This window comes from Thauera phenolivorans, assembly GCF_001696715.1.
Classification (GTDB): Bacteria; Pseudomonadota; Gammaproteobacteria; order Burkholderiales; family Rhodocyclaceae; genus Thauera; species Thauera phenolivorans.
Map to the genome: position 1 here is coordinate 141,379 of NZ_MBFM01000005.1, position 54,629 is coordinate 196,007.

A 54,629-nucleotide genomic window follows, 5' to 3' on the forward strand; every position below is an offset into this window, starting at 1 on the left:
TCGTCACCCAGATCGGCCTGCGCTTCGAAGCGCCGACGGTGGTGCTGACCGCCGGCACCTTCCTCAACGGCCTGGTGCACGTGGGGATGCAGAACTACTCCGCCGGGCGCGCGGGCGATCCGCCGGCGATCTCGCTCGCCGCCCGCCTCAAGGAACTCGCCCTGCCGCAGGGCCGGCTGAAGACCGGTACGCCGCCCCGGATCGACGCGCGCAGCATCGACTTCTCGGTGATGCAGGCGCAGCCGGGCGACGACCCGGCGCCGGTGTTCAGCTTCCTCGGCAGCGCCGCCCAGCATCCGCGCCAGCTGCCGTGCTGGATCACGCACACCAACGCGCGCACCCACGACATCATCCGCGCCAACCTCGACCGTTCGCCGATGTACTCGGGCGTCATCGAGGGGGTGGGGCCGCGCTACTGCCCGTCGATCGAGGACAAGATCCACCGCTTCGCCGACAAGGACAGCCACAACGTCTTCCTCGAGCCGGAAGGCCTCGAGACCCACGAAATCTACCCGAACGGGATCTCGACCTCGCTCCCCTTCGACGTCCAGCTCGAGCTCGTGCGTTCGATCCGCGGCCTGGAGAACGCGCACATCCTGCGTCCCGGCTACGCGATCGAGTACGACTACTTCGACCCGCGCAACCTGAAGGCCTCGCTCGAGACCAAGACCATCGCCGGCCTGTTCTTCGCCGGCCAGATCAACGGCACCACCGGCTACGAGGAGGCCGCCGCCCAGGGTCTGCTCGCCGGCGCCAATGCCGCGCTGCAGGTGCAGGGCCGCGAGCCCTGGTGCCCGCGCCGCGACGAGGCCTACCTCGGCGTGCTGGTCGACGACCTCATCACGCGCGGCGTCGCCGAGCCCTACCGCATGTTCACCTCGCGGGCCGAGTATCGCCTGCAGCTGCGCGAGGACAACGCCGACCTGCGCCTGACCGAGAAGGGTCGCGAACTCGGCCTGGTCGATGACCTGCGCTGGGCCGCCTTCTGCGCCAAGCGCGAGGCGATCGAGCGCGGCACGGCGCAGCTCAGGGCGGCGTGGGCGCGCCCGGAGGCGATCGCGGCGGAAGACCAGCAGCGCGTGCTCGGCAAGGCGCTCGAGCGCGAGCAGCGCTACTTCGAGCTGCTGCGCCGGCCGGAGACGAGCTACGCGTCGCTGATGAGCCTGCCCGGGGCGCCGGAAGAACGCGAGTCAGACCCCCAGGTCATCGAGCAGATCGAGATCGTCGCCAAGTATCAGGGTTACATCGATCGCCAGCAGGACGAGGTGGTGCGCCAGCTGCAGGCCGAGGCCACGCGGCTGCCGGCCGATCTCGACTACGCCGAGGTGCGCGGCCTGTCGCGCGAAGTGCAGCAGAAGCTGGCGCTGCACCGGCCGGAGACGATCGGCCAGGCGAGCCGCATCCAGGGCGTGACGCCGGCGGCGATCTCGCTGCTGCTGGTGTGGCTCAAGCGGCGCGAGCTCGCCACGCGCGCTGGCGCGGGGCGGAGGTCGGCATGAGCGGCCGGCTTGCCCCCCATGCCGCCGAGCTCGCCGAAGGCATCGCCGCGCTCGGCCTGGTGCTGCCGCAGGAAACGGTCGACCGCCTGCTCGCCTTCGGCGAGTTGCTGCTGAAGTGGAACCGGGTCTACAACCTCACCGCGATCCGCGAGCCGCGCGAGCTGATCACCCACCACCTGCTCGATTCACTCGCGGTGCTGCCCCACCTGCAGCAGGCGCAGCGGCTCGCCGACATCGGCTCGGGCGGCGGCCTGCCGGGTATCCCGCTGGCGATCGTGCGCAGCGGTCTGCTGGTGAGCTCGGTGGAAACGGTCAACAAGAAGGCGAGCTTCCAGCAGCAGGCGCGCATCGAGCTCGAGCTCGGCAACCTCGCGGTGTTCAACCGCCGCGTCGAAACCTTGTCCGCCGCCGAACTGCCGGGCGGCGCGGCCGACGCGGTCGTCTCGCGCGCCTTCAGCAGCCTCGCCGATTTCGTCCGGGTCGCCGGCCATCTGGTCGCGGCCGACGGCTCGCTTTACGCGATGAAGGGCGTTTTCCCCACCGAGGAGATCGCAGCCCTGCCCCCCGGCTGGACCCTCGGCGCCAGCCATGCGCTGCGGGTGCCGGGGCTGGACGCCGAGCGTCACCTGCTCGTCATCCGTCGCAGCGCATGATGGCGATTCGCGCGGCGAATGCGGCAGCTCGCCTGCTGCGCTGCCGCATTGAAGTACACTCCGGGTCTCGCACACTGCGTGCCCGATTGCATATGGAATATGCCTGACTCGAACATGGCCAAGATTTTCTGCGTCGCCAACCAGAAGGGCGGGGTCGGCAAGACCACCACCTGCGTCAACCTCGCCGCCGCGCTGCATCAGGCCGGCCAGCGTACCCTGCTGATCGATCTCGACCCGCAGGGGAACGCCACGATGGGCAGCGGCATCGACAAGCGCGGCCTGGAGCGATCGGTGTACCACCTGCTGGTGGGCCTGGCGGGGCTGGACGAGGTGCGCGTCGTCTCCGAGACCGGCGGCTACGACGTGTTGCCGGCCAACCGCGACCTCGCCGGCGCCGAAGTCGAGCTGGTCGACCTCGAGCGCCGCGAGAACCGCCTGCGCGACGCGTTCAAGTCCTTCGATCAGGACTACGATTTCGTCCTCATCGACTGTCCGCCCTCGCTGTCGATGCTGACGCTGAACGGCCTGTGCGCCGCCCACGGCGTCATCATTCCGATGCAGTGCGAGTACTACGCGCTGGAGGGGCTGTCCGACCTGGTCAACACGATCAAGAAGGTGCACGCCAACCTCAATCGCGAACTCAAGATCATCGGTCTGCTGCGGGTGATGTTCGATCCGCGCATGACGCTGCAGCAGCAGGTGTCGGCACAGCTCGAGGCGCATTTCGGCGACAAGGTGTTCCGCGCCATCGTCCCGCGCAACGTGCGCCTGGCGGAGGCGCCCAGCCACGGCATGCCGGGGATCGTGTTCGACCGCGGCGCCAAGGGGGCGCAGGCCTACATGGCCTTCGCAACTGAAATGATCGAGCGCATGAAGGCGCTGTGAGAATTCCGACTGCCATGACCAAACCCAGACTGAAGGGGCTCGGCCGCGGCCTCGACGCCCTGCTCGCCGGCAACACTGATGAAGACCAGGACAAGGGCGAGCTGCAGGCCCTGGCGACCGACGCTCTGCGGCCCGGCAAGTACCAGCCGCGCACCCGCATGGACCCCGGTTCGCTCGAGGAGCTGGCCGCCTCGATCAAGGCCCAGGGGGTGATGCAGCCGATCCTCGTGCGTCCGCTCGGCGGCGGCGAGCATGAGATCATCGCCGGCGAGCGACGCTGGCGCGCGGCGCAGATCGCCGGCCTCGACGAGGTCCCTTGCCTGGTGCGGGAGATCCCCGACGAAGCCGCGCTGGCGATGTCGCTGATCGAGAACATCCAGCGCGAGGACCTCAACCCGCTCGAGGAGGCCAGCGGAATCCAGCGCCTGATCGACGAGTTCGGCATGACCCATCAGCAGGCGGCCGATTCGGTGGGCCGCTCGCGGCCGGCCGCATCCAACCTGCTGCGCCTGCTGAACCTCGCCAGCCCGGTGCAGGAACTGCTGATGGCGGGCGACATCGACATGGGCCACGCGCGCGCCCTGCTGCCGCTCGACGGCGCCAACCAGATCCAGCTCGCCAACCTGGTCGCCGCGCGCCAGTGCTCGGTGCGCGAGACCGAGCGCCTCGTGCAACAGGTCCTGAACCCGCGCCCGAAACGCGCGACGGTGCCGGCCGACCGCGACCTGCTGCGGCTGCAGGAGGAGATCGCGGACAGCATCGGCGCCACCGTGAAGATCAAGGCCAACAAGAAGGGGGCCGGCGAAGTCACGATCCGCTTCGGCAGCCTCGACCAGCTCGACGGCCTGCTCGGCCGCCTGCGCGACTAAGCGGCGCGCTGCGTCCGCCGCCAGCGCAGGCCGATCGTCCCCGCCACCGCGAGGTTGAGCAGCGCGGTCGCGAGCCAGACTTCCGGCACCCCGGCGCCGGCCGCGAGCAGGGCGGCAGCGAAGCCGGCCGCAGCCACCATGAAGCCTGCGTTGACCACGTTCAGCGCAGCGATCATCCGCCCCAGGCGCTCGAGCGGGCAGCGCTGCTGCAAATGGGTGTAGAGCGGCAGCGAGAACAGGCCGCCCGCGACGCTGACCAGCGCGCAGTCGAACACCACACGCAAGCTCGCGGGATCGGCGAGGAAGACGGTGACCCCCACCGCGGTGCCGGGCGTCGAGGGGCTGCCCGCCCACAGGTCGAGCCCGGCAAGCGTGATGCCCGCCGCGCCCGCGATCACCGGCGCCGGTCGCGCCTCGCCGCGACACCAGCGTGCCGCGAGGAAGGCGCCGAGGCCGACGCCGACGGTGAACACCCCGAGCAGCAGCGTCACCACCGCTTCGTCGCCGCCGAGCGTATCGCGGGTGTAGACCGGCAGCAGGGTCAGGAAGGTCGCGCCGACGAACCAGAACCACGAGATTGCCAGCAGCGCGAGCCAGGGGCCGCGCTCACTGCGGGCCAGGCGCAGGATGGCCCCCGTATCGGCGAGCGGCCGGCCAAAGCTGGGTCGGCCCGGCGTGGCCGGCGGCGCGGGCGGGATCCAGCGGCTCGCAAGGTAGCCGGCGGCGGCGATCGTCATGCAGGCGAGCCCGAGCGGCAGGCGGGCGGCGTCGCCGCCGGCGGCCATCAGACCGCCCGCGACGGTGCCGAGCAGGATCGCCACGAAGGTGCCCGCCTCGATCCAGCCGTTGGCGCGCATCAGCTCGTCCACCCCCAGATGCTGCGGTAGCAGGGCATATTTCACCGGGCCGAACAGGGTCGATTGCAGGCCCATCAGGAACAGCGCGAGCAGCAGCACGGCGACGCTGCCAAGCATGAAGCCGAGCGCGCCGAGCGCCATCACCGCGAACTCGAGCAGCTTCGTGGCACGCGCGATCGCCGCCTTGTCCGCGCTGTCGGCGAGCCGCCCGGCAGCCGCCGAGAACAGCACGAAGGGCAGGATGAACAGGGCGGCGCACAGGTTGACAAGCAGCGCGGGCGAAAGCGTCCCCGCCTTCAGTACCCCATAAGCAATCAAAATGAGCAGGGCGCTCTTGAATGCGTTATCGTTGAAGGCGCCGAGAAATTGTGTAACGAAAAGTGGTGTGAAGCGCCGTCCTCGCCACTGCTGCGAGGTAGTGGAGTCCGGCGGGCGCGCGAGAGGATAGTCGATGGGCATGCGAGAGTATGTAGTGCGTTTATGCTGCGCTGCAACCTCGTTTGACTTCCCTGCGGTTAACCCCTAGTATTCGCGAAATTTTGGGGCGGTCGTCGTTCGGGGCGGCTGGGTAACGCGGGATTCGATGCTCAAGGCGGTCCTTCTGCAACTCGTCGCCACGCTCCTCGCAGCGGCCATCTCGGCCGTTTTTTTCGGGCTGCGGGGCGGACTGTCGGCAGCGTGGGGCGGGTTGGCGGTGGTATTGCCGAGCGTGTTGTTCGCTTGGCTGCTGGCGTGGATCTCGCGGCGCATCGGTACGGCGAGCGTGACCGCCTTCGTCGCCGGCGAGCTGATCAAGCTCGTCGCGATCGTGGGAATGTTGGTGCTGTTTCTGGTCCTGTATCCGGACGTCCACTGGGGCGGCCTGTTGATCGGCCTGATCCTGGCGCTTAAGGCGAACTTGTTTGCATTTTTGGTAAAGACCTGACCATGGCTACAGAAGGGCACGCCCCCACCTCATCCGAGTACGTCGTTCATCACCTGACGCACCTCAACAACACCGGTCACGCACAGACGAACGTCGTCGACTGGAGTGTCATCAACTACGACTCGATCTTCTATTCGGTCGTTCTTGGGATGCTCACCGTCTTCCTGTTGTGGCTCGGTGCCCGCAAGGCGTCCTCCGGCGTGCCCGGCCGTTTCCAGGGCTTCGTCGAGATGCTCGTCGAGATGGTGGCCGAGCAGGCGCGCGGCGTGGTGCATAGCGCCGAGTCGCGCAAGTTCGTCGCGCCGCTCGCCCTCACCGTGTTCGTGTGGATCTTCCTTCTCAACGCGATGGACCTGCTGCCGGTCGATCTGCTGCCGCGCATCTGGGAGGGCATGTATGCCGCCGGCGGCGGGGATCCCGCCCACGCCTACATGCGCGTGGTGCCGACCGCCGATCTTTCGACCACCCTCGGCTTCTCGATTGGCGTACTGCTTCTTTGCTTCTATTACAACATCAAGATCAAGGGCCTCGGCGGCTGGGTGCATGAGCTCTTCACCGCCCCCTTCGGCAGCCATCCGCTGCTCTATCCGGTCAATTTCCTGATGCAGATCATCGAGTTCCTCGCCAAGACGATCTCGCACGGGATGCGACTGTTCGGCAACATGTACGCCGGCGAGATGATCTTCATCCTGATCGCGCTGCTTGGCGGCACCGCCACCGTGTTCGGCTTCCTCGGACACGTCGTCGCGGGGACCGTGTGGGCGATCTTCCATATCCTGATCATCACCCTGCAGGCATTCATCTTCATGATGCTGACGCTGGTGTATATCGGCCAGGCACACGAAGGGCACTGATTTTCAGTCGTAGCATCGGTTTAACTTTCTATTCTCAAACCAAGGAGTTGTCATGGAAAACGTTCTGGGTCTCGTCGCGCTGTCCGCCGGTCTGATCGTCGGTCTGGGTGCCATCGGCGCATGTATCGGTATCGCGATCATGGGTTCCAAGTATCTCGAAGCGTCGGCTCGCCAGCCCGAGCTGATGAACGCCCTCCAGACCAAGATGTTCCTGCTTGCCGGTCTGATCGACGCTGCGTTCCTGATTGGTGTCGGTATCGCCATGATGTTCGCCTTCGCCAACCCGTTCGTGATCCAGTAATCGGCTCCTGAACAGTTAAGGAGCGAACACCGTGAATCTGAACGCAACCCTGATAGCCCAGCTCGTTGTGTTCTTCATTCTGGCGTGGTTCACGATGAAGTTCGTGTGGCCACCCATCGTGAAGGCGCTCGACGAGCGCGCGAGCAAGATCGCGGACGGGCTGGCAGCTGCGGACAAGGCCAAGACCGATCTGGCCCTCGCCGAGAAGAAGGTCGTCGATGAGCTGCGCAAGGCCCGCGAATCCGCTGGCGACGTGCGCGCCTCGGCCGAAGGCCAGGCGAGCAAACTGATCGACGAAGCCCGTGCCGAAGCCGCCCGCATCATCGCCGCCGCGCGAGAGGCCGCCGAAGACGAGGCCGGTGTCGCTGCCCAGCGCGCCAAGGAAGCGCTTCGCGAGCAAGTGGCACAGCTTGCCGTGGCCGGCGCCGAGAAGATCCTGCGTCGCGAGATCAACGTGAAGACGCACAGCGAACTGCTTGCCAACCTGAAACAGGAACTGCAATAAGTCATGGCCGAGAACGTCACCATCGCGCGCCCCTATGCGGATGCCGCCTTCGAGCTGGCCCGCGGGGCCGGTGCGCTGGGGCCTTGGTCGGAAGTGCTGGATCGGCTCGCCCTCGTGGCGGCCGATCCCGACATGCAGGCGTGCTTCAGCGATCCGAATCTGTCGTCCGAAAGGCTCACGAAGCTGATGGTGGACGTCGCCGGGGAGTTGAACACCGAGCAGCAGAACTTCGTACGTGTCCTGGTGGACAACGACCGTCTGCAAGTGCTTCCAGAGATCCGTGACCAGTTCGTCGCACTGAAGAACGAACACGAAGGTGTCCTGGAGGCCGACATCGCCTCCGCCTTCCCACTCGACGATGCCATGCTGGCGACGCTGAAGGCCGACCTGGAACAACGTTTCAAGGCCAAGCTCAGTGTCAAGGTCAGCGTTGACCCCCAACTGATCGGTGGGGTCCGCATCGCCGTCGGTGACGAAGTGATCGACGCCTCGGTCCGCGGCAAGCTCGCGAACATGGCCGCTGCGCTTAAGAACTAGGAGCATACCTTCATGCAACTCAACCCCTCTGAAATCAGTGAACTGATTAAGAGCCGGATCCAGAACCTGCAGCTCGCCGCTTCGTCGCGCAACGAGGGCACGGTGGTCTCGGTCACCGACGGCATCACCCGCATTCACGGCCTCGCCGGCGTCATGCAGGGTGAAATGCTGGAGTTCCCCGGCAACACCTTCGGTCTCGCGCTGAACCTCGAGCGTGACTCCGTGGGTGCGGTGGTTCTCGGTGAATACGAGCACATCACCGAAGGCGATACCGTCAAGGCCACCGGCCGCATTCTCGAAGTGCCGGTCGGTCCCGAACTGATCGGTCGGGTCGTGAACGCGCTCGGTCAGCCGATCGACGGCAAGGGCCCGATCAACGCCAAGCTGACCGACAAGATCGAGAAGGTCGCTCCGGGCGTCATCGCGCGCCAGTCGGTTTCGCAGCCGGTGCAGACCGGTCTGAAGTCGGTCGACTCGATGGTGCCGATCGGCCGCGGCCAGCGTGAGCTGATCATCGGCGACCGCCAGACCGGCAAGACCGCCGTCGCGGTCGACGCGATCATCAACCAGAAGGGCCAGGACATGTACTGCGTGTACGTGGCCATCGGCCAGAAGGCCTCGACCGTCGCCAACGTCGTGCGCAAGCTGGAAGAGAACGGCGCGATGGAGTACACCATCGTCGTCGCCGCCACCGCGTCCGAGTCCGCCGCGATGCAGTATCTGTCCGCCTACGCGGGCTGCACCATGGGTGAGTACTTCCGCGACCGCGGGATGGACGCGCTCATCGTCTATGACGACCTCACCAAGCAGGCCTGGGCCTACCGCCAGGTTTCGCTGCTGCTGCGTCGTCCGCCGGGCCGTGAAGCCTATCCGGGTGACGTGTTCTACCTGCACTCCCGCCTGCTCGAGCGCGCCGCGCGCGTGAACGAGGACTACGTCGAGAAGTTCACCAACGGCGAAGTGAAAGGCAAGACCGGCTCGCTGACGGCGCTGCCGATCATCGAGACCCAGGCCGGCGACGTGTCCGCCTTCGTTCCGACGAACGTGATCTCGATTACCGACGGCCAGATCTTCCTCGAGACCGACCTCTTCAACGCCGGTATCCGCCCCGCGATCAACGCCGGTATCTCGGTGTCCCGCGTCGGTGGCGCGGCCCAGACCAAGGTCATCAAGAAGCTGTCCGGCGGTATCCGTACCGACCTCGCGCAGTACCGCGAGCTCGCCGCCTTCGCCCAGTTCGCCTCGGATCTCGACGACGCCACCCGCAAGCAGCTCGAGCGCGGCCGCCGCGTCACCGAGCTGATGAAGCAGGCGCAGTATTCGCCGATGTCGATCGCCGAGATGGCTGTTGTCCTGTACGCGGTGAATAACGGCTACTTCGACGACGTCGAGGTCAGCAGCGTTCTGCCCTTCGAAGCCGGGCTGCTGCAGTTCGTCAAGACTCAGAATGCTGCCCTGGTCTCGACGATCCTGGACAAGAAGGAACTCGACGCCGAAGGCGAGAAGACCCTGGCTGCCGCGATCGCCGACTTCAAGAAGACCTGGGCCTAAGCAGGGCGAGGGAGACGGAATATGGCTAGCGGCAAGGAAATCCGTACCAAGATCAAGAGCGTGCAGAACACGCGCAAGATCACGAAGGCCATGGAAATGGTGGCCGCGTCCAAGATGCGTAAGGCGCAGGAGCGGATGCGCGCGGCTCGTCCGTTCGCCGAAAAGATCCGTCGGCTCGCCGCGAATCTGTCCCAGGCCAGCGTCAGCGATTACGTTCATCCCTTTCTCGTCCAGAAGGACCAGGTCAAGCGTATCGGCCTGGTCCTGGTGACGACGGACAAGGGCTTGTGCGGTGGTCTCAACACCAACATTCAGCGCATCGCGCTCAACGCGATGAAGGAATGGGATGCCTCTGGCGTGAGCGAGATCCGTGCCTGCGCGATCGGCAACAAGGGCCTCGGCTTCATGCAGCGGATGGGCGCGAAGGTGGTGTCGAACGTCACCCAGCTGGGTGACACCCCGCATCTGGAAAAGCTGATCGGTCCGGTCAAGGTCATGCTGGACGCCTATCAGAACGACGAGATCGACGCGGTCTACGTGGCCTACACCCGCTTCATCAACACGATGAAGCAGGAGCCCGTGCTGGAGCAGTTGCTGCCGCTGTCGGGCGAGCGCATGGGCACCCCGGAACACGCGTGGGACTACCTGTACGAGCCCGAGCCCCAGGTGGTGATCGACGAACTGCTCGTTCGTTACGTCGAAGCGTTGCTCTATCAGGCCGTGGCCGAGAACATGGCTTCCGAACAAAGCGCGCGCATGGTGGCGATGAAGGCCGCGTCCGACAATGCCAAGAACGTGATCGGGGAACTGCAGCTGGTCTACAACAAGACCCGCCAGGCAGCGATCACGAAGGAACTGTCGGAAATCGTCGGCGGCGCCGCCGCGGTGTAACGGATTATTGATTTAAGGAAATGACGATGAGTCAAGGTACGATCGTTCAGTGCATCGGCGCCGTGGTGGACATCCAGTTCCCGCGTGATTCGATGCCCAAGGTGTATGACGCCCTGAAGCTCGAGGACGTTGCTGACTCCTTCGCCGAAGCAAACCTGACCTTCGAGGTCCAGCAGCAGCTCGGCGATGGCGTGGTGCGTACGATTGCGATGGGCTCTTCCGACGGCCTGCGCCGCGGGATGAAGGTTGCCAACACCGGTGCGCAGATCTCCGTGCCGGTCGGCATGGGCACGCTCGGCCGCATCATGGACGTGCTGGGTCGCCCGATCGACGACGCCGGCCCGATCGAAACGGACGAGCTGCGCGCCATTCACCAGAAGGCGCCGAAGTTCGACGAGCTGTCGCCCTCGGTGGAACTGCTCGAGACCGGCATCAAGGTCATCGACCTGATCTGCCCGTTCGCGAAGGGCGGCAAGGTCGGCCTGTTCGGTGGCGCCGGTGTCGGCAAGACCGTGAACATGATGGAGCTGATCAACAACATCGCGAAGCAGCACGCGGGTCTGTCGGTGTTCGCCGGCGTGGGTGAGCGTACTCGTGAGGGTAACGACTTCTACCACGAGATGAAGGACTCCAACGTGCTCGACAAGGTCGCGATGGTGTTCGGTCAGATGAACGAACCCCCGGGCAACCGTCTGCGCGTGGCGCTGACCGGCCTCACGATGGCGGAGCGTTTCCGCGACGAAGGCCGCGACATCCTGTTCTTCGTCGACAACATCTACCGCTACACCCTGGCCGGTACCGAAGTGTCCGCGCTGCTCGGCCGGATGCCGTCCGCGGTGGGCTACCAGCCGACGCTGGCGGAAGAAATGGGCCGCCTGCAGGAGCGCATCACCTCGACCAAGGTGGGCTCGATCACCTCCATCCAGGCCGTGTATGTGCCGGCGGACGACCTTACCGACCCGTCGCCTGCCACGACCTTCCTGCACCTCGACTCCACCGTCGTGCTGTCGCGTGACATCGCCGCGCTGGGTATCTACCCTGCGGTCGACCCGCTCGACTCGACCTCGCGCCAGCTCGATCCGCTGATCGTCGGCGAGGAGCACTACAACGTGGCGCGCCAGGTGCAGATCACGCTGCAGAAGTACAAGGAGCTGCGCGACATCATCGCGATTCTGGGCATGGACGAGCTGTCGCCGGAAGACAAGCTCGCGGTGGCCCGGGCGCGTAAGATCCAGCGCTTCCTGTCGCAGCCCTTCCACGTCGCGGAAGTGTTCACCGGCTCCCCCGGCAAGTACGTCACGCTGAAGGACACCATCGCCGGCTTCAAGGCGATCGTCAGCGGCGAGCTCGACCACCTGCCCGAGCAGGCGTTCTACATGGTCGGCAACATCGACGAAGCCATCGAGAAAGCCAAGAAGCTGCAGTAATCCGCCCACCCGCGCGGCACTCCGGTGCCGTGCGGTTTTGAAAAGGACACAGTATGGCCATGACGGTTCATGTAGACATCGTCAGTGCGGAAGAGCAGATCTTTTCCGGGCTGGCCGAGTTCGTCGTACTGCCCGGTGAGTCGGGCGAGCTCGGCATCCTGCCCGGCCACATGCCGCTGATGACCCGGATCAAGCCGGGCGCCGTGCGGCTGAAGCTGCCGAATCAGGCGGAAGAGGAGCTCGTGTTCGTCGCCGGCGGCCTGCTCGAGGTGCAGCCGGAGCTGGTGACGGTTCTCGCCGACACCGCGATCCGCGGCAAGGATCTCGACGAGGCGAAGGCGCTCGAGGCCAAGAAGAAGGCCGAAGAGGCGCTTGCCAACCAGTCCGCCCGCCTCGACTACGCGAAGGCCCAGGCCGAGCTGATGGAAGCGATCGCTCAGCTCGCGGCCATCCAGAAGCTGCGTCGGCGTACGCACTGATCGCGCCCTGCCGCGCCTTGCGCGGCAGGCGAAATGAAAAAGCAGCCCGACGGGCTGCTTTTTTTTCGACTTCGGTTCGGGGGAGGGGCCTCAGCCGCGCCGTGCGGCACGTCCGCGCTCGACGCGAGCGATCCGCTTGTCGAGCCGTCCCACCGCGTCGCGCAAGGCGGCGGCCTCGGCCGCCAGCTCGGCGAGCAGGGGGCGGGGCAGCAGCAGCGGCTGCTCCTCGGTGAGGTACTCGACCAAGTTGCCGCCGAAGCGCTCGAGCGTTTCGCGTCCCGCGGCCCCGAAGCGTCGGCCGCCATCGACCAGGCGATGGGCGGCGATGTCGCCGACGAGGCGCGACAGGTCTTCCTCGAGATCCCAGCGCAGATTGCGGAAGACAAAGCCGAGCGCATCGGCGAATTCGGCGTTGCCCTCGATCCGCACCTCGCGCATCACCGCTTCCATGCCTTCGGCGAGGCCCTTGGGCAGGGTGGCGAGCGGCAGACGAAGAACCACGTCGGGCGGGTCCTCGCCCGTCCACGCGGCAAGGTAGCCGTCTGCCGATACGGAGAAATCGATGCTGCCGACAGGCGCGAGTTCGAGGCGCGCGGTGCGTCCGGCATGCGCCATCAGGCGCTGGCGTGCCCAGCCCGCCTGGGCAAGCAGGTGGTTGGTGGCAGAAAGAAAGGTGGAGGAAAGCATCGGAAAAGGCGGGGCGGCCGCAGCCGCCCCTGAGGTTCAATCGCGCTGCTGGATGCCGGCGACCAGCCAGCCGCCGGTGCCGGACACCGGCTTGGTGAGGTGCCAGACTTCGTCGAAGGGATTCGGCGCGGCACCGGCCTCCTCGCGCAGCAAGCCGTTGAAGCGCACGCTGACGATGTAGCGGCCGTCCTCCTCCGCGACGTCGATGACTTCGGCGTTGAGCTCGACGACGTCGGTGCGCTGTTCGGCGGCACCCCGCTCGCTGAGCTGCATCTTTAGCTCGGCGAACACTTCGGGCGTGGTGAACTCGCGCAGGTCGTCGAGGTTGCCAGTGTCGTTGGCGGCCTGGAGGCGGATGAAGTTGAGCTTGGCCTGGCGTGCGAAGCCATCGCGGTCGAAGTCGGCGAAGGCGGCCGGACGGGCGGGCGAAGCGCCCGCGCCTCCGACCGGCATCGGCGGACGTGCACTCGCGCCGGCCCCAGGCGCATTGCTCGCGTACTGCAGCGAGCCCGGTTGCTGTCCGGCCTGGGCGCGGCGTGACAGCATGCGGAACAGCATGAAGGCGCCGAACACCAGCAGCGCGATCAGCAGCAGCGAACCCATTTCCTCGCCGAGGCCGAGGTGGGAGAAGAGCGCGGCGAGGCCGAGGCCGGCGGCGAGGCCGGCGAGCGGACCCATCCAGCTGCGACGAGGCTGCTGCGCCGCGGCGGCGCCCGGGGTCTGGCGCGGCGTCTGCTGTGCGGCCGGCGCCTGCTGGGGCGTCGCCTGGCGCTTCATGCCGAAGCTGCTGCCGCCGCCGACGCGTTTGGCTTCGGCCTCCGGTATCGAGAAGCCGAGGGCGAACACGGCCAGGGCAAGGGAAAACAGGAATTGCTTCATGGTCGGGGGGGTCTCCGTTATCAGAACTTGTAGCCACGGTGCAGGGCGACGATGCCGGCACTCATGTTGAAGTAATCGACCCGCGACAGGCCCGCTTGTTCCATCATCGCCTTCAGTTCTTCCTGGCCGGGATGCACGCGGATCGATTCGGCGAGATAGCGGTAGCTGTCGGCGTCGCTGGCGATCGCCTTGCCCATCAGCGGAAGCACCTTCAGCGAATAGAAATCGTAGGCCGGTGCGAGCGGCTTCCACACCTTGGAGAACTCCAGCACCAGCAGCCGGCCGCCGGGGCGCAGCACGCGGCGCATCTCGGCCAGCGCGACATCCTTGTGGGTCATGTTGCGCAGGCCGAAGGCGACGGTGACGCAGTCGAACCAATCGTCGGGGAAGGGCAGCTTCTCGGCGTCGCACTGCGCGACCGGCAGGTCGAAGCCGTGATCGATGACGCGGTCGCGGCCGCGGCTGAGCATCGCGTGATTGATGTCGGTGAGCCACACCTGACCGCGCGGGCCGACCTTCTTCGCGAAGGCGAGCGAGAGGTCGGCAGTGCCGCCGGCGACGTCGAGCACGCGGTCGCCCGCGCGCACGCCCGAAGTCTGGATGGTGAAGAATTTCCATGCCCGATGCAGGCCGAAGGACATCACGTCGTTCATGATGTCGTAACGCGAAGCGACCGAGGAAAACACGCCCTCGACCTTCTTCTGCTTGATGTCCTCGTCGACGGTTTCGAAGCCGAAATGGGTGGTCTTGTCGCTCATGATTCTCTCAGTGACGATGGCCGCAGCCCGACTTCGGGGCCGGCGGCGGAAGCTTGTCCGGATCGCGGGTGCCACCCGCCTGTTCGAGGCGGGCGAGGTAGGTCTGCCAGAGCGCGTCGCGCTCGCGCCCGAGCTCGTAGAGGTAGTCCCAGGAGTAGAGGCCGCTGTCGTGGCCGTCGGAGAACACCGGCTTGACCGCGTAGTTGCCGACCGGCTCCATGCTCAGGATGTCGACTTCGCGCTTGCCCTGCTGCAGGGTCTCCTGCCCCGCGCCATGGCCGCGGACCTCGGCTGAAGGCGAATAGACGCGCAGGAACTCGAAGGGCAGCTCGAAGCGGCTGCCGTCGTCGAAGGCGATCTCGAGCATGCGCGACTTGCGATGAAGGATGATGTCGGTGGGCAGCGGGGTGTTGGCTTCCAGTCCGGCCATGGCGTCAGCCTCGTTGGGTTGGGAGGCAATGATACCCGAAGCCCCCGCCGGCGACCGTGTTGGGGCCGCGCCCGCAAGATTTCAGTTCAGCGACCTGTAATCAAATTTTCAAACTACTGAAATAGACTGCGCGGAACCATAGGGAGCCACGACCATGCCAGCGAACATCCTGCTCGTCGAAGACGAGCCCGCGATCCAGGAGCTGATCGCCGCCAACCTCGCGCGCGCGGGACATCACGTCGTGCGTGCGGCCGATGCCGAAACTGCGCAGCGCATCGTGCGCGACGCCCTGCCCGATCTGGTGCTGCTCGATTGGATGCTGCCCGGCGCCTCTGGCATCGAGTTCGCCCGTCGCCTGCGGGCCGACGAGCGCACCCGCAGCATCCCGATCATCATGCTCACCGCGCGCGGCGAGGAGCAGGACAAGGTCACCGGCCTCGAAGTCGGCGCCGACGACTACGTCACCAAGCCGTTCAGCCCGCGCGAGCTGGTCGCCCGCATCAAGGCGGTGCTGCGCCGGCGCGCGCCGCAGGCGACCGAGGACGTGGTCGAGCTCGGCGGCCTGCGGCTCGATCCGAGCACCCACCGCGTCACCGCGCGCGAGCAGCCGCTGTCGCTCGGCCCCACCGAGTTCCGCCTGCTCCACTTTCTCATGACCCACCCGGAACGGGTGCATTCGCGTGCCCAGCTGCTCGATCAGGTGTGGGGTGACCACGTCTTCGTCGAGGAGCGCACGGTGGATGTGCACATCCGTCGCCTGCGCTCGGCGCTCGAGCCGGCCGGCTTCGACGTTCTCATCCAGACCGTGCGCGGCAGCGGCTACCGTCTGTCCACGGTGACCGATTCCGCTTCGCCGGCGGCCCAGTGACGCCCACCCGCGGCAGGACGCCCGCACGATGATCATCCGACCGCTTCGCTACCTGTGGATCGACGCCGTGCGCGCGGTCCTGCTGCTCGCCGCGCTCGCGTTGGTCGTCGGCGGTTACGTCGGGGCCTGGCTCGACCGGCCGACCGGGGTCGTCACCGGCTTCTCGCTCATGATCCTCGGCCTGTTGGCGTACAGCGGCTCACGGCTGTACCAGCTGCACCGCCTGGTGGCGTGGACGCGGGCGCCCTATGGCACCCCGGTGCCCGACGCCAACGGCGTGTGGGGCGAGATCTTCTACGAGCTCGACCGCCGCATGCGCATCGGCTATGAGCTGCGCGACCACCTGGCGGGCGCGCTCGACCGCTTCCAGGAAGCGACCCAGGCGATGCCCGACGGCATGCTGATGCTGGCCGAGGAGGACACCATCACCTGGCTCAACCCGAAGGCGGAGAAGCACTTCGGCCTCGACCGCACGCGCGACGTGGGCGCGCCGCTGGTGAACCTGGTGCGCCACCCCGACTTCATCGCCTACCTGCGCGCGCCCCGCCGCGAGGAGCCGCTGGTGATGCAGTCCGCGCGCGGCGGCGGCCTCAGTCTGCATGTGCAGATCATTCCCTTCGGCGATGGCCAGAAATTGGTGCTGTCGCGCGACATCTCGCAGATCGAGAAGCTCGAGACGATGCGGCGCGACTTCGTCGCCAACGTCTCGCACGAGCTGCGCACGCCGCTGACGGTGATCGGCGGCTTCCTCGAGACCCTGAGCGGCGGCTTCGACGAGTTCAGTCGCGATGACGTGATGCGCTACCTGCAGCTCGCGCACGAGCAGTCGAACCGGATGCAGCACTTGATCGAGGACCTGCTGACGCTGTCGGCGCTCGAGTCCGGCGCCCCCGCGCCGGTCGAGGAGCGGGTCGACATCGCCGAGCTGCTGGCGGAGATCGCGGAGGAGACCGAGCTGCTGTCGGCCGGCCGCCACGAGATCACCCTGGTGCGCGAGGGCGGCGGGGTGCTGCTCGGCAGCCACAAGGAGCTGCACAGCGCGATCGCCAATCTGGCGAGCAACGCGGTGCGCTACACGCCGGAAGGCGGCCACATCGAGATCGGCTGGCGGCGCGACGAGAACGGCGGCGAGTGCTGGGTGCGCGACGACGGCATCGGCATTTCCCCCGACCATGTCCCGCGTCTGACCGAGCGCTTCTACCGGGTGGATCGCGGCCGCTCGCGCGAGACCGGCGGCACCGGCCTCGGGCTGGCGATCGTCAAGCACATCCTCACCCGCCATCAGGCCGAGCTGACGGTCAGCAGCGAGGTCGGCGAGGGCAGCCGCTTCGCGGTGCGCTTCCCCGCAGCGCGCGTGAGCGGGCGCTGAGCGCGGCCGGCCTCAGCCGCCGAGCGCGCGATCGATCGCCGCGGCGATCGCGGCCGGCGGCGGCGCTGCGCGCAGCACGCCCTCGCGTTGCGGCGCACCCCACACCGACTCGGGAAAATGGCGGTCGTCGCGAAAGCGCGGGATCACGTGCCAGTGCAGGTGGGGCACCATGTTGCCGAAGCTGGCGAGGTTGATCTTGTCCGGCTGCATGAGCTCGCGCAGCGCGGCCTCGGTCGCGATCACGACCGCCATCAGGCGGGCACGCGCGTCGGGCGCGAGATCGCTCATCTCGGCGACGTGCGCGCGCCACACGACGCGGCAGAAGCCGGCATAGGCCGGGTCGTCGACCCGGATCACGCGACAGTCGGCATCTTCCCAGACGACGCTGTCGGCGGGCAATTCACAGAGCGTGCAGGCCATGGTTTCGGTTCGCTGACGGGGGCTGAAACCCGCACTCTAGCGCTTGACGCCGACCCGCGTGTCACGATCGCGCAGAGGGCTGCGCTCCTACCGGGGCGCGCGCAGCCCCGGCGGCAGCTCGCCGGCCACGGTGCGGGTGGCGCCGAGCGTCTCGAGCTCGCCATGGCGGAAGGCGAGCAGGGTGCCGGGCTCGATCGGCGTCCACCGCTCGTTGTCGGTCAGCGGGGTGGTGGCGATCACCGCCACCCGGTCGTCGGGCGTGGTCACCGTGGCGAAGTCCACCGTGAGGTCGTCGTCGGCGAGATGGGCGACCGGGAAGGGCGCCTGGCGCACGATGTAGCACAGCCGGGTGGAGCAGTGGGCGAACAGGCGCTCGCCGTCGGAGAGCAGGAAGTTGAACTCGCCCAGGGCACCGATCTCGAGCGCGAGCTCGCGCAATGCCGCCTGCAGCTCGGCGGGGGCCGGCGCCCCCGCCGCAAAGCGCTGCGCCAGGCGGTCGAGGATGTGACAGAAGGCGAGCTCGGAATCGGTGGTGCCCACCGGCATGAAGCGGCCCGACAGCGCCGGCGCGTAATCCTTCAGGTTCCCGTTGTGGGCGAAGATCCAGTAGCGCCCCCACAGCTCGCGCTGGAAGGGATGGGTGTTCTCCAGCCGCACCTCGCCCTGGGTCGCCTTGCGGATGTGGGCGATCACGTTCAGCGAGCGGATCGGATAGTGGCGCACCAGCTCGGCGACCGGCGAGTCCGCGCTCGGCGAGGGGTCGAGGAAGACACGCGCGCCGCGCCCCTCGAAGAAGGCGATCCCCCAGCCGTCGCGATGATGGTCGGTCGCCCCGCCGCGCTTGCGGAAGCCGGCGAAGGAAAAGCAGATATCGGTCGGCACGTTGCAGTTCATGCCGAGCAGCTGGCACATCGCGGCGCTCCCGGGCTGGATCGATCCAGTCCGCAGTATAGCCGCCGGGCGCCGGACGATGGCCGCACCGACGCGGCGGTCGCCACTGCTGCCGGGGGATACGCGGTCGCAGGAGTGGCGATGGCTGCTACCGCGGGGCGTGGTCGCGTGGGCTCAGGGCGGCGGCGGGCTCGGCAACGCGCCGCCGGGCACGGGCGGGGTGGCGGCCGCACCGCGGTCGACCAGCCAGTCGGTCAGGCTTGCGCCCGCCCACATCCCCGACAGCGTGACCCACGCGGTGAGGGCGAACACCGCCGCCCCGGACACCCCCGCGCCCACCGCACAGCCGCCGGCGAGCATGCCGCCGAAGCCCATCAGCAGCGCGCCGACGATGTAACGCCGCATCGCGTGACCGCCCTGGAAGCCCTCCAGCTTGAGCTCGCGGTAGATCAGGGCGGCGAGGAAGGAGCCGAGGAAGACACCGGGCACCATGCCGAGGTCGAAGTTCAGCGCCTGGCCCGGCAGCGACAGGACGAGCATCAGCACGTCGGCCGAGGGGCCGGTGAAGGACAGGCTCTGCACCGGCGTGGGCTCGAAGCTCAGGTCGGCCATGCGGTAGGTGAACCACCACGCGAGGCCGACGCTGAGGCCGGCGCCGATGCCGCCGATCCAGCCCCACAAGGGGACGCGATGTCGGCGGCCGAACCAGATCCCGGCGGCCAGCCACACGAGGCCGAAAACGAGTCCGCCGGTGTGGCCCATGCCGGTGATCGCGAGCAGGTCGCGCGCGCTGCCGCCGTCGATCGTCCACAGGCCGGCGAGCTGCTCGCGCAGCGGCGACAGCACGCCGTTCATCGAGGCCTGGGCGGTGACCGCGAAGATCAGGCCGGAGAGCAGGGCGCGCAGGTTGCCGTTGGCCGCAAGCACCAGCAGCCGGCTGGAACAGCCGCGCGCGAGCACCATGCCGATGCCGAACAGCACGCCGCCGATCGCCGCCCCCGACAGGCTGCCCTGGCTGGCGAGCTGACGCACGTTGCCGGTATCGAGCTGGCTGCCGAGCAGCAGGAGCTGGGTCAGGATGAGGGCCGCGGAGAAGGCGAGCAGCCAGACCGAGAGCTTGGCCCCGAGCTGGCCGCGTGCGACCTCGATCACCGCCGCGCGCAGGCAGAAGCGCGAGCGCTGGGCGAAGAAGCCGAACAGGCCGCCGATCAGCAGGCCGCCGAGGGCGAGGCTGCGGTCCTCGCCGACGAAGTCGATTATCGGGACCAGAATCTCCATGCGCGTCTCCAGCGCCGATGCGGGTACGTCGCCCCCGGCTCATTGTTCAGAATACAAGAATATAAGCATGAACAATGTCGCGGCGGCATACGTTGACCCCGCTCAAGCGCAGGCCGCCACGACGCGGCCGCCGGGTCGCCCCCCGTAGCCCGGCGAACGCCGCACCACGGCCGATATCGCGGCGGTCGCCGCGCCTGCGGCGCCCCGCGCGCCGTATTCCCGTCGCAGCGGCGAACATGGCGTCGCCGATCACGGCGTTGCGGCGCGGCGCTCAGCCGCCGAGCTTTGCCCGCAGCAGCTCGTTGACCTGGGCCGGGTTGGCCTTGCCGCGGCTGGCCTTCATGACCTGGCCGACGAGTGCGTTGAAGGCCTTCTCCTTGCCGGCCCGGAACTCGTCGACCGACTTCTGGTTGGCCGCCAGCACCTCGTCGATCAGGGCGTCGATCGCGCCGCTGTCGGTGACCTGCTTCAGGCCGTCGCGCTCGATGATCTCGTCGGCGCTGGCGCCTTCGCCGTTCCACAGCGCGTCGAACACCTTCCTGCCGATCGCGTTCGAGATCGTGTTGTCGCCGATGCGTGCGACCAGGCCGGCGAGCTGGGCGGGCGAAACCGGCGAGTCGGCGATCTCGCGCTCGGCCTTGTTCAGACGCGCGGCGAGTTCGCCCATCACCCAGTTGGCGCACAGCTTCGGCAACTGGGTCGCGAGCGCGCCGCCGCCGGCGGCATCCACCGTCGCCTGGTAGAAGTCGGCGATTTCCTTCGACGCGGTGAGGGTGGTGGCGTCATAGGCGGACAGGCCCCAGTCGTCGATGAAGCGCGCCTTCATCGCGCCCGGCAGCTCGGGCATCGCGGCCGCCACGCGTGCCTTCCATTCGTCCGCGATCGCCAGCGGCAGCAGATCGGGGTCGGGGAAGTAGCGGTAGTCGTGGGCGTCTTCCTTGCTGCGCATCATGCGCGTTTCGCCGGTGTCGGGGTCGAACAGCACCGTGGCCTGCTGGATGCGCCCGCCGTCCTCGATGGTGTCGATCTGCCACTGCACTTCGAAGTCGATCGCCTGCTGCAGGAAGCGGAAGGAGTTCAGGTTCTTGATCTCGCGTCGGGTGCCCAGCTCGATCGCGCCCTTCCTGCGCACCGAGACGTTGGCGTCGCAGCGGAACGAGCCTTCCTGCATGTTGCCGTCGCAGATGTCGATCCAGCGCACCAGCGCGTGCAGCGCGCGGGCATAGGCGACCGCTTCCGCCGAGGAGCGCATGTCGGGTTCGGAGACGATCTCGAGCAGCGGCGTGCCGGCGCGGTTGAGGTCGATGCCGGTCATGCCGTGGAAGTCCTCGTGCAGGCTCTTGCCGGCGTCCTCCTCGAGGTGGGCGCGGGTCAGGCGCACCGTCTTGTCGTAGGCCTTGTCGCCCTCGCCCTCGCCGACGCGGATCGTGATCTCGCCGCCCTGCACCACCGGCAGCTCGAACTGGCTGATCTGGTAGCCCTTGGGGAGGTCGGGGTAGAAGTAGTTCTTGCGTGCGAACACGCTGCGCGGCGCGACCTCGGCGCCGATCGCCAGGCCGAAGCGGATCGCGCGCTCGACCGCGCCGCGGTTGAGCACCGGCAGCGCGCCCGGCAGGGCGATGTCAACCGGGGCGACCTGCGCGTTCGGCGCGGCGCCGAAGGCGGTGCTCGCCGCGGAAAAGATCTTGCTGCTGGTGTTCAGCTGGGCATGCACTTCCAGCCCGATGACGACTTCCCAATCCGTTCTGCTCATGCTCGTATCCGTGATTGTTCGTGCCCGGGGATGCGGTTCAGTGACACTGGCCGCTCCGCCGGTCGATGATGATCGGGTACACGTAATCGTAGGTCCCGCGCGAGCAGCGCGAAGCGCAGCCGGCGAAACCGATCGTGACCTGATGGGCCTGTTCCCAGATGTTGATCTCGCAGCCGTCGGCCGCCCTCAGCTGCACGCTCGGGCTGCGTCGCGTCTGGATGAAGGGACCGTCGAAGCGGCAGCTGCCGCGGCGCGGCACGCTCACGCTGGCGGCGAAGGCGCGCACCTCGGCGTTGCGGACGTCGAGCCGGGCGGCGACCTCGTAGCCGGTCTCGTCGCGGTGGCGGCAGTCGGCGCGGACCGCGAGCGGGCGCACCGGCATCGGCTTCAGGCGGCCGTCGGGGAAGGTCCGCGCCCCCGGCGGCCGCTCTCCGTCCGGCATGCCGGCGCAGCCGGCGAGCGCGAGCGCCACGGCGAGCAGGCCGAGCTTGAGCGGCAGGCTCATGCGGCGCAGGCCGGCCGGCGCAGGTGCCAGTCGGTGTGCTGCTGGAAGCGATGCGCCGCGTCGAGCAGCGCGCCTTCGGCGAAGTGGTCGCCGACCAGCTGCAGGCCCACCGGCAGGCCGCCGTCGCCGAAGCCGCAGGGATGCGACAGGCCGGGCAGGCCGGCGAGGTTGATCGCCAGGGTGTAGATGTCCGACAGGTACATCTGCACCGGGTCGTCGGCCATCGCGCCCAGCGCCCACGCGGTGGTCGGCGTGGTCGGGCCGGCGATCAGGTCGCATTGCGCGAGCGCGGCGCGGAAGTCGTCGGCGATCAGATGGCGCAGGCGCTGCGCCTGCAGGTAGTAGGCGTCGTAGTAGCCATGCGAGAGCACGTAGGTGCCGATCAGGATGCGGCGCTTGACCTCGTCGCCGAAGCCCTCTGCGCGCGTCTTGCAGTACATGTCGTTGAGGTCGGCGTAGTCGGCGGCGCGATGGCCGTAGCGCACGCCGTCGAAGCGGCTCAGGTTGCTCGAGGCCTCGGCCGGCGCGATCACGTAGTAGGCCGGGATCGCCAGCTTCAGGTTCGGCAGGCCGACCTCGACCGTGGTGGCGCCGAGCGCGCGGTACTGTGCGAGCGCGGCCTCGACCGCGCCGCGCACGTCGTCGGCGAGGCCCTCGGCGAAGAATTCGCGCGGCAGGCCGATGCGCAGGCCCTCGAGCGGTTTCGCGCTCGCGGGGGCGGCGAGGGCGGCGGTGAAGTCCTGCGCGGGGCGCTCGAGGCTGGTGCTGTCGCGCTCGTCGAAGCCGCTCATCGCGGCCAGCAGCAGGGCGCAGTCCGCGGCGGAGGCGCCGAAGGCGCCCGCCTGGTCGAGCGAGGAGGCGTAGGCGATCATGCCGTAGCGGCTGCACACGCCGTAGGTGGGCTTGATGCCGGTGATGCCCGAGAACGCCGCCGGCTGGCGCACCGAGCCGCCGGTGTCGCTGCCGGTGGCGAGCGGCACCATGCGTGCGGCCACCGCCGCGGCCGAGCCGCCGGAGGACCCGCCGGGCACGCGGCGCATGTCCCACGGGTTCTTCACCGCGCCGTAGAACGAGCTCTCGTTCGACGAGCCCATCGCGAACTCGTCCATGTTGGTCTTGCCCAGGCTCACCGCGCCGGCCGCCTTGAGCCGCTCGACGATGTGGGCGTCGTAGGGGCTGACGAAATTCGACAGCATCTTCGAGCCGCAGGTGGTGAGCACGCCTTCGGTGCAGAACAGGTCCTTGTGCGCGATCGGGATGCCGGTGAGCGGTCCCGCCTCGCCGCGCGCAATGCGCTCGTCGGCGGTGCGCGCGGCCGTGAGCGCGCCCTCGCGGTCCACCGTGATGAAGGCGTTGAGCTGCGGGTTCAGCGACTCGATGCGGTGCAGGAAGAGGGTGGCGAGTTCGACCGCCGAAACCTCGCGCGCGTCGAGCGCGCGCCGCAGTTCCGTGATGGGGGCGTTGATCATGAGCGTCGTCCGGGGGGTGAGGCGATGCCGGCCGCGACGGCGCGCGGCCGGCGGGGGTTCATTCGATGACTTTCGGCACCAGATAGAGGCCGGCTTCGGTCTGCGGCGCGACGCGCTGGAAGGCCTCGCGGCGGTCGGTGGCGGTGACGAGGTCCTCGCGCAGGCGGGCGGGCAGGTCCTGCGGGTGGCTCATCGGGGCGACGCCCCGGGTGTCGACCGCCTGCATCTGCGCGATCAGGTCGAACACGTCGTCGAGCTTGGCGCGGGTGGCCTCGAGCTCGGCGGGCGACAGTTCGATGCGGGCGAGGCGGGCGATATGGCTGATCTGTTCACTGGACAGCGACATGGGCTGACAAAACCTGCTGAATCCACAAAGGTTTGTAGGTTATCATATCCGACTCTTTTCCCGTTCGGGACGGGCCCGTTTGCGGGCACCGCGCACACTTTCCACCGGTTTCGGAATTCTTCATGTTCGGCTTCCTGCGATCCTATTTTTCGAACGATCTCGCGATCGACCTCGGCACGGCCAATACGCTGATCTACATGCGCGGCAAGGGCATCGTGCTCGACGAGCCCTCGGTCGTCGCCATCCGCACCGAGGGCGGGCCGAACGCCAAGCGCTCCATCCAGGCGGTCGGTCATTCGGCGAAGCAGATGCTGGGCAAGACGCCGGGCAACATCACCGCGATCCGGCCGATGAAGGACGGCGTGATCGCCGACTTCGTCGTCACCGAGCAGATGATCAAGCAGTTCATCAAGAAGGTGCACGACTCGCGGCTGTTCTCGCCGAGCCCGCGCATCATCATCTGCGTGCCCTGCGGTTCGACCCAGGTCGAGCGCCGCGCGATCCGCGACGCCGCGCTCGCCGCGGGCGCCTCGCAGGTGTTCCTGATCGAGGAGCCGATGGCGGCGGCGATCGGCGCCGGCCTGCCGGTATCGGACGCCACCGGCTCGATGGTGGTCGACATCGGCGGCGGCACCACCGAGGTCGGCGTGATCTCGCTCGGCGGCATGGTGTACGCGGGCAGCGTGCGCGTTGGCGGTGACAAGTTCGACGACTCGATCAGCAACTACATCCGCCGCAACTACGGCATGCTGATCGGCGACATCACCGCCGAGAACATCAAGAAGGAAATCGGCTCCGCCTTTCCCGGTTCCGAGGTGCGCGAGATCGAGGTCAAGGGCCGCAACCTCGCCGAGGGCATCCCGCGCAGCTTCACGATCTCATCGAACGAAATCCTCGAGGCGCTGGCCGAGCCGCTCAACCAGATCGTCTCCGCGGTGAAGATCGCGCTCGAGCAGACCCCGCCCGAGCTCGGTGCCGACATCGCCGACCGCGGCATGGTGCTGACCGGCGGCGGCGCCCTGCTGCGCGACCTCGACCGCCTGCTGATGGAAGAAACCGGCCTGCCGGTGATCGTCGCCGAAGAGCCGCTGACCTGCGTCGCGCGCGGCTGCGGCATGGCGCTCGACAAGATGGACAAGCTGGCCTCCATCTTCACGTCCGACTGAGCCGGCCCGTCCGCGGGCGCAGCAAGCAGTCGCGGCCGGCCGGAATCCCCCCATGTCCTACGCAGGCAATCAGCCGCCACCGATCTTTCGGCGCGGACCGGCCCCGCTGGTCCGGCTGTTCCTGCTCGTCTCGCTGTGCCTGGTGATGCTGGTCGCCGACCTGCGTTTCCGCTATCTCGAGGTGTTGCGCCAGGGCCTGTCGGTGGTCACCTATCCGCTGCAGATGGCGGCCTCGGCGCCGGTCGATTTCCTGCGCAACGCCTCGCGCTACTTCGCCACCCTGCTCGAGGTCCAGGTCGACAACGCGCGCCTGCGCGCCCGCCAGCTCGAGGTCGGCGAGCGCCTGCTGCGCTTCGAGCTGCTCGAGCAGGAGAACGCCCGCCTGCGCGCGCTGCTCGGCATGGCCGAGCGGCTGCAGGTAAAGACGCTCGCCGCCGAGATCCTCTACAACGTGCCCGACGCCTTCTCGAGCAAGGTCATCCTCGACCGCGGCGCGCGCCATGGGGTCGAGCCCGGCCTGGTGGTGCTCGACGCCGAGGGCGTGATCGGCCAGGTCACGCGCGTCTATCCGGTGCAGTCCGAGGTCACCCTGCTCAGCGACCGCAACCAGGCGGTGGCGGTGGTGGTCGAGCGCAGCGGCGTGCGCGGGGTGCTGTTCGGCACCGGCCAGGGCGGTCTGGAGATGCGCTTCCTGCTCGCCGACGCCGACGTGCAAGCGGGCGACCGCATCGTCACCTCCGGCCTCGACGGCGTGCTGGTGCCGGGCCTGCCGGTGGCCACGGTGAGCGAAGTCGACCGCGAGGGCGAGGCCTTCGCGCGCATCCTCTGCGAGCCGCTGGGTGGCGTCGAGACCAGCCTGCAGGTGCTGGTGATCGGCCGCGAGCAGGCTGGCCCGCCGCTGCCGGAGCCGGACGAGCAGGTCGCGCCGCCGCCGCCCGCGCCGCCGAAAGGGAGGCGCTGAAACGTGCAGCCCACCAACCGTTCGAACCGCCTGCTGCTGCCGGTCAAGAGCTGGTTCATCCACCTGAGCCTGGTGATCGCGCTCGCCCTCGAGTACGTGCCCACCGGCCGCCTGCCCGGCGTGCCCGACTGGGTCGCGCTGGTGCTCGCCTACTGGTGCATCCGCGAGCCGCTGCGCATCGGCATGGGGGCGGGCTTCCTGTTCGGCCTGCTGGTCGACATCGGCCTCGGCGCGGCGATGGGCCAGCACGCCCTCGCCTACGTGGTGCTGGCCTGGCTCGCCAACGGCGCCGCGCGCCGGGTGCTGTGGTTCCCGCCCTGGCAGCAGGCGGTGCAGGTGCTGCCGATGCTGCTCGCCGCGCAGGCGATCATGATGGCGGTGCGGCTGCTGGCCGGCGCGCAGTTTCCGGGCTGGTCCTACTTCCTCTCCAGCTTCACCGCGGTGGCGCTGTGGCCGATGCTGAGCTTCCTGCTGCTGCTGCCGCAATACCAGCCGGTGGATCGCGATGACAACCGGCCGATCTGAGGTTCGGTCGCGATGACCGAGTTCGCTCCCGAACAGCGGGCCGCGCGCTTCCGGCGCCGGGTGGTGGTCGCCGGCCTGTTCATGTTCGCCTGCCTCGCCCTGCTCGCGGCGCGCTTCCACCACCTGCAGGTGGCGCGCCACGAGTACTACCTCACCCGCGCCGAGGACAACCGCATCGCGCTGATGCCGGTCTCGCCCAACCGCGGCGCCATCGTCGACCGCAACGGCGTGCCGCTGGCGCGCAACTATTCGGCCTACACGCTCGAGATCACGCCCTCCGCGGTGGCAGACCTGGGGGCCACGATCGACGCCCTCGGCGAGATCGTCGCGATCGACGAGCGCGACCGCCAGCGCTTCCGCAAGCTGCTCGCCGAGAGCCGCAACTTCGAGGGGGTGCCGATCCGCAGCCGGCTCAGCGACGAGGAGGTGGCGCGCTTCGTCGCCCAGCGCTACCGCTTCCCCGGGGTGGACGTGCAGGCGCGCCTGTTCCGCGAATACCCGGAGGGCGCCAGCGCCTCCCACGTCATCGGCTATATCGGCCGCATCAACACGCGCGACGTCGAGGCGATCGAGGGGCGCGGCGAGGAGGCCAACTACCGCGGCTCGAGCCACATCGGCAAGGCCGGCCTGGAGCGCTCCTACGAGGCCGAACTGCACGGGCGCACCGGCTATGACGAGGTCGAGGTCAATGCCGGCGGCGGCGCGGTGCGTGCCCTGTCGCGTACGCCGGCGGTGCAGGGCAACGACCTGGAGCTGACCCTCGACATCGAGCTGCAGAAGGTCGCGGAGAAGGCCTTCGGCGAGCGGCGCGGCGCGCTGGTGGCGATCGAGCCTTCGACCGGTGGCGTGCTCGCCCTGGTGTCGACGCCGACCTTCGACCCCAACCTGTTCGTAGACGGCATCTCGGTGCCGGACTGGAAGGCGCTCAACGAGTCGCCCGACCATCCGCTGCTGAACCGCGCGATCTATTCCACCTACCCGCCGGGCTCGACCTACAAGCCCTTCATGGCGCTCGCCGGGCTCGAGAGCGGCAAGCGCACGATCACTCAGCGCATGCCCGATCCCGGCTACTTCATGTTCGGTGGTCACCGCTTCATGGACGACAAGGTCGGTGGCCACGGCATGGTGGACCTGCACAAGTCGATCGTGGTGTCGTGCAACACCTACTACTACCAGCTCGCCAACGATCTCGGCATCGACGGCATCGCCGCCTTCATGGCACCGTTCGGCTTCGGCGCGCGCACCGGCATCGACGTCCCGGGCGAGGCCGAGGGCGTGCTGCCCTCGCCCGCGTGGAAGCAGCGCCGCTTCCGCAAGCCCGAGCAGCAGCGCTGGTACGGCGGCGAGACGATCTCGGTCGGCATCGGCCAGGGCTACAACGCCTTCACCCCGCTGCAGCTCGCCAACGCACTGGCGACGCTGGTCAATGACGGCAAGATGTTCCGTCCGCACGTCGTGCGCTACGTGGTCGACGCCGCCACCGGCGCGCGGCGCATGATCGAGCCCGAGCCGATGCGCGTCCTCGATCTCGATCCCCGGCATCTCGCCGCAGTGCGTGCGGCGATGGAAGACGTCAACCGGACCGGCACCGGCGCGCGGGCCTTTCGCGGCGCGGACTACACCTCGGGCGGCAAGACCGGGACCGCGCAGGTGTTCTCCCTGCGCGGCCAGCGCTATGTCGCCGGCCGGCTTGCCGAGCGGCTGCGTGACCACTCCTGGTTCATCGCCTATGCGCCGGCGGACGCGCCCAGCATCGCGCTCGCCGTGCTGGTGGAGAACGGCGGCTTCGGCTCCGCCTCGGCGGCGCCGATCGCGCGCCAGGTGCTCGACTACCATCTGCTTCATGCGCGCCGCGACGAGCCGGCGGCGGAAGATCCCGAGGCCGTGGCGGAGGGCGAATGATCGAATTCCGCTTCCACCCGCTGCGCCTGCTGACGGCGCTGCTGCGGCCGCTCGATCCGGCGCTGATGCTGATCCTCGGTGCGCTGCTCGGTTATGCGTTCGTGCTGATCGCGAGCGCCTCGCCGGAGCGCATGGACAGCCAGATCGTGCATGTGGGCGTCGCGCTCGCGGCGATGTGGCTGGTGGCGAGCGTCCCGATCCAGCGCCTGCTCTCGCTCGCGCTGCCGCTCTACGTGCTCGGCGTGCTGCTGCTGGTGGCGGTGGAGCTGTTCGGCGAGGTGTCCAAGGGCGCGCAGCGCTGGCTGGACGTCGGCGTGACCCGCATCCAGCCCTCCGAGCTGATGAAGATCGCGATGCCGCTGATGCTGGCCTGGTACTTCCAGCAGCGCGAGGGCCGCATCGGCGTCGCCGACTTCCTCGTCGCCGCGGGCCTGCTCGCGCTGCCGGTCGGGCTGGTCGTGGTCCAGCCCGACCTCGGCACCAGCCTGCTGGTGGCCGCCTCCGGCGTCTACGTGATCTTCTTCGCCGGCTTGCCGTGGAAGCTGATCGTGCCGGTGGCGGTGGTCGGCATCGTCGGCATCGGCTCGATCGTCGCGTTCGGCGATACCCTGTGCCAGCCCGGGGTCGACTGGCAGGTGCTGCGCGAATATCAGAAGAACCGGGTATGCACCCTGCTCGACCCGACCACGGATCCCCTCGGCAAGGGCTTCCACATCATTCAGTCGACGATCGCGATCGGCTCCGGCGGGGTGTTCGGCAAGGGCTGGCTGTCGGGCACCCAGACCCATCTGGCCTTCCTCCCCGAGCGCCACACCGACTTCGTGTTCGCCGTGCTGGCCGAGGAGTTCGGCCTCATGGGCACCCTGGTGCTGCTGCTCATCTACCTGCTGCTGCTCGCGCGCGGGCTGCAGATCGCGATGAACGCAGCCACCCTCGGCGCCCGTCTGCTCGCCGGTGCGATGACCATGGTGTTCTTCACCTACGCCTTCGTGAACATGGGCATGGTCAGCGGTATCCTGCCGGTCGTCGGCGTGCCCTTGCCTTTCATCAGCTACGGCGGAACCGCCCTGGTGACGCTGTGCCTGGGGGTGGGCATCCTGATGAGCATCCAGCGCAGCCGGACCGCCGGCAGCGCCTGAACCGCGGAGTGACGATGAAACAGCGCGAGACCTTCCAGCCGCTCCTTACCCGGCCCGCGGCGCACCGCCTGCGCGGCCTCGCCGCGCTCGGCGCGGCCTGCGCCGCCGCCATGCTGCTGAGCGCCTGCAGCTCGTCGCCGCGCAAGGGCGAGCGTGCCGCCGCGCCCGCCGAGGCGCGGACCGCGAGCGCGGGCAAGGGCGGCGGCTATTACCTGGACGACGGGCCCGGGGAGCAGCCGCCCCCCGAACTCGCCGCCATCCCCGACGCCCAGCCCCGCGCCGAGCCGCTGCACCGCTTCGCCAACCGGCCGTACACCGCACTCGGCCAGCGCTTCGTGCCGGCGACCCGGCTCGCGCCCTTCCGCCAGAGCGGGGTGGCGAGCTGGTATGGCCGCCGCTTTCACGGCCGCCCGACCTCCAGCGGCGAGCCCTACGACATGTATGCGATGACCGCCGCGCATCCGACCCTGCCGATCCCGAGCTACGTGCGGGTCACCCATGCCGGAAACGGCCGCTCGGTGGTGGTGCGGATCAACGACCGCGGCCCCTTCCTGCGCGGCCGCGCGATCGATCTTTCGTATGCGGCGGCGAGCAAGCTCGGCTACATCAACGCGGGCCATGCCAAGGTGCACATCGAGCAGATCCTGCCCGACGAGGTGCCGCCGGTCGCCGCCGTCAGGTCGGTGCCGCCGGTGGGTGGCCGCGGTCCCGAGCCCGCCGCCGCGCCGTCCGCCGGCGACGCCCGGGCCGGCAGCGGCGCAGCGGACGAGCAGGGCGGCGTCAGTGGCATCTTCCTGCAGCTGGGCGTGTTCTCCTCGCGTGACAACGCGGAGGGCTTGCGCGCCTCGGTGCATCGCGACGCAACCGCGTTTGCCGAGCGGCTCGAGCTGCTCGCCGACGGCGGCCGCTACCGGCTGCACGCCGGCCCCTTCGCCTCGGAAGAGGACGCGCGACTGGCGGCGGTGCAGCTGATGGCGGCGCTCAAGCTCAAGCCCCTCGTCGTCGTGCGCTGAGGCCGCGTGCGGGCGGGTGCCGCCCGCGCGGCGGTTGCCCGGGGCTTGAAACAAAGCCTTTCGGTTTTGGTCCGAACATGCTGCGGCGCCTATAATCGGCCGCTCCCCTCCGTTGTCCTTCCCAAGCTCAGGTTCCCCAATGCGTTTCCTCTTCGTTCTGCTGTTGTCCCTCGTTTCCTTCACCGCGGCGGCGCAGGCCGTCCCGGCCCCGGTGCTCGCCGCCAAGGCCTGGGCCCTGGTCGACCACTCCAGCGGGCAGGTGCTGGTCGAGAAGGACGCCGACAGCCGGATCGAACCCGCGTCGCTGACCAAGCTGATGACCGCCTACCTGACCTTCAGTGCGCTCAAGGCGGGCACGATCACCCCCGAGCAGGTGGTGCCGGTGTCCGAGCGCGCATGGCGCATGGGCGGCTCGCGCATGTTCATCGAGCCGAACCGGCCGGTGACGGTCGATGAGTTGCTCCACGGCATCATCGTTCAGTCGGGCAACGACGCCTGCGTGGCGATCTCCGAGCTGATCGCCGGCTCCGAGGACGCGTTCACCGTGCTGATGAACCGCGAAGCACAGCGGCTCGGCATGAACAACACCCACTTCGCCAACTCCACCGGCCTGCCCGACCCGCAGCTATACACCACCGCCCGCGATCTGGCCCTGCTGGCCTCGGCGATCGTGCGCGACTTCCCCGAGTACTACACGCTGTACTCGACCAAGGAATACACCTACAACAACATCACCCAGCCCAACCGCAACCGCCTGCTGTGGCTGGATCCGACCGTCGACGGCATGAAGACCGGCCACACCAGCACCGCCGGCTATTGCCTGGTGTCGACCGCCGAGCGCGGCCCGCGCCGCCTGATCTCGGTGGTGCTCGGCGCCTCCTCGGACAACGTGCGCGCCCAGGAGTCGCTCAAGCTGCTGAACTTCGGCTTCCAGTTCTACGACACCGTCAAGCTGTACGCGGCCAACGAGGCGCTGTCCCAGTTCCGCGTGTGGAAGGGTGAGGCGAACGAGGTCGGCGTCGGCTTCAGCAACGATTTCGTGATGTCGCTGCCGAAGGGCCAGGCTGACAAGATCCAGGTCGAGCTCGCCAGCCAGCAGCCGCTGGTGGCGCCGCTGCAGCAGGGCCAGGCGGTGGGCACGCTGAAACTCAACCTCGAGGGCAAGCTGCTCGGCGAGTATCCGGTGGTGGCCCTGCAGGACGTGCCGGTCGCCGGCTTCTTCGGCCGCGTCTGGGACGCGCTGGTGATGTGGATCAAGAGCCTCTGAGCCGGCGCGCCGGCGGGACTTCAAGCGCGGAGTGATGCGAAATGGTTGAGAGCGGACGCCAGACCCTGCTCGAGTTTCCCTGCGACTTCCCGATCAAGGCGATGGGCGCGCGGGTAGACGGCTTCGCCCAGGCGGTGCTCGAGGTGGTGCTGCGCCACGCGCCCGACTTCGACGCCGCGACGATGGAGATGCGGCCCTCGAGCAAGGGCAACTACCTGTCGGTGACCTGCACCTTCCGCGCGGTGTCCCAGCTGCAGGTCGACACGATCTACCGCGAGCTCACCTCGCATCCGATGGTGAAGGTGGTGCTGTGATCGTGAAGCGCCTCGGACGGGTCGAGTACGCACCCGCGCTCGAGGCGATGAAGGCCTTCACCGCCTCGCGCGGGGAGGACAGCGAGGACGAGATCTGGCTGCTCGAGCATCCGCCGGTCTACACCCTGGGGCAGGCGGGCAAGCCCGAGCACCTGCTGCGCCCCGATTCCGGCATCCCGTTGGTCCGCATCGACCGCGGCGGCCAGATCACCTACCACGGCCCCGGCCAGCTCGTCGCCTACCTGCTGATCGACCTGCCGCGCCGCCGCCTGAAGGTGCGCGAACTGGTGCAGCTGATGGAGCAGGCGATCATCGACACCCTGGCGGGCTACGGCCTCGCCGCCGGGCGCAAGGCGGGCGCGCCGGGCGTCTACATCGGCGGCGACAAGATCGCCGCGCTCGGCCTGCGGGTGAAGAACGGCCGCAGTTACCACGGCCTCAGCCTCAACGTCGATGTCGACCTCGCCCCCTTCGGCTGGATCAACCCCTGCGGCTACGAGGGCCTGCGTACCGTTCGCCTGAAGGATTTCGGCGTCGGCGCGACGGTCGGCGAGGTCGGCGAGCGCCTGCTCGCGCACCTGCAGCGCCTGTTGCCGCCGGTCGCGGCATCCGCCACACTGGCGGGCGGTGCGGATGGCGGCCAGCCGGCCTGATCCCGCCGCCTCCGCCCACACCACAAGCGAAGAGACCGATGGAAAACCCCGCCCGCAAGCAGCGCGGCGCCGACAAGACGGCGCGCATCCCGATCAAGATCGTTCCCGCCGAACGCCTGAAGAAGCCCGAGTGGATCCGTATCCGGCTCGGCGCCGGCGCGGAGGCGACCCGCTTCAACGAGATCAAGGACACGCTGCGCGAGCACAAGCTGCACACCGTGTGCGAGGAAGCCTCCTGCCCGAACATCCACGAGTGCTTCGGCAAGGGCACGGCCACCTTCATGATCATGGGCGACATCTGCACCCGGCGCTGTCCCTTCTGCGACGTCGGCCACGGCCGCCCCGAGCCGCTCGACGCCAACGAGCCGGCCAACCTCGCCAGGACCATCGCCGCGATGCGGCTCAACTATGTGGTGATCACCTCGGTCGACCGCGACGACCTGCGCGACGGCGGCGCCCAGCACTTCGTCGACTGCATCCGCGAGACGCGCGCCGCCTCGCCGAAGACCACGATCGAGGTGCTGGTGCCCGACTTCCGCGGCCGCATGGAGATCGCGCTCGACATCTTCGACACGGCCCCGCCCGACGTCATGAACCACAACCTGGAGACCGTGCCGCGCCTCTACAGGCAGGCTCGCCCGGGTTCGGACTATGCCTGGTCGCTGCAGCTGCTCAAGGAGTTCAAGGCGCGCCACCCCGAGGTGCTGACCAAGTCCGGCCTGATGGTGGGCCTGGGCGAGACCGATGACGAGATCCTCGAGGTCCTGCACGACCTGCGCGCCCACGATGTCGACATGCTCACCATCGGCCAGTACCTGCAACCGTCCGCCGGCCACCTGCCGGTGCTGCGCTATGTGCACCCGGACGTGTTCAAGATGTACGAGACCGAGGCGCTGAAGATGGGCTTCCGCAATGCCGCCTGCGGCCCGATGGTGCGCTCGAGCTACTGGGCGGACCAGCAGGCGCACGGCGCCGGCGTGGCCTGAGATGAGGATCGGCGTGGTGCCGGCCCTGGTGATCGCGGTCGGTGTCGCCGCGGCGGGCTGGCTGGTCGGGCAGGGCATGGAGCGCTTCCGCATGGCGGATCGGTCGGTGACGGTGAAGGGTCTCGCCGAGCTCGACGTGAAAAGCGACTTCGCCATCTGGACGCTCGGCTTTCGGCGCGCGGGCAACGAGTTCGGCGCGGTGCAGCGGCAGCTCAGCGCCGACCGCGACCGCGTGCACGGCTTCCTGCTCGAGCAGGGCTTCACCGTAGGCGAGATCGAGCTGCGCCCGCTGCAGGTGCAGGACCTGCTCGCGCGCGAGTGGGGCACGCGCGACGTCGCCCTGCGCTTCACCGGCCAGGGTCAGGTGGTGGTGAAGTCGGCGCGGGTCGAGGCGGTGACGCTGGCGGCGAACCGGGTCGATCCGCTGATCGAGGCCGGCGTGCAGCTCTTCGCCGAGAACGAGGGCATGAGCGGACCGCGCTACCAGCTGCGTGGCTTCAACGAGCTCAAGCCCAGGCTGCTTGAGGAGGCCACCCTCAACGCTCACGATCAGGCGCGCAAGTTCGCCGCCGACGCGGGAGCCACCCTCGGCACGCTCAGGAGCGCCAATCAGGGCGTGATCCGGGTGCTCGACGACGACGGCAGCGACATGGACACCTCGCGCACCCCGGGCAAGCGGCTGCGGGTGGTGAGCACCTTCGAGTTCGCGCTCGATTAGCAGCGCGAACGCTGCGCTGCGAAGAGCGGCCGTGCCGGCGGGACGGCAGTTATCGCCCTGGGGGCAGGTCTCCTACAGGGGTGGTGCTCATCGCAGGCATTGTAGGAGCGCACCCCTGTGCGCGATAACGGCGGTGGGGCATGGAGGCGCGCTGACGATCGGCTAGAATGGCGCTCCGCCACCCCTTCATGGGTGGCTTCGCTTTTTCAGTGTCCGAGCCGATGTCCGCCCTCCTCAATGCGCCCCAGCGCGAAGCGATCCGCTATCTCGACGGTCCCTGCCTGGTGCTCGCCGGCGCCGGCAGCGGCAAGACGCGGGTGATCACCCACAAGATCGCGCATCTGATCAACGAGTGCGGGCTCAATCCGTCCAACATCGCGGCGATCACCTTCACCAACAAGGCGGCGAAGGAGATGCAGGAGCGCGTCGCCCACATCATGGGCGGGCGCCCGCCCGGCGGGCTGACCGTGTGCACCTTCCACGCGCTCGGCGTGCGCATCATCCGCCAGGAGGCCAAGCACTGCGGGCTGAAGCCGCAGTTCTCCATCCTGGATGCCTCCGACACCGTGCAGATCGTCGCCGACGTCGCCGGCGACAACGACAAGGGTATCGCCAAGCAGATGCAGTGGCAGATCTCGTCGTGGAAGAACGCGATGATCACGCCCGAGGAGGCGGCGCAGCTCGCCGACAACGAGATCGCCTCGGTCGCGGCGAAGCTCTACAAGGAGTACGAGCGCACCCTGCGCGCCTATCAGGCGGTGGATTTCGACGACCTGATCGCGCTGCCGGTGCGGCTGTTCGACGAGCATCCCGAGGTGCGCGAGCGCTGGCAGAACAGGCTGCGCTACCTGCTGGTGGACGAATACCAGGACACCAACCGCGCCCAGTACCGCCTGCTGCGCCTGCTCTCGGGCGTGCGTGGCGCCTTCACCGCGGTGGGCGACGACGACCAGGCGATCTACGCTTGGCGCGGCGCCGACGTCGAGAACCTGAAGCTGCTGCAGCAGGACTACCCGAAGCTGAAGGTCATCAAGCTCGAGCAGAACTACCGCTCCTCGCGCCGCATCCTGGAAGCCGCCAACACCGTCATCGCCAACAACGAGAAGCTCTTCGACAAGCGCCTGTGGTCCGAGCACGGCCAGGGCGAGCAGATCGTGGTCACCAACTGCCGCGACGCCGAGCACGAGGCGGAATGGGTGGCGACCCGGATCAGCGCCCACAGGTTCGAGCACCGCAGCCGTTTCAAGGACTACGCGATCCTCTACCGCGGCAACCACCAGGCGCGCATGATCGAGCAGCAGCTGCGCAACCAGCGCATCCCCTATGTGATGTCGGGCGGGCAGAGCTTCTTCGACAAGGCCGAGATCCGCGACCTCATCGCCTGGCTGCGCCTGCTGGTGAACGACGACGACGACCTCGCCTTCATCCGCGCGATCACCACCCCGCGCCGCGGCGTCGGCCCGAGCACGCTCGAGGCGCTCGGCAACTATGCCGGCCAGCGCCACATCAGCCTGTTCGCCGCGGTGTTCGAGGAAGGCGCGGCCCAGCACCTCAACCCCCGCCAGCTGCAGGCGGTGCAGGAGTTCGCCGCCTACATCAACCGTCTGCAGTACCGCGCGCCGCGCGAGCCGGCGGCGCAGCTGCTGGAAGACCTGCTCGCCGCGATCCGCTACGAGGCCTGGCTGTTCGAGCACTGCGAGGTGCGTGAGGCGGAGTCGAAGTGGAACAATGTGCGCGACTTCGTCGGCTGGCTCGGCAAGAAGGGCGAGGAGGACGGCAAGAACCTGATCGAGCTCACCCAGACGATCGCGCTGATCTCGATGCTCGACAAGGAGGACCCCGACTTCGACGGCGTGCAGCTCGCCACCCTGCACGCCTCCAAGGGCCTCGAGTTTCCCCACGTCTTCCTGGTGGGGGTCGAGGAGGGCCTGCTGCCGCACCAAAGCAGCATTGACGAGGACAAGATCGAGGAGGAGCGCCGCCTGATGTACGTCGGCATCACCCGCGCCCAGCGCAGCCTCAACATCACCTGGTGCGAGCGGCGCAAGTCGGGCAAGGAGTTCCGTACCTGCGAGCCGAGCCGTTTCATCGCGGAGATGGGTGGCGACCTCCGCATGAACGACCGCAAGACGGCGAAGCCGGTGTCGAAGGAGGAGGGCAAGGCACGGCTGGCCGGCCTGATGGCGATGTTCGAGGCGCGCGACGGCAAGCCGGGATGAGACCGACGGCGGCCCGCCCGCGCCGATCGCGGCCGGGCGGCTTTTGTGGCGGAATGCCTTGATTCGGGACAGCTCCCTCCGTGTGCGCGGCGCTTCCCGGCTATAATTCCGGCTCTAACGAATTTGAATCGCGTCCATCCAAGGATCCAAGCATGCCGGAAACCCGCTCCCAGCGCGCCGCCCTGCGGCCCACCCGCCTCATCCTTTCCGCCGCTGCCGTCGCCGCCGCGCTGGTGGCCGGCTGTGGCCAGCAGAGCTCGATCGACGACGAACTCAGCGCCACCCTGATCCAGCCGGTCGCCCGGCTCGAGCTGAAGGCGCAGACGGTCGCGCCGGGCAGCCGCACCGGCGAAGAGATCTACAAATCGATCTGCGCCAGCTGCCATGATGCCGGCTTGCTCGCCGCGCCGAAGACCGGCGACGCCGCCGCCTGGGCACCGCGCCTGGCGCTCGGCTTCGACGGCCTGACCCAGTCCGCGATCGCCGGCAAGAACGCGATGCCCCCGCGCGGCGGCGGCAGCGACCTGACCGATACCGAAGTCGCGCGTGCGGTGGCTTACCTGGCCAACACCGCGGGCGCCGGTTACACCGAGCCGCCGGTCGAGGCCGCGGAGTAAGCCGAAGCAGGACGTTCACACGAGGCGACCCACGGGTCGCCTTTTTTGGTGCGCCCAGCATGGGCGCACTCCTGCGGGTGCAAGTCCCGCCGTAAGTTGATCACAGCGAACGAAGCTAAGCGCAACTGCGCGAGGGTGACCGAGCGTGGGGAGGAAGCGTGGAGCGTAAGCTGCGAGCCGATGAACAAGAATCGGATAGAAGGCGCTGCCGAGCAGGGCGAGCGGGCCAGAAACCGCGAAGCTCTCGTGATCAAGGCGAAGTGGCGTAGATCCGGCGGTTGTGCAGCGAAGGAGTGCGTTCTTACCTGGGGAGATCTCGCCTTGTGCCTGAAAGGGCGACGGTGCCACACCGGAGCGAGGAGTCAGCCGAGGCCGTAGTAGCCGCTGGTTTGGGGCGAAGGGCCGAACGAGTAGGAGGGCCGAAGGCCGTGTCGCTCGGACGTGCAGTGCATCAGAAGCCCGGCGAGCCGGGGCGCAATGCGGGAGAGCGAGGTGAAGCCGAGCTCGAAGCGGTGCGTGATGAAGCACGAACGGCGCGGCGCGCAACTGGAAGCCCGGGGCGAGATGGCCTGCTTGCGCAGGCGCTCGCGAGCGCGAATATGGTTCTGGCGTGGAAACGCGTCAAAGCTAATCGCGGCAGTGCTGGGGCGGATGGGTTGTCGATTGCCGAGACGGCGGAGTACCTGAGAATGCACTGGCCCCGGATTCGGGAATCCTTGCTCGATGGCAGCTACCGGCCCGTGCCGGTGCGCTGCGTCCAGATTCCGAAGGCCGATGGCGGGGTGCGCGAACTGGGGATTCCGACGGTGACGGATCGGCTGATCCAGCAAGCCCTGCTGCAAGTCTTGCAGCCCATCATTGATCCGACGTTCTCCGAACACAGCTATGGCTTCCGGCCGGGACGCCGTGCGCACGACGCGGTGCTCGATGCACAGCGCTACGTGCAGGACGGCTACCGGGTAGTGGTCGATGTGGATCTGGAGAAGTTCTTCGACCGGGTCAATCACGACATCCTGATGGAACGGTTGGCGAGGCGAATCGACGATAAAGCCGTGCTGCGGCTGGTTCGTCGTTACCTCGTGGCCGGGATTCTGGATGGCGGGGTGCTCATCGAGCGGTACGAGGGCACGCCGCAAGGCGGGCCGCTCTCGCCGCTGTTGGCCAATGTGCTGCTCGACGAGGTGGATCGGGAACTGGAGCGACGTGGCCACCGCTTCGTGCGCTACGCCGACGACTGCAACGTGTATGTGTGCAGTCGCCGCGCAGGTGAACGGGTGCTGGAAGGGTTGCGCAAGCTCTACGACCGACTCCATCTGAAGATCAACGAGGCCAAGACGGCGGTGGCGTCGGCGACCGGTCGCAAGCTTCTGGGCTACGAACTGTGGCGCAGTGCGGGCGACCGGATCAAATGCGCGGTCGCCTACAAGGCGTTGGAGACCTTCAAACAACGCATCCGGGAAATGACGCGTCGCTCGGGCGGGCGCAGCCTGCCGGAGGTCGCCGAACGACTGCGGGCCTACATGCCGGGCTGGAAGGCGTACTTCCAGCTTGCGCAGACACCCAAGGTGTTCCGCGAACTCGACGAGTGGATCCGACACCGGCTGCGTGCCGTGCAGCTCAAGCACTGGCGTCGGGGTACGACGATGTATCGGGAATTGTTGGCGCTGGGCGCCTCGCAAGCGGATGCCCGCAGGGTGGCCGCGAACAGTCGGTGCTGGTGGCGTAACAGCCGCATGGCGCTGAACCGAGCGATGCCCATCGCCTACTTCGACCGGCTTGGCGTGCCTCGGCTCTCATGACCTCAACTGCTCGAACCGCCCGGTGCGGACCCGCATGCCGGGTGGTGTGGGAGGGGATCGGTCAGGTAACCTGACCGCCCCTATCCCGATCGCCTCAGCGCGCCTGGTTCTCGTAACTCGACGGACTGACCCCCGCGTGCAGCAGGAATTCGCGAAGGCTCTTGACGTCCTGCCGCGTCAGGGTGCCGCCGTGCGGATGGTGCAGCGTGCCCTCGACGCGGTTCAGCACCACCCGGAAGCGCGCGCCGTGCCCCGGCACGATCTCCGCGCCGAGGTTCTGCAGCAGCGACTCGACCTCGCGGAAGTGGATGTTGGCGCTGATCGGGTCGTGGAAGATCGATCGCAGTACCGTTGCGTGCTTGTTGCTCATGAGCGGCTCCTCTCCTTGGATGCCCGCGGCGATTGTGGCACGCCCGGACACGGTCCAGTGGGTGCGCCGCGAAGGGCATGGACTTGCGCGGGAAAGGCGTTTATCCTAGCGCGCTTCGGATCCGGTGCAAGGCCGGTGAGAAACCTCCGCGCCCGTAGCTCAGCTGGATAGAGTACTGCCCTCCGAAGGCAGGGGTCACACGTTCGAATCGTGTCGGGCGCGCCAGACAGGATGACGGGCCAGACCTTCGGGGGACTGGCCCGTCATCATTTGTGACGATCGTTCGAGATAAGCGCCGTCAGGTCGAACTCCGGATCTGGCCGGCCCGCCTGCGGACCGGATCCGCTCTGCCCCATGCTCGCCATCCTGGCCATCACCGGCCCGATCTTCATCCTCATCGCCGTCGGTTTCGCCTCGGTGCGCCTGCGTGTGCTGGCCGCCACCGACATGCGGGCGCTCGGCGTCTTCGTCATCAACTTCGCGTTGCCCGCGCTGCTGTTCAGGGCGGTGTCGAGTGGCGCGGTGAGCGAGACGGTGCGGCCCGACCTGCTGCTGCCCTATGCGCTCGGTTCGCTCGCGGTGGTGGCATTGGTGGTGGCGCTGGCGATGACGGTGCTGCGGCGCAAGCTGCAGATGGCGGCGGTGCTGGCGATGGGGATGTCGGTGTCGAACAGCGCCTTCATCGGTTTTCCGATCGCGCAGCAGCTGTCGCCGGCGAGCGCGAGCGCGGCGCTCGCGGTGTATGCGCTGGTGGAGGCGCTGATCATGTTTCCGCTGCTGATGGCGCTGGCCGAACTCGGCGGCGGGGGCGGCGGACGCTGGCCGCGGGTGCTGAGGGGCATCGCGCTGAGCCTGGGGAAGAACCCGATGATCCTCGCCATCCTCGCCGGGCTGGCCTGCTCGCTGCTGGCGCTGCAGGTGCCGCTGCCGCTGGCGCGCGCGATCGAGCTGCTCGGCAGCACCGCGGCGCCGGTGGCGCTGTTCTACATCGGCGGCACCCTCGCCGGGCTGAAGGTGAAGATCGCCGCCGGCGACATCGCGCTGATCGTGGCGGGCAAGCTGCTGCTGCATCCGCTCATGGTCTTCCTCGCCTTCCTCGCGCTGCCGATGGACGGCGCTGGGCTGCAGGCCGCGGCGGTGCTCAATGCCTGCATGCCGATGATGAGCATCTATCCGATCCTGGCGCAGAAGTACGGGCAGGAAGGCCTGTGCGCGGCGGCGCTGGTGGCGACCACGGTGGCTTCCTTCTTCACCATCAGCGCCTTCCTGTGGTTCAGCGGGGCGGGCGGATGAGCCGCTACCACTCGCCCGCGCCGGTTCTGCTGCTGGTGGCGCTGCTCGTTGCCGGCTGCGCCAGCGGACCGGCGCCCGACCCGCGCGCGGTGCAGCCGCCGGCGCCGGTGGAGTCGCGCACGCCCGCCGGTGCCGGCGCGGCGGCCCCCGTCCCGGTGCGCCCGGCGCCGCCGCCCACGCCGCAGTCGCTGCTGCAGCGGCTGCTGCCGCCCACGCTGAAGACCGACCGCGGCGGCTGGTCGGGCGACATCCTCGCCGCTTTCTACGCGCTGCGGCTGGCGCCGAGCGCGGAGAACCTCTGCGCCTCGATCGCGGTCATCGAGCAGGAGTCCGGCTTCCAGGCCGACCCGGTGGTGCCCGGGCTGTCGCGCATGGTGCGAGCAGAGATCGAGGCCCGCCGCCAGCGCTTCCACGTTCCGCCGATGGTGGTGGAGGCCGCGCTCGCGCGGCGCTCGGCCGACGGCCGCAGCTTCGGCGCGCGCATCGATGCGCTGCGCACCGAGCGCCAGCTCAGCGAGCTGTACGAGGAGATCATCGCCGCGGTGCCCGCCGGCCGGCTGTTGCTGAGCGACTACAACCCGGTGCGCACCGGCGGGCCGATGCAGGTCAGCATCGCCTATGCCGAGCTGCATGCGCGCCAGACGCCGTATCGCGGCCCCGGGCGCACCATCCGCGAGGCGGTGTTCACCCGCCGCGGCGGCGTGCATTTCGGCATCGCCCATCTGCTCGACTATCCCGCGCCCTACCGCGCACCGATCCACCGCTTCGCCGACTTCAACGCCGGTCACTACGCCGCGCGCAATGCGGCCTTCCAGCAGGCGGTAACGCGCCTGAGCGGCCACGCCCTGGTGCCCGACGGCGACCTCCTGCGCTACCGCAACGGCGTGCCGGACGCCGCGCCGGGCGCCACCCAGCGCGCGCTGCATGCGCTCGCGCCGCGGCTGCGGCTGGCGCCCGCCCGCATCGACGCCGAGCTGCGCCAGGAGAAGGAGGCCGGCTTCGCCCGCACTGCGGTCTACCAGCGGGTGTACGCGCTTGCGGACGCCGCCGCCGGTCGCCGCGTGGCACGCGAGGCGATGCCGCAGATCACGCTGAAGAGCCCGAAGATCCAGCGCAAGCTCACCACCGCCTGGTTCGCAGACCGGGTGAACCGGCGCTATCTCGGCTGCCTGCGGCGCGCACGATGACGGCGCGCTGGCCGCGGGTGGGCGCCGGGCGTGATAATCTCGCCCCCCGTCGCCGTTCGCGACCGAACCCGATCCGATCCGAGGAATTCCCATGCTGAAGCTGAAGTCCGCCGCGCTCGCCCTCGCCCTCGCCGCCGCCGTTGGCGCCCATGCCGCCGACCCGATCAAGGTCGGTGTCGCGCTCGACATCTCCGGGCCCTTCGCCACCATCGGCGCCGAGACCCGCGACGGCCTGAACCTCGCGATCGAGCAGCTCGGCGGCAAGCTCGGCGGCTTCGACGCCGAGTTCCTGCAGACCGACTTCGCCGGCAACCCGGAGCAGGCCACGCAGCTCGTGCGCCGCTACCTGCAGGCCGAGAAGATCGACTTCTTCACCGGCCCGGTCGCCTCCAACTCGGCGCTCGCGGTGGGCCCGGCGCTGTTCGCCGCCAAGGTGCCCTTCCTGTCGAGCAACCCGGGGCCGAGTCAGTTCGCCGGCAAGCAGTGCAACCCCTACTTCTTCGGCGTGTACCAGAACGACACCTACGACGAGGCGGCCGGCCGCGTCGCCAACGACAAGGGCTATCGCAACATGGTCCTGATCGCGCCCAACTATCCCGCGGGCAAGGACCACCTCGGCGGCTTCAAGCGGCTCTACGAGGGGGCGGTGAAGGAGGAGATCTACACCAAGGTCGGCCAGATCGACTACGCCGCCGAGATCGCCCGCATCCGCGCGGCGAAGCCGGACGCGGTGTACTTCTTCCTGCCCGCGGCGATGGGCATCAACTTCATCAAGCAGTACGTCGCCGGCGGCCTGAAGGACATCCCGCTGATCGGGCCGGGCTTCTCCGCCGACCAGGACACGCTCGCCGCGGTCGGCGAGCCCGCCGTCGGCCTGTTCAACACCGCGCACTGGGCCCACGACCTCGACCTGCCGGCGAACAAGGCCTTCGTCGAGGCCTTCCGCAACAAGTACGACGGCCGCTATCCCACCGTCTACGCCGCCCAGGCCTACGACGTGGTGATGGCGATGGACGCCGCGGTGCGCGAGGTCGAGGGCAGGGTGGACGACCGCGAAGCGGTGCTCGCCGCGCTCAGGAAGGCGGACTTCGACTCGGTGCGCGGCGAATTCCGCTACGGCGCCAACAACTACCCGGTGCAGAACTACTACCTGCGGGTGGTGGAAAAGCGCGCCGACGGCACCATCACCAACCGTCTCGTCGGCACCGTGCTGGAGCAGCACCAGGACGCCTACGTCGGCGACTGCAAGATGTAAATGGACTCGATCTTCGTCATCGAGCAGCTGCTCAACGGCCTCGGCTACGGGTTGATGCTGTTCCTGCTCGCCGCCGGCCTGAGCCTGGTGTTCGGGATCATGGACACCATGAACCTGGCCCACGGCTCGCTCTACATGGCCGGCGCCTACATCGCCGCGCGGGCGCACGAGGCCGGCGCCGGCTTCGCCACCGCGGTGCTGGCGGCGGTGGCCGCCACCGTGGTGATCGCCTTCCTGCTCGAGCAGGCGATCGTGCGCCGGCTGTATGCGCGCGACCATCTCGCCCAGGTCATCGCCACCTTCGGCGTCATCCTCATCGCCGACGACGTCGTGAAGGCGATCTGGGGCCCCTCGCCGGTGATGGCGGCGATGCCGGCCGCGCTCGCCGGGCCGGTGCAGCTCCTGCCCGAGCTGCCCTACCCGGCCTACCGCCTGCTGCTGATCGGGGTCGGCCTGCTGGTGGCGCTCGGCCTCTACCTCCTGGTGAGCCATACGCGGATCGGCATGCTGGTACGCGCCGGTGCCTCCAACCGCGGCATGGCCGAGCTGATGGGCGTACGCGTGGGGCGGGTGTTCTCCTTCGTGTTCGTGCTCGGCGCCGCGCTGGCGGCGCTCGCCGGCGCGCTGATGGGGCCGATCAGCGCGGTGCAGATCGGCATGGGCGAGGCGATCCTGATCCCTGCGCTGGTGGTCATCGTCATCGGCGGCATCGGCTCGGTGCGCGGCGCCTTCGTCGCCGCGCTGCTGGTCGGCATGGTCGACACCGCGGGGCGCGCCTTCCTGCCGCCGGCACTGCGCGCGGTGCTGCCGCCGGCGCTCGCCGCCGAGCTCGGCGCCGCGCTCGCCGGCATCGCGATGTACCTGCTGATGGCGGCGGTGCTGATCCTGAAGCCGGCGGGGCTGTTCCCCGCGCGCGGCTGAGGCGGGGTGACGATGACAAGACCCGGCAAGGCCTCCTCCGCCGTGCCCGCCGCGGACCTCGCGCCGCTCGCCGCCCGCGTGCTGCCCTGGGTGCTGCTCGCCGTGCTCGCCGCCTTTCCGCTGCTGGCACCGGTGCTCGGGCTCGAATACTGGCTCGGCTTCGTGCGCCGGCTGCTGATCGTGATGATCGCCGCCACCAGTCTCAACTTCATCCTCGGCTACGGCGGCATGGCCGCTCTCGGCCATGCCGGTTTCATCGGCGTCGGCGCCTACACGGTGGTGGCGCTGGTCGACGCCGGCGTCGGCTCGGCCTGGCTCGCGTGGGGCGCTGCGCTCGCCGCGTCAGCGCTGGCGGCGGCGGCGATCGGCGCGCTCTCGCTGCGCACCCGCGGGGTGTATTTCCTCATGATCACGCTCGCCTTCGCGCAGATGCTGTACTACCTCGCGGTGTCGCTCAGCGCCTATGGCGGCGATGACGGCTACGGCCTGTATACCCCGCTCGCGCTCGGGGCCGGCATCGACACCGGCGACGAGGCGGTCTTCTTCTGGGTGGTGCTGGCGATCGCGGCGCTGGTCTTCGCGCTCTTCAGCCGGATTGCGGCCTCGCGCTTCGGCCACGCGCTGATGGGCATCCGCGACAACGAGACGCGCATGAGCGCACTCGGCTACCCGGTGTTCCGCCTCAAGCTCGCCGCCTTCGCCGGTGCCGGCGCGCTCGCCGGGCTGGCGGGCGCGCTGCTGGCGAGCCACAACGCCTTCGTCAGCCCCTCGCTGATGCACTGGACCGAATCCGCCACCCTGTTGGTGATGGTGGTGCTCGGCGGTCTCGGCCGGCGCTGGGGCGCGCCGCTCGGGGTGGCGGTGTGGCTGGTGCTCGCCGAGGTACTCAAGCTCCACACCGAGTACTGGCACTGGCCGCTCGGCTTGCTGCTGATCACGGTCGTCTTCCTCGCCCCGCGCGGGCTGGCGGCGCTGTTCGCGCGCGCGGGACGGGCGGCATGAGCGCCAGCCTGTTCAGCGCGCAAGGCCTGGTCAAGCGCTTCGGCGGCCTGGTCGCCACCGACCATGTCGATCTGGCGGTCGAAGCGGGCGAGATCCATGCGCTGATCGGCCCCAACGGCGCCGGCAAGTCGACCGTGGTGAACCTGATCTCCGGCCTGCTCGCCCCGGACGCCGGCCGCATCGTGCTCGACGGCGTCGAGCTCACCGGCATGCCCGCCCATCGCCGGGTGCGTCACGGCCTGTCGCGCTGCTTCCAGGTCACCAGCGTGTTCGGCGCCAACACCGTGTTCGACAACCTGCTGCTCGCGGTGCAGGCGCACACCGGCTCGAGCTTCCGCTGCCTCGGTCGGCGTTCGGCGGACACCCGCCTGCACGCGCGCGCGCTCGCGCTGGCGCACGAGCTCGGCCTGGCGGACGTCCTGCACCGGGTCGCCGCCGCGCTCCCGCACGGCGTGCAGCGCCGGCTCGACCTCGCCCTCGCGCTCGCGGCCGAACCGCGCCTGCTGCTGCTCGACGAGCCGATGGCCGGCATGGGGCCGGAGGATTCGGCGCAGATGGTGGCGCTGATCCGCAGCCTGCGCGAGCGCTGTGCGATCCTGCTGATCGAGCACGACATGGACGCGGTGTTCCAGCTCGCCGACCGCATCACCGTCCTCGCCTCGGGCCGCGTGCTCGCCACCGGCGAGGTCGGCGACATCCGCGCCCACCCCGAGGTGCAGGCGGTGTATCTCGGCAGCGAGGCGGCGGCATGAGCGCGCCGCTGCTGGAGGTGCGCGGGCTGGCGGCGGGTTACGGTGCGAGTCAGGTGCTGTTCGGCGTCGATCTCGACATCCGCGCCGGTGAGGTCGTGACCCTGCTCGGGCGCAACGGCATGGGCAAGACGACGACGATCCGCGCGCTCACCGGCAGCCTGCGCGCGCGCGGTGGCGAGATTCGCTTCGCCGGCACGCCCCTCGAGCGGCTCGCCGCCGACGCGATCGCCCGTCTCGGCGTGGCGATCGTGCCCGAGGGCAGGCAGTGCTTTCCCAATCTGAGCGTGCGCGAGCATCTGCTCGCGTTCGCCGCCAACCGCAGCGGCCGTGCCGAGCCGTGGACGCTCGCGCGCCTCTACGTGCTGTTTCCGCGCCTGCAGGAGCGCGCCGGCCACCTCGGCAACCAGCTCTCCGGCGGCGAGCAGCAGATGCTGGCGATCGCGCGTGCGCTGTCGACCAACCCGCGGCTGCTGATCCTCGACGAGGCCACCGAAGGCCTCGCGCCAGTGATCCGGGAGGAGATCTGGCGCTGCCTCGACCGTCTGAAGGCCGCCGGCCAGACCACCCTGGTGGTCGACAAGTATGTCGAGCGCCTGGTGAGGCTCGCCGACCGCCACTTCATCCTCGAGCGCGGACGGGTGGCGTGGCAGGGGGATTCGGCCGCGCTCGCCGCCGACCGCGGTCTGTGGCAGCGCTACCTCGGGGTGTGACGGGGAGCGGGGCGGGCGGCGCGTGAGCGCGCGCGCCTCGCGCGCCGCGGCTTCGATTACACTGGCATCGTCCGTCGTCACTGCCGAGGAGCCGCCATGAACTGGTATCTCGCCGTCCTGAAGAAGTACGCCGTGTTCTCCGGGCGCGCCAGTCGCTCCGAGTACTGGTATTTCGTGCTGTTCAACCTGCTGGTGTCGATCGGCCTGTCGATGATCGACAGCGTGCTCGGCAGCTTCAGCGAGGAGGGCGGCGTCGGCCTGCTCAGCGGCCTGTATGCGCTCGCCGTGCTGCTGCCGACGATCGGCGTCAGCGTGCGCCGGCTGCACGACATCGGCCGCACTGGCTGGTGGGTGCTGATCGGCCTGGTGCCGGTGATCGGCACCATCGTGCTGCTGGTCTTCGCCGTGCTGGACAGCCAGCCGGGTGCCAACGAGTACGGCCCCAACCCCAAGACCGCGGTGCTGCCGCCCGCCTGAGCCCGGCCAGCCGGCTCCGGCCGCGGGCCTGCGTTCAGTTGTCGTCGAGGTGCGGCCGCCATTCCTCGCCCGGCTCGCCGGTGTCGGGGTCGATCCAGTCGGAGATGCCGATCTCGTCCTCGGCCTCCTCCAGGCTCTCGCTCTCGACGAGGTCGTCGGCGGGCTCGAACTCCATGTCCTGCTCGGCCTCGCGCAGGGTGGCGAAGGGGCCGTATTCGCGCCCGCTCGCCTTGTCCTGCCAGTAAAAGCCGTCGGGGCGCTCGATGATGCGGTTGGCGTCGTCCGCAGCGGGCGAACGTGGCGCTTCGGGTTTCATGCTGGCCTCCCGTGCCCGGGGATGTCGGGCTTCACTGCAAACTAGCACAGGCGCGGCCAGCGCGTGTCCACCGACGGGCGCACTTCAGGGGCAGTGGATCCGCCCGCCGATCTGTCGGCAGCGGCCGGCGGGGCCGAACAGGCTGCCGCCGCCGCCGCGATGGTAGCTGTTGCCGAGATTGTCGCGGCAGCCGTTGGCGTCGCAATTGGTGATCAGGCGGCGGGTCGGCGCGCCGTCGCCGCGCTCCGTGCCGCCGGCGGGCCGCTGCTCGGTCGGCACCGGTCGGGCGGGACGCTCGCCCGACCTGCCGGCACGCTCGCCCGCGGCCGTGCCTGCCGCGTCGGACGGCAGGGCGGCAAGCAGCACGGCCGCGAGCATGACGCTGCCGAGGTCAGTCCTGCTGACCTGCATCGCGATCCTCCCTCGATGCGGGTGCGCCCGGCTCGGGCCGGTTTCAGCCGAGCAGCAACGCATCGTCGTCGATCTGCTCGCCGCGCACCTTCTCGAACATCTCGAGCAGGTGGCGCACGTCGAGTCCCTTGCGTTCCGCGCCCGCGACGTCGAGCACGACCTTGCCCTGGTGCAGCATCACCGTGCGCTCGCCGACGTCGAGCGCCTGGCGCATGCTGTGGGTCACCATCATCGTGGTGAGCTTGTGCTCGGCGACGATGCGCGCGGTCAACTGCAGCACGAATTGGGCGGTGCGCGGATCGAGCGCGGCGGTGTGTTCGTCGAGCAGCAGGATGCGCGAGGGCCGCAGCGCGGCCATCAGCAGGCTCACCGCCTGGCGCTGGCCGCCCGAGAGCAGGCCGATGCGGTCGCCGATGCGGTTCTCCAGGCCCAGCCCGAGGGTGGCGAGATGGGCACGGTACTCCTCGCGTCGCGCCGGCCTGACCGCGTGGCGGAAGCCGCGCTTGCCGCCGCGCAGGTCGGCGAGCGCCATGTTCTCCTCGATCGTCAGGTCCTCGCAGGTGCCCGCCATCGGGTCCTGGAACACCCGCGCCACCCGCGCCGCACGCTCCCACACCGGCTGGCGGGTGACGTCGACGCCGTCGATCTCGATGCGGCCACGGTCGACCGCCATGTCGCCCGACACCGCGTTGAGCAGGGTCGATTTGCCGGCGCCGTTGGAGCCGATCACGGTGACGAACTGGCCGGCCGGGATCTCCAGGCTCATGCCGCGCAGCGCGCGGGTCTCGATCGGCGTGCCGGCGTTGAAGGTCATGTGCAGGTCCTGTGCGCTCAGCATCTCAGTTCCCCTTGCCGCCGGCGATGCGGCGCTTGATCATCGGCAGCACCAGCGCCACCGTCACCAGCAGCGCGGTCACCAGGTTGAGGTCCTGCGCCTGCAGGCCGATGAAGTCGCTGTTGAGCGCGAGCGCGATGAAGAAGCGATAGACGATCGCGCCCAGGATCACCGCCAGGGTGGCGAGGAAGAGCTTGCGCGAGGGCAGGATGCTCTCGCCCACGATCACCGCCGCGAGGCCGATGACGATGGTGCCCACGCCCATCGAGATGTCGGCGCCGCCCTGGGTCTGGGCGAACAACGCGCCGGCGAGCCCCACCAGCGCATTCGACAGCGCCATGCCGCCGAGGATCATCCAGCCGGTGTTGACGCCCTGGGCGCGCGCCATGCGCGGGTTGGAGCCGGTGGCGCGCATCGCCAGCCCGGTCTGGGTGGTGAAGAACCAGTCGAGCAGCAGCTTGGCGACGAGCACCACGCCCACCAGCAGCAGCGGGCGGAACACGTAGTCGGCGAGCGCCTCGCTCTTCAGCAGGGTGAATACCGTGGGCTCGGTGATCAGCGGCACGTTCGGCCGGCCCATGATGCGCAGGTTGATCGAATACAGCGCGATCATCATCAGGATGCTGGCGAGCAGGTCCATGATGCGCAGCCGCACGTTGAGCCAGCCGGTGATCGTACCCGCGAGCGCGCCCGCCAGGGTGGCGGCGATGGTGGCGCTGAAGGGATCGGTGCCGGCGGCGATCAGGGTCGCGGCGACCGCGCCACCGAGCGGGAAGCTGCCGTCCACGGTGAGGTCGGGAAAGCGCAGGATGCGGAAGGAGATCAGCACGCCGAGGGCGACGAGCGCGAAGATCAGGCCGATCTCGAAGGCGCCGAGGAGAGAATAGAGCGACATTGGCGGGGAGGAAGGAGGACAAAGGCTGCCGGCGGGGCGGCGCCGGCGGAACGGGGCCGGCGAGGCCCCGGCGCAGCGCGGATTCAGGCGACGATCGGCTTACTCGACGATCTTCGCCGCCGACTTCAGCAGCTCGTCGGACAGGGTCACACCCTGCTTCTTCGCCGCGGCCGGATTGACGAAGAGCGCCAGCTTGTCGCTGGTCTCGGAGGCGATCGCGCCCGGCTGCTCGCCGGCGAGGATGCGGGCGACGATGCGGCCGGTCTGCTCGCCGAGGCTGCGGTAGTCGATGCCGAGCGCGGCGATCGCGCCGCGCTCGACGCTGTCGGTGTCGGAGGCGATCAGCGGGATCCTGGCGTCGTTGCCCACCTTCACCAGCGCCTCGTAGGCCGACACCACGTTGTTGTCGGTATTGGTATAGATCACGTCGACCTTGCCGATCAGGCTGCGCGCCGCCGAGCCGACGTCCACCGTGCGCGGCGCGGCGGCCTCGACCAGGCGCATGTCGTGCTTGGGCAGCAGTTCCTGCAGCCGCTTGACCACCACCACCGAGTTGGCCTCGCCCGGGTTGTAGACCATGCCCACCCGCTTCGCGTCCGGCACCACGCGGCGGATCAGCTCGACCTGCTGCTCGAGCTCGAGCACGTCAGAGACGCCGGTGACGTTCGTGCCCGAGGGGCCCATGCCCGGCACCAGCTGGGCGGCGACCGGGTCGGTCACCGCGGAATACACCACCGGCACGTTCTTGGTCGCGGCCACCACCGCCTGTGCCGAGGGCGTGGCGACGGCGACGATCGCGTCGGGACGGTCGCCGACGAACTTGCGCGCGATCTGCGCCGCAGTGCCGGTGTTGCCCTGGGCGCTCTGGTACTGCCACTTCAGGTTCTTCCCTTCCTCGTAGCCGGCCTTGGCGAGCGCGTCCTTGACGCCGTCCCGTACCGCGTCGAGCGCGGGGTGTTCGACGATCGCGGTGAGCGCGACCGATTTCTGTTGCGCCGCGGCCGGTGTGGCGAGAGCGAAGGACAGCGACAGGGCGCCGAGGAGGGCGAGGCAGGGCTTGGCGAGCGGCATGGTTGAACTCCCGGGAGATGCACGCGACGGCGCCACCGTGCGGCCGCCGTCCATCAGGGCGGAAGTCTAACCCGGCTGGCAGCCGATCGCGCGGCCTTCGACGCGGCCGGCATCGAGCAGCCGGCGGTACAGGCCGGCCAGCCGTCCGGCCATGATCGCGTCGCCCCATTCGATGCTGTAGCGCCGCGCCTCGACGGCGAGCGCCTGGCGGCGGACAGGTGCGCTCAGCAGCTCGCGCACCCGGGCGGCGAAGCCGGCGACCTCGTCGGGCGCGACCAGGGCGCCGCGGCGCGGGGCGAGGATGTCGATCGTGCCCATCGCCGCCAGCGCGACCACCGGCAGGCCGGCGGCCATCGCCTCGATCAGCACCAGGCCCTGGGTCTCGGTGCGCGAGGCGAAGACGAAGGCGTCGGCCGCGGCGTAGCAGTCGGGCAGCGCGGCGCGGCGGTCGAGGTAGCCGACGAAGCGTACCGTGTCGGCGAGGCCGAGCGCGGCGGCCTGCGCCTCGAGCTCGCCCGCGGCCGGCCCCTCGCCGGCGATCACGAGGCGGAAGCCGGGCAGTTCGCGGCGCAGGCGGGCGGCGACCTCGAGCAGGAAGCCGACGTTCTTCTCGCGCGCCAGGCGGCCGATGAACAGCGCCACCGGGGCGTCGGCGGCGATGCCGTGGCGGGCGCGGAAGCGCGCGCGCTCGCCGCCGGCGAAGTCGTGCAGCGGGATGCCGGTGGGCAGCACGTGCAGGGGGCGGGTGACGCCGTAGCCGGCGAGCCGCTCGCGCATCGCGGTCGAGGGCACCACCACGCCGTCCATCGTGTTGCACTGCGCGCGCGACACTTTCCGCGCCAGCCCGCGCAGCATCGCGGCGGGGAGGAAGGGGGCGTAGTGGTGGAGGTATTCCTCGAAGAAGGTGTGGTAGGTCAGCAGCAACGGCAGCCGGTGCGCGCGCGCCGCCGCGGTGCCGGCGTAATGGGCGACGAAGGGGGTCTGGATGTGCACTAGCGCGCAGTCCGCCGCCTCGCGTGCGACCGCCGCGCGCATCGCGCGCCACGACAGCAGCCGGTCCTCGGGGTCGCGTGGCACCCTGCGCCCGGCGACGCGCACGATGCCTTCCTCGTCCGCCTCGTCGGCGTAGCGCGGCACCACCAGACGGACCTCGACGCCGAGCTCGGCGAGCGCCGCGCGGAAGGTGGCGATCGAGGTCGATACGCCGTTTACGCGCGGGAAATAGACGTCGGAAACCATCAGCACTCGAGTCATCGGCCGAGCGTGCCAGCCGCAGGTTACAGCGCGGTGAAGGGCGCCGCGATCGCCGCCCCCACCGCGGGCGCGGCGAGGCCTATACTGGCGCCGTGCCCCCTCGGCACGGAGCTGCCGTCGCGATGAGCTTCGACCGGACCGATAAGCTGCGCTTCGCCCTGCGCCTGCCGGTGGTGGGCAAGTACCTCGGCGTGCTCATGGTGGTGCTCGCCGCGCTGGCCGCGGCGCCGCTCGCCGCCGCGCTGCTGCTCGGCGAGCCGGACGCGGCGGCGCGCCACGCGGCGGTGCTGGGCGGACTGCTCGTCGTCGGGCTGCCGCTCGCCCGCCTCGCGGCGCCGGCGCGGCTGCAGGCGAACGAGGCGATGGCGGTGGTCGCGCTCGCCTTCGTCGCCGGCTCGCTGGTGATGAGCTACCCGCTCGCGGCGGCGAGCGCGAGCTGGCTCGATGCCTGGTTCGAGGCCGTCTCCGGCATCACCACCACCGGCCTCAGCCTCGCCGCCTCGGTGGAGGACAAGCCGGCCGCCTTCCTCTTCGCGCGCGCCTGGCTGCAGTGGTTCGGCGGCCTCGGCATCGTCGTCCTCTCGCTCGCGCTGCTGATGTACCACGGCGCCGCCGGTCGCCAGCTGATGGAGACCGCGTTCTCCGGCGAGGACCTCGTGTCGACCACCCGAGTCTATGCACGACGCATTCTGGTCGTGTATGCCGCGCTGACCGTCGCCGCGGCGCTCGCCGGCTGGGCCGCCACCGGCGACGGCTTCGTCGCCCTGGTGCACGCCTTCGCCGCGGTGTCGACCGGCGGCTTTGCGGTCTACGACGACAGCCTCGCCGCTGCCGGGCGCGGTGCCGCGGTGTTCATCGGCTTCGCCTGGCTCGGCGCGGTGTCGTTGCCGCTCTACCATCGCGCGTGGCACGAGGGGCCGCGTGCGCTGCTGCGCGACCCCGAACTGCGCGCCCTGGTGCTGGCGACCGCGCTCACCGGCTTCCTGCTGTGGCTGTGGGCGGCGCCGGGTGAGCGCGGCTGGGCCGAGGCGGCGCAGCTGGCGATGAGTGCGCAGAGCACCACCGGCTTCTCCACCACGGACTTCGCCGCGCTCGACGAGGCTTCGCGCCTCACCCTGGTCGGCGCGATGCTGCTCGGCGGCAGCGTCGGCTCCACCGCGGGGGGCTTCAAGCTGCTGCGCCTGCTGCTGATGCTGCGCCTGCTGCAACTCTTTCTCGCGCGCGCCGCGGCGCCGCCCCACGCGGTGCTCCATGCCCGGCTCGGCGAGCGGCGGGTGGACGAGGCCGACCTCGGCCGCGCCGCGTTGCTGATGGCGCTGATCGTCGGCGTGGTGTTCCTCTCCTGGCTCGCCTTCGTCGCCGCCGGCTACCCGGCGCTCGGCGCGCTGTTCGAGGTCGCCTCGGCCACCGGCACGGTCGGTCTGTCGAGCGGCATCGCCCGGCCGGAGCTGGAGTGGTGGCTGAAGCTCGTACTATGCTTCGACATGCTGGCCGGCCGGGTGGAGATCCTCGCCCTGCTGGTCGTGCTCAATCCGGGCAGCTGGTTCGGCAGGCGGGCGGAGAGGCGATGAGAGCGGTGTTCGTGGGAGCGGGCTCCCTGGCGGTGATGACGGCGCAGCGGCTGCTGCGCCGCGGCCACGACGTGGTGATGATCGAGCGCGACCGTGAACGCATCGAGGCGCTCGCCGACGAGCTCGACTGCGGCTTCCTGCAGGGCGACGGCAGCAAGCCGGCGCTGCTGCGCGAGGCCGATCCCGCCGCCACCGACTGCCTGTTCTGCCTCACCGGCAACGACCAGACCAACATCCTCGCCAGCCTCGCCGGGCGCTCGCTCGGCTTCCGCCGCGTGGTGCAGAAGATCGACGACCCGGAGTTCGAGCACCTGTGCATCGAGCTCGGTCTCGCCGACACCATCATCCCGGCGCGCACCATCGGGCGCTATCTGGCGGACATGTTCGAGGGGCGCGACCACATGGAGATCCTCGCCCTGGTCAAGGACGAGGCGAGGGTGTTCAGCTTTGTCGCCACCGCCGCGGATGCGCGGCCGGTGGGCGAGATCGATCTTCCCGCGGGCAGCCGGGTGATGTTCTTCTATCGCGACGAGCGCTTCACCCTGCCCGAGGCCGACACCCGGCTCGCGCCGGGCGACGAGGTCGTCGTCGTCACCCACAGCCGCAACCTCGAGACACTGCAGGCGCGCTGGCGCAAGGCGCTGAAGGCCGGCTGAGCGCCTGCCTCGCGGACCCCGCTCAGGTGGGCAGGGCGATCCTGCCGTCGGTGCTGAACTGGTAGTCGCGGAACACGTGCTCGGCCGACAGGATGCGGTAGTCGCCGTTCTCCTCGCGCACCGAGGTGTCCTTCAGCCGGTAGGTGAACTGGCCGCAGGTCCAGCAGTCGAAGTTGCGCATGTGGGTGCACAGGCAGGTCTTGTCGGAGACCTTCACCTTCTTCGCCTCCGGATGCGCCGCCACCTCGCGGTTGTAGGCCTCGATGTACTGGCAGTTGCCGTTGGCGTCGAGCAGGTAGCCGTAGGCCTCGCAGTTCGGGCGGATGCCCGAGCCGATCGCCGGGCTGCTCTTGAGCATGCGCATCGGATAGCCGGTGGGCGAGATCTGGTTGACCTCGATGTCGTCCTCGTCGGCCTTGAAGTAGTGCTGCTGGACATCGGGCGGCAGGCCACACTCGGTGGTCACGGTGAAGCGGGTCGCCACCTGC

At 69.2% G+C, this 54,629-nt stretch carries 59 protein-coding genes and 1 tRNA gene (1 of these 60 running past the window's edge); 40 read left to right on the forward strand and 20 right to left on the reverse strand.

The window, feature by feature from the left end; genetic code table 11:
- From mnmG to BB334_RS13715, 4 genes are all read left to right on the forward strand, one after another.
- Positions 1-1,499, forward strand: a 1,499-nt coding sequence (gene mnmG / locus BB334_RS13700; RefSeq protein WP_068809466.1) for a tRNA uridine-5-carboxymethylaminomethyl(34) synthesis enzyme MnmG, incomplete at its 5' end; no start/stop codon positions are given.
- Positions 1,496-2,152: a 16S rRNA (guanine(527)-N(7))-methyltransferase RsmG gene (gene rsmG, locus BB334_RS13705; protein WP_068809062.1), complete on the forward strand. Its 657-nt coding sequence runs from the start codon at positions 1,496-1,498 to the stop codon at positions 2,150-2,152. The genes mnmG and rsmG, both read left to right, overlap by 4 nt.
- A 114-nt stretch (positions 2,153-2,266) precedes the next feature.
- On the forward strand, positions 2,267-3,037 hold the full coding sequence (locus BB334_RS13710; protein ID WP_068809063.1) for a ParA family protein: 771 nt from the start codon (positions 2,267-2,269) through the stop codon (positions 3,035-3,037).
- 14 nt (positions 3,038-3,051) lie between these two features.
- Positions 3,052-3,906, forward strand: a complete 855-nt coding sequence (locus BB334_RS13715) for a ParB/RepB/Spo0J family partition protein (RefSeq protein WP_068809064.1) — start codon at positions 3,052-3,054, stop codon at positions 3,904-3,906.
- Here BB334_RS13715 and BB334_RS13720 read toward each other — a convergent pair.
- Positions 3,903-5,222, reverse strand: coding sequence for an MFS transporter (locus BB334_RS13720; RefSeq protein ID WP_068809065.1), 1,320 nt, complete (start codon positions 5,220-5,222; stop codon positions 3,903-3,905). The genes BB334_RS13715 and BB334_RS13720 overlap by 4 nt on opposite strands.
- 124 nt (positions 5,223-5,346) lie before the next feature.
- Between BB334_RS13720 and BB334_RS13725 the strand changes: the two genes are divergently transcribed.
- Genes BB334_RS13725 through BB334_RS13765 form a run of 9 tightly spaced genes read left to right on the forward strand, consistent with a single transcriptional unit; the run spans position 5,347 to position 12,233 of the window.
- Positions 5,347-5,688, forward strand: coding sequence for an ATP synthase subunit I (locus BB334_RS13725; RefSeq protein ID WP_068809066.1), 342 nt, complete (start codon positions 5,347-5,349; stop codon positions 5,686-5,688).
- Between the two features lie 2 nt (positions 5,689-5,690).
- Complete coding sequence (gene atpB / locus BB334_RS13730; protein WP_068809067.1) at positions 5,691-6,542, forward strand: F0F1 ATP synthase subunit A; 852 nt, start codon at positions 5,691-5,693, stop codon at positions 6,540-6,542.
- Between the two features lie 52 nt (positions 6,543-6,594).
- Complete coding sequence (gene atpE, locus BB334_RS13735; protein ID WP_068809068.1) at positions 6,595-6,843, forward strand: F0F1 ATP synthase subunit C; 249 nt, start codon at positions 6,595-6,597, stop codon at positions 6,841-6,843.
- 31 nt (positions 6,844-6,874) lie between these two features.
- Positions 6,875-7,348, forward strand: coding sequence for a F0F1 ATP synthase subunit B (locus BB334_RS13740; protein ID WP_068809069.1), 474 nt, complete (start codon positions 6,875-6,877; stop codon positions 7,346-7,348).
- A 3-nt stretch (positions 7,349-7,351) separates the two neighbouring features.
- On the forward strand, positions 7,352-7,885 hold the full coding sequence (locus BB334_RS13745) for a F0F1 ATP synthase subunit delta (protein WP_068809070.1): 534 nt from the start codon (positions 7,352-7,354) through the stop codon (positions 7,883-7,885).
- A gap of 12 nt (positions 7,886-7,897) precedes the next feature.
- Positions 7,898-9,436 carry a F0F1 ATP synthase subunit alpha gene (atpA, locus tag BB334_RS13750; RefSeq protein WP_068809071.1) on the forward strand — a complete coding sequence of 513 codons (1,539 nt, stop codon included), beginning with the start codon at positions 7,898-7,900 and terminating at the stop codon, positions 9,434-9,436.
- 21 nt (positions 9,437-9,457) lie between these two features.
- Positions 9,458-10,327, forward strand: a complete 870-nt coding sequence (gene atpG / locus BB334_RS13755) for a F0F1 ATP synthase subunit gamma (RefSeq protein ID WP_068809072.1) — start codon at positions 9,458-9,460, stop codon at positions 10,325-10,327.
- A 26-nt stretch (positions 10,328-10,353) separates the two neighbouring features.
- Positions 10,354-11,754, forward strand: coding sequence for a F0F1 ATP synthase subunit beta (gene atpD, locus BB334_RS13760; protein ID WP_068809073.1), 1,401 nt, complete (start codon positions 10,354-10,356; stop codon positions 11,752-11,754).
- A gap of 53 nt (positions 11,755-11,807) precedes the next feature.
- Entirely contained in the window at positions 11,808-12,233 is a 426-nt protein-coding gene (locus tag BB334_RS13765) for a F0F1 ATP synthase subunit epsilon (RefSeq protein WP_068809074.1), read from the forward strand.
- Between the two features lie 90 nt (positions 12,234-12,323).
- On the opposite strand, the gene BB334_RS13770 is transcribed toward BB334_RS13765, so the two are convergent.
- Genes BB334_RS13770 through BB334_RS13785 form a run of 4 tightly spaced genes read right to left on the reverse strand, consistent with a single transcriptional unit; the run spans position 12,324 to position 14,987 of the window.
- The gene (locus tag BB334_RS13770; protein WP_068809075.1) at positions 12,324-12,920 is read right to left on the reverse strand and encodes a ubiquinone biosynthesis accessory factor UbiJ; all 597 of its coding nucleotides are present in this window, start codon (positions 12,918-12,920) and stop codon (positions 12,324-12,326) included.
- A 36-nt stretch (positions 12,921-12,956) separates the two neighbouring features.
- A complete protein-coding gene (locus BB334_RS13775; protein ID WP_068809076.1) occupies positions 12,957-13,799 on the reverse strand; it encodes a Tim44 domain-containing protein in 843 nt (280 codons plus the stop codon).
- Positions 13,800-13,819: 20 nt separating this feature from the next.
- Positions 13,820-14,557 (reverse strand): bifunctional demethylmenaquinone methyltransferase/2-methoxy-6-polyprenyl-1,4-benzoquinol methylase UbiE, encoded by a 738-nt coding sequence (gene ubiE, locus BB334_RS13780; RefSeq protein WP_068809077.1) that lies wholly within the window; start codon positions 14,555-14,557, stop codon positions 13,820-13,822.
- A gap of 7 nt (positions 14,558-14,564) precedes the next feature.
- Complete coding sequence (locus BB334_RS13785; protein WP_068809078.1) at positions 14,565-14,987, reverse strand: gamma-butyrobetaine hydroxylase-like domain-containing protein; 423 nt, start codon at positions 14,985-14,987, stop codon at positions 14,565-14,567.
- A 154-nt stretch (positions 14,988-15,141) separates the two neighbouring features.
- On the opposite strand from BB334_RS13785, the gene phoB reads away from it, so the two are divergent.
- A complete protein-coding gene (phoB, locus tag BB334_RS13790) occupies positions 15,142-15,855 on the forward strand; it encodes a phosphate regulon transcriptional regulator PhoB (protein ID WP_068809079.1) in 714 nt (237 codons plus the stop codon).
- A 28-nt stretch (positions 15,856-15,883) separates the two neighbouring features.
- Positions 15,884-17,224: a phosphate regulon sensor histidine kinase PhoR gene (phoR, locus tag BB334_RS13795; RefSeq protein ID WP_068809080.1), complete on the forward strand. Its 1,341-nt coding sequence runs from the start codon at positions 15,884-15,886 to the stop codon at positions 17,222-17,224.
- Positions 17,225-17,236: 12 nt separating this feature from the next.
- Here the strand turns inward: phoR and BB334_RS13800 are convergent, their stop codons facing one another.
- The 7 genes from BB334_RS13800 to gatC form a co-directional block, all read right to left on the reverse strand.
- Entirely contained in the window at positions 17,237-17,644 is a 408-nt protein-coding gene (locus BB334_RS13800; protein WP_068809081.1) for an HIT family protein, read from the reverse strand.
- Between the two features lie 87 nt (positions 17,645-17,731).
- On the reverse strand, positions 17,732-18,556 hold the full coding sequence (locus BB334_RS13805) for a class II glutamine amidotransferase (protein WP_068809082.1): 825 nt from the start codon (positions 18,554-18,556) through the stop codon (positions 17,732-17,734).
- A 153-nt stretch (positions 18,557-18,709) separates the two neighbouring features.
- A complete protein-coding gene (locus tag BB334_RS13810) occupies positions 18,710-19,813 on the reverse strand; it encodes a YeeE/YedE family protein (protein WP_068809083.1) in 1,104 nt (367 codons plus the stop codon).
- A 271-nt stretch (positions 19,814-20,084) separates the two neighbouring features.
- A complete protein-coding gene (gatB, locus tag BB334_RS13815) occupies positions 20,085-21,566 on the reverse strand; it encodes an Asp-tRNA(Asn)/Glu-tRNA(Gln) amidotransferase subunit GatB (protein WP_068809084.1) in 1,482 nt (493 codons plus the stop codon).
- 37 nt (positions 21,567-21,603) lie between these two features.
- A complete protein-coding gene (locus BB334_RS13820; protein WP_068809085.1) occupies positions 21,604-22,071 on the reverse strand; it encodes a hypothetical protein in 468 nt (155 codons plus the stop codon).
- Positions 22,068-23,540: an Asp-tRNA(Asn)/Glu-tRNA(Gln) amidotransferase subunit GatA gene (gene gatA, locus BB334_RS13825; protein WP_068809086.1), complete on the reverse strand. Its 1,473-nt coding sequence runs from the start codon at positions 23,538-23,540 to the stop codon at positions 22,068-22,070. Before gatA ends, BB334_RS13820 begins: the two co-directional genes overlap by 4 nt.
- Positions 23,541-23,598: 58 nt before the next feature.
- The gene (gene gatC, locus BB334_RS13830; RefSeq protein WP_068809087.1) at positions 23,599-23,886 is read right to left on the reverse strand and encodes an Asp-tRNA(Asn)/Glu-tRNA(Gln) amidotransferase subunit GatC; all 288 of its coding nucleotides are present in this window, start codon (positions 23,884-23,886) and stop codon (positions 23,599-23,601) included.
- A 122-nt stretch (positions 23,887-24,008) separates the two neighbouring features.
- On the opposite strand from gatC, the gene BB334_RS13835 reads away from it, so the two are divergent.
- From BB334_RS13835 to ltrA, 14 genes are all read left to right on the forward strand, one after another.
- Positions 24,009-25,052 carry a rod shape-determining protein gene (locus tag BB334_RS13835; RefSeq protein ID WP_068809088.1) on the forward strand — a complete coding sequence of 348 codons (1,044 nt, stop codon included), beginning with the start codon at positions 24,009-24,011 and terminating at the stop codon, positions 25,050-25,052.
- Positions 25,053-25,104: 52 nt separating this feature from the next.
- Positions 25,105-26,013: a rod shape-determining protein MreC gene (mreC, locus tag BB334_RS13840; RefSeq protein ID WP_068809089.1), complete on the forward strand. Its 909-nt coding sequence runs from the start codon at positions 25,105-25,107 to the stop codon at positions 26,011-26,013.
- A 3-nt stretch (positions 26,014-26,016) separates the two neighbouring features.
- Positions 26,017-26,538, forward strand: a complete 522-nt coding sequence (mreD, locus tag BB334_RS13845; RefSeq protein ID WP_068809090.1) for a rod shape-determining protein MreD — start codon at positions 26,017-26,019, stop codon at positions 26,536-26,538.
- A 12-nt stretch (positions 26,539-26,550) separates the two neighbouring features.
- Entirely contained in the window at positions 26,551-28,440 is a 1,890-nt protein-coding gene (mrdA, locus tag BB334_RS13850) for a penicillin-binding protein 2 (RefSeq protein WP_068809091.1), read from the forward strand.
- Positions 28,437-29,579, forward strand: coding sequence for a rod shape-determining protein RodA (rodA, locus tag BB334_RS13855; RefSeq protein ID WP_068809092.1), 1,143 nt, complete (start codon positions 28,437-28,439; stop codon positions 29,577-29,579). Before mrdA ends, rodA begins: the two co-directional genes overlap by 4 nt.
- A gap of 14 nt (positions 29,580-29,593) precedes the next feature.
- Positions 29,594-30,592 (forward strand): septal ring lytic transglycosylase RlpA family protein, encoded by a 999-nt coding sequence (locus BB334_RS13860; RefSeq protein ID WP_068809093.1) that lies wholly within the window; start codon positions 29,594-29,596, stop codon positions 30,590-30,592.
- A gap of 139 nt (positions 30,593-30,731) precedes the next feature.
- The gene (locus tag BB334_RS13865; protein WP_068809094.1) at positions 30,732-31,859 is read left to right on the forward strand and encodes a D-alanyl-D-alanine carboxypeptidase family protein; all 1,128 of its coding nucleotides are present in this window, start codon (positions 30,732-30,734) and stop codon (positions 31,857-31,859) included.
- Between the two features lie 41 nt (positions 31,860-31,900).
- Positions 31,901-32,173, forward strand: a complete 273-nt coding sequence (locus BB334_RS13870; protein WP_068809095.1) for a YbeD family protein — start codon at positions 31,901-31,903, stop codon at positions 32,171-32,173.
- Positions 32,170-32,826, forward strand: a complete 657-nt coding sequence (gene lipB, locus BB334_RS13875; RefSeq protein WP_068809096.1) for a lipoyl(octanoyl) transferase LipB — start codon at positions 32,170-32,172, stop codon at positions 32,824-32,826. Before BB334_RS13870 ends, lipB begins: the two co-directional genes overlap by 4 nt.
- Positions 32,827-32,864: 38 nt before the next feature.
- A complete protein-coding gene (gene lipA / locus BB334_RS13880) occupies positions 32,865-33,812 on the forward strand; it encodes a lipoyl synthase (protein WP_068809097.1) in 948 nt (315 codons plus the stop codon).
- Position 33,813: 1 nt separating this feature from the next.
- Complete coding sequence (locus tag BB334_RS13885) at positions 33,814-34,530, forward strand: SIMPL domain-containing protein (RefSeq protein ID WP_068809098.1); 717 nt, start codon at positions 33,814-33,816, stop codon at positions 34,528-34,530.
- Between the two features lie 221 nt (positions 34,531-34,751).
- Positions 34,752-36,749, forward strand: a complete 1,998-nt coding sequence (locus BB334_RS13890; protein ID WP_068809467.1) for a UvrD-helicase domain-containing protein — start codon at positions 34,752-34,754, stop codon at positions 36,747-36,749.
- A 152-nt stretch (positions 36,750-36,901) separates the two neighbouring features.
- Positions 36,902-37,366, forward strand: coding sequence for a c-type cytochrome (locus tag BB334_RS13895; protein WP_068809099.1), 465 nt, complete (start codon positions 36,902-36,904; stop codon positions 37,364-37,366).
- A gap of 446 nt (positions 37,367-37,812) precedes the next feature.
- A complete protein-coding gene (gene ltrA / locus BB334_RS13900) occupies positions 37,813-39,165 on the forward strand; it encodes a group II intron reverse transcriptase/maturase (RefSeq protein WP_232756612.1) in 1,353 nt (450 codons plus the stop codon).
- Positions 39,166-39,259: 94 nt separating this feature from the next.
- Here ltrA and BB334_RS13905 read toward each other — a convergent pair whose 3' ends face one another.
- Positions 39,260-39,535: a type II toxin-antitoxin system HicA family toxin gene (locus BB334_RS13905; RefSeq protein WP_068809100.1), complete on the reverse strand. Its 276-nt coding sequence runs from the start codon at positions 39,533-39,535 to the stop codon at positions 39,260-39,262.
- A 148-nt stretch (positions 39,536-39,683) separates the two neighbouring features.
- Here BB334_RS13905 and BB334_RS13910 point away from each other — a divergent pair.
- The 9 genes from BB334_RS13910 to BB334_RS13950 all read left to right on the forward strand — a co-directional run bounded on the left by BB334_RS13910 (position 39,684) and on the right by BB334_RS13950 (position 47,132).
- Positions 39,684-39,760 (forward strand) — tRNA-Arg (locus tag BB334_RS13910).
- Positions 39,761-39,889: 129 nt separating this feature from the next.
- Positions 39,890-40,828: an AEC family transporter gene (locus tag BB334_RS13915; protein ID WP_068809101.1), complete on the forward strand. Its 939-nt coding sequence runs from the start codon at positions 39,890-39,892 to the stop codon at positions 40,826-40,828.
- Positions 40,825-42,015, forward strand: coding sequence for a DUF1615 domain-containing protein (locus BB334_RS13920; protein WP_068809102.1), 1,191 nt, complete (start codon positions 40,825-40,827; stop codon positions 42,013-42,015). The genes BB334_RS13915 and BB334_RS13920 overlap by 4 nt, the downstream gene beginning before the upstream one ends.
- Before the next feature lie 91 nt (positions 42,016-42,106).
- Complete coding sequence (locus tag BB334_RS13925) at positions 42,107-43,270, forward strand: ABC transporter substrate-binding protein (RefSeq protein ID WP_068809103.1); 1,164 nt, start codon at positions 42,107-42,109, stop codon at positions 43,268-43,270.
- The gene (locus BB334_RS13930; RefSeq protein ID WP_068809104.1) at positions 43,271-44,191 is read left to right on the forward strand and encodes a branched-chain amino acid ABC transporter permease; all 921 of its coding nucleotides are present in this window, start codon (positions 43,271-43,273) and stop codon (positions 44,189-44,191) included. It abuts the gene before it with no gap.
- A 12-nt stretch (positions 44,192-44,203) separates the two neighbouring features.
- On the forward strand, positions 44,204-45,193 hold the full coding sequence (locus BB334_RS13935) for a branched-chain amino acid ABC transporter permease (RefSeq protein ID WP_068809105.1): 990 nt from the start codon (positions 44,204-44,206) through the stop codon (positions 45,191-45,193).
- Positions 45,190-45,945: an ABC transporter ATP-binding protein gene (locus tag BB334_RS13940; RefSeq protein WP_068809106.1), complete on the forward strand. Its 756-nt coding sequence runs from the start codon at positions 45,190-45,192 to the stop codon at positions 45,943-45,945. The genes BB334_RS13935 and BB334_RS13940 overlap by 4 nt, the downstream gene beginning before the upstream one ends.
- Positions 45,942-46,655, forward strand: coding sequence for an ABC transporter ATP-binding protein (locus BB334_RS13945; RefSeq protein ID WP_068809107.1), 714 nt, complete (start codon positions 45,942-45,944; stop codon positions 46,653-46,655). Before BB334_RS13940 ends, BB334_RS13945 begins: the two co-directional genes overlap by 4 nt.
- 96 nt (positions 46,656-46,751) lie before the next feature.
- Positions 46,752-47,132 (forward strand): DUF805 domain-containing protein, encoded by a 381-nt coding sequence (locus tag BB334_RS13950; protein WP_068809108.1) that lies wholly within the window; start codon positions 46,752-46,754, stop codon positions 47,130-47,132.
- Between the two features lie 34 nt (positions 47,133-47,166).
- Here BB334_RS13950 and BB334_RS13955 read toward each other — a convergent pair whose 3' ends face one another.
- From BB334_RS13955 to BB334_RS13980, 6 genes are all read right to left on the reverse strand, one after another.
- Entirely contained in the window at positions 47,167-47,448 is a 282-nt protein-coding gene (locus BB334_RS13955) for a hypothetical protein (protein WP_068809109.1), read from the reverse strand.
- Between the two features lie 84 nt (positions 47,449-47,532).
- Positions 47,533-47,859 carry a hypothetical protein gene (locus BB334_RS13960; RefSeq protein ID WP_068809110.1) on the reverse strand — a complete coding sequence of 109 codons (327 nt, stop codon included), beginning with the start codon at positions 47,857-47,859 and terminating at the stop codon, positions 47,533-47,535.
- 43 nt (positions 47,860-47,902) lie between these two features.
- A complete protein-coding gene (locus BB334_RS13965) occupies positions 47,903-48,697 on the reverse strand; it encodes an ABC transporter ATP-binding protein (RefSeq protein WP_068809111.1) in 795 nt (264 codons plus the stop codon).
- A 1-nt stretch (position 48,698) separates the two neighbouring features.
- Positions 48,699-49,589, reverse strand: coding sequence for an ABC transporter permease (locus BB334_RS13970; RefSeq protein WP_068809112.1), 891 nt, complete (start codon positions 49,587-49,589; stop codon positions 48,699-48,701).
- A 99-nt stretch (positions 49,590-49,688) separates the two neighbouring features.
- Positions 49,689-50,660, reverse strand: coding sequence for an ABC transporter substrate-binding protein (locus BB334_RS13975; protein WP_068809113.1), 972 nt, complete (start codon positions 50,658-50,660; stop codon positions 49,689-49,691).
- A gap of 66 nt (positions 50,661-50,726) precedes the next feature.
- Positions 50,727-51,914, reverse strand: a complete 1,188-nt coding sequence (locus BB334_RS13980) for a glycosyltransferase (protein ID WP_068809114.1) — start codon at positions 51,912-51,914, stop codon at positions 50,727-50,729.
- 122 nt (positions 51,915-52,036) lie between these two features.
- On the opposite strand from BB334_RS13980, the gene BB334_RS13985 reads away from it, so the two are divergent.
- On the forward strand, positions 52,037-53,485 hold the full coding sequence (locus BB334_RS13985) for a TrkH family potassium uptake protein (protein WP_198531259.1): 1,449 nt from the start codon (positions 52,037-52,039) through the stop codon (positions 53,483-53,485).
- The gene (locus tag BB334_RS13990; protein WP_068809115.1) at positions 53,482-54,141 is read left to right on the forward strand and encodes a potassium channel family protein; all 660 of its coding nucleotides are present in this window, start codon (positions 53,482-53,484) and stop codon (positions 54,139-54,141) included. Before BB334_RS13985 ends, BB334_RS13990 begins: the two co-directional genes overlap by 4 nt.
- Positions 54,142-54,163: 22 nt before the next feature.
- Here BB334_RS13990 and BB334_RS13995 read toward each other — a convergent pair whose 3' ends face one another.
- Positions 54,164-54,629 carry the final stretch of a nitronate monooxygenase gene (locus BB334_RS13995; RefSeq protein ID WP_068809116.1) on the reverse strand. Its footprint extends 779 nt past the window's final position, so 466 of the gene's 1,245 nt are visible here — the last part of the coding sequence; its start codon lies off the right edge, out of view; the stop codon is at positions 54,164-54,166.

Bases quoted from the DNA above. Each gene is read 5' to 3' on its own strand.
- BB334_RS13950 (WP_068809108.1), top strand. From the start codon at position 46,752: ATGAACTGGTATCTCGCCGTCCTGAAGAAGTACGCCGTGTTCTCCGGG.
- BB334_RS13810 (WP_068809083.1), bottom strand. From the start codon at position 19,813: ATGGAGATTCTGGTCCCGATAATCGACTTCGTCGGCGAGGACCGCAGC.
- BB334_RS13990 (WP_068809115.1), top strand. From the start codon at position 53,482: ATGAGAGCGGTGTTCGTGGGAGCGGGCTCCCTGGCGGTGATGACGGCG.
- BB334_RS13980 (WP_068809114.1), bottom strand. From the start codon at position 51,914: ATGACTCGAGTGCTGATGGTTTCCGACGTCTATTTCCCGCGCGTAAAC.
- BB334_RS13890 (WP_068809467.1), top strand. From the start codon at position 34,752: ATGTCCGCCCTCCTCAATGCGCCCCAGCGCGAAGCGATCCGCTATCTC.
- gatC (WP_068809087.1), bottom strand. From the start codon at position 23,886: ATGTCGCTGTCCAGTGAACAGATCAGCCATATCGCCCGCCTCGCCCGC.
- BB334_RS13725 (WP_068809066.1), top strand. From the start codon at position 5,347: ATGCTCAAGGCGGTCCTTCTGCAACTCGTCGCCACGCTCCTCGCAGCG.
- BB334_RS13920 (WP_068809102.1), top strand. From the start codon at position 40,825: ATGAGCCGCTACCACTCGCCCGCGCCGGTTCTGCTGCTGGTGGCGCTG.
- BB334_RS13915 (WP_068809101.1), top strand. From the start codon at position 39,890: ATGCTCGCCATCCTGGCCATCACCGGCCCGATCTTCATCCTCATCGCC.
- BB334_RS13930 (WP_068809104.1), top strand. From the start codon at position 43,271: ATGGACTCGATCTTCGTCATCGAGCAGCTGCTCAACGGCCTCGGCTAC.
- BB334_RS13870 (WP_068809095.1), top strand. From the start codon at position 31,901: ATGGTTGAGAGCGGACGCCAGACCCTGCTCGAGTTTCCCTGCGACTTC.
- atpG (WP_068809072.1), top strand. From the start codon at position 9,458: ATGGCTAGCGGCAAGGAAATCCGTACCAAGATCAAGAGCGTGCAGAAC.
- BB334_RS13710 (WP_068809063.1), top strand. From the start codon at position 2,267: ATGGCCAAGATTTTCTGCGTCGCCAACCAGAAGGGCGGGGTCGGCAAG.
- atpE (WP_068809068.1), top strand. From the start codon at position 6,595: ATGGAAAACGTTCTGGGTCTCGTCGCGCTGTCCGCCGGTCTGATCGTC.
- BB334_RS13805 (WP_068809082.1), bottom strand. From the start codon at position 18,556: ATGTGCCAGCTGCTCGGCATGAACTGCAACGTGCCGACCGATATCTGC.
- BB334_RS13745 (WP_068809070.1), top strand. From the start codon at position 7,352: ATGGCCGAGAACGTCACCATCGCGCGCCCCTATGCGGATGCCGCCTTC.
- BB334_RS13960 (WP_068809110.1), bottom strand. From the start codon at position 47,859: ATGCAGGTCAGCAGGACTGACCTCGGCAGCGTCATGCTCGCGGCCGTG.
- BB334_RS13770 (WP_068809075.1), bottom strand. From the start codon at position 12,920: ATGCTTTCCTCCACCTTTCTTTCTGCCACCAACCACCTGCTTGCCCAG.
- atpD (WP_068809073.1), top strand. From the start codon at position 10,354: ATGAGTCAAGGTACGATCGTTCAGTGCATCGGCGCCGTGGTGGACATC.
- rsmG (WP_068809062.1), top strand. From the start codon at position 1,496: ATGAGCGGCCGGCTTGCCCCCCATGCCGCCGAGCTCGCCGAAGGCATC.
- lipA (WP_068809097.1), top strand. From the start codon at position 32,865: ATGGAAAACCCCGCCCGCAAGCAGCGCGGCGCCGACAAGACGGCGCGC.
- BB334_RS13955 (WP_068809109.1), bottom strand. From the start codon at position 47,448: ATGAAACCCGAAGCGCCACGTTCGCCCGCTGCGGACGACGCCAACCGC.
- phoB (WP_068809079.1), top strand. From the start codon at position 15,142: ATGCCAGCGAACATCCTGCTCGTCGAAGACGAGCCCGCGATCCAGGAG.
- BB334_RS13800 (WP_068809081.1), bottom strand. From the start codon at position 17,644: ATGGCCTGCACGCTCTGTGAATTGCCCGCCGACAGCGTCGTCTGGGAA.
- BB334_RS13865 (WP_068809094.1), top strand. From the start codon at position 30,732: ATGCGTTTCCTCTTCGTTCTGCTGTTGTCCCTCGTTTCCTTCACCGCG.
- atpB (WP_068809067.1), top strand. From the start codon at position 5,691: ATGGCTACAGAAGGGCACGCCCCCACCTCATCCGAGTACGTCGTTCAT.
- BB334_RS13720 (WP_068809065.1), bottom strand. From the start codon at position 5,222: ATGCCCATCGACTATCCTCTCGCGCGCCCGCCGGACTCCACTACCTCG.
- ubiE (WP_068809077.1), bottom strand. From the start codon at position 14,557: ATGAGCGACAAGACCACCCATTTCGGCTTCGAAACCGTCGACGAGGAC.
- BB334_RS13970 (WP_068809112.1), bottom strand. From the start codon at position 49,589: ATGTCGCTCTATTCTCTCCTCGGCGCCTTCGAGATCGGCCTGATCTTC.
- gatA (WP_068809086.1), bottom strand. From the start codon at position 23,540: ATGATCAACGCCCCCATCACGGAACTGCGGCGCGCGCTCGACGCGCGC.
- gatB (WP_068809084.1), bottom strand. From the start codon at position 21,566: ATGAGCAGAACGGATTGGGAAGTCGTCATCGGGCTGGAAGTGCATGCC.
- mrdA (WP_068809091.1), top strand. From the start codon at position 26,551: ATGACCGAGTTCGCTCCCGAACAGCGGGCCGCGCGCTTCCGGCGCCGG.
- BB334_RS13765 (WP_068809074.1), top strand. From the start codon at position 11,808: ATGGCCATGACGGTTCATGTAGACATCGTCAGTGCGGAAGAGCAGATC.
- BB334_RS13895 (WP_068809099.1), top strand. From the start codon at position 36,902: ATGCCGGAAACCCGCTCCCAGCGCGCCGCCCTGCGGCCCACCCGCCTC.
- mreC (WP_068809089.1), top strand. From the start codon at position 25,105: ATGTCCTACGCAGGCAATCAGCCGCCACCGATCTTTCGGCGCGGACCG.
- BB334_RS13785 (WP_068809078.1), bottom strand. From the start codon at position 14,987: ATGGCCGGACTGGAAGCCAACACCCCGCTGCCCACCGACATCATCCTT.
- BB334_RS13945 (WP_068809107.1), top strand. From the start codon at position 45,942: ATGAGCGCGCCGCTGCTGGAGGTGCGCGGGCTGGCGGCGGGTTACGGT.
- rodA (WP_068809092.1), top strand. From the start codon at position 28,437: ATGATCGAATTCCGCTTCCACCCGCTGCGCCTGCTGACGGCGCTGCTG.
- BB334_RS13905 (WP_068809100.1), bottom strand. From the start codon at position 39,535: ATGAGCAACAAGCACGCAACGGTACTGCGATCGATCTTCCACGACCCG.
- BB334_RS13940 (WP_068809106.1), top strand. From the start codon at position 45,190: ATGAGCGCCAGCCTGTTCAGCGCGCAAGGCCTGGTCAAGCGCTTCGGC.
- BB334_RS13820 (WP_068809085.1), bottom strand. From the start codon at position 22,071: ATGAGCCTGCCGCTCAAGCTCGGCCTGCTCGCCGTGGCGCTCGCGCTC.
- phoR (WP_068809080.1), top strand. From the start codon at position 15,884: ATGATCATCCGACCGCTTCGCTACCTGTGGATCGACGCCGTGCGCGCG.
- BB334_RS13885 (WP_068809098.1), top strand. From the start codon at position 33,814: ATGAGGATCGGCGTGGTGCCGGCCCTGGTGATCGCGGTCGGTGTCGCC.
- BB334_RS13835 (WP_068809088.1), top strand. From the start codon at position 24,009: ATGTTCGGCTTCCTGCGATCCTATTTTTCGAACGATCTCGCGATCGAC.
- atpA (WP_068809071.1), top strand. From the start codon at position 7,898: ATGCAACTCAACCCCTCTGAAATCAGTGAACTGATTAAGAGCCGGATC.
- BB334_RS13860 (WP_068809093.1), top strand. From the start codon at position 29,594: ATGAAACAGCGCGAGACCTTCCAGCCGCTCCTTACCCGGCCCGCGGCG.
- BB334_RS13715 (WP_068809064.1), top strand. From the start codon at position 3,052: ATGACCAAACCCAGACTGAAGGGGCTCGGCCGCGGCCTCGACGCCCTG.
- BB334_RS13925 (WP_068809103.1), top strand. From the start codon at position 42,107: ATGCTGAAGCTGAAGTCCGCCGCGCTCGCCCTCGCCCTCGCCGCCGCC.
- BB334_RS13975 (WP_068809113.1), bottom strand. From the start codon at position 50,660: ATGCCGCTCGCCAAGCCCTGCCTCGCCCTCCTCGGCGCCCTGTCGCTG.
- BB334_RS13965 (WP_068809111.1), bottom strand. From the start codon at position 48,697: ATGCTGAGCGCACAGGACCTGCACATGACCTTCAACGCCGGCACGCCG.
- BB334_RS13775 (WP_068809076.1), bottom strand. From the start codon at position 13,799: ATGAAGCAATTCCTGTTTTCCCTTGCCCTGGCCGTGTTCGCCCTCGGC.
- BB334_RS13935 (WP_068809105.1), top strand. From the start codon at position 44,204: ATGACAAGACCCGGCAAGGCCTCCTCCGCCGTGCCCGCCGCGGACCTC.
- BB334_RS13985 (WP_198531259.1), top strand. From the start codon at position 52,037: ATGAGCTTCGACCGGACCGATAAGCTGCGCTTCGCCCTGCGCCTGCCG.